The sequence below is a fragment of the Gammaproteobacteria bacterium genome, assembly GCA_009845905.1.
Taxonomy (GTDB): Bacteria; Pseudomonadota; Gammaproteobacteria; order Steroidobacterales; family Foliamicaceae; genus Foliamicus.
Genome location: VXYS01000004.1, coordinates 461,374 through 519,044 on the forward strand (window position 1 = coordinate 461,374; position 57,671 = coordinate 519,044).

Annotated in this window: 48 protein-coding genes (2 of these 48 only partly in view); 20 read left to right on the forward strand and 28 right to left on the reverse strand. The window is 63.7% G+C overall.

The features are described 5' to 3' along the window. On the reverse strand, nt 1-1,079 hold the 5' portion of the coding sequence (locus F4036_03615; GenBank protein MYK36829.1) for an aldehyde dehydrogenase. It extends 445 nt beyond the left edge of the window; the window shows 1,079 of its 1,524 coding nt (coding positions 1-1,079); its start codon is at nt 1,077-1,079; its stop codon lies beyond the left edge, outside the window. A gap of 88 nt (nt 1,080-1,167) precedes the next feature. On the opposite strand from F4036_03615, the gene oppB reads away from it, so the two are divergent. From oppB to F4036_03640, 5 genes are read left to right on the forward strand one after another with little or no spacing between them, the layout of a single operon-like run. Beyond that, nucleotides 1,168-2,091, forward strand: a complete 924-nt coding sequence (gene oppB / locus F4036_03620; protein ID MYK36830.1) for an oligopeptide ABC transporter permease OppB — start codon at nt 1,168-1,170, stop codon at nt 2,089-2,091. Further along, nucleotides 2,088-3,002, forward strand: a complete 915-nt coding sequence (locus tag F4036_03625) for an ABC transporter permease subunit (protein ID MYK36831.1) — start codon at nt 2,088-2,090, stop codon at nt 3,000-3,002. The genes oppB and F4036_03625 overlap by 4 nt, the downstream gene beginning before the upstream one ends. Continuing rightward, on the forward strand, nt 2,999-3,958 hold the full coding sequence (locus F4036_03630) for an ABC transporter ATP-binding protein (protein ID MYK36832.1): 960 nt from the start codon (nt 2,999-3,001) through the stop codon (nt 3,956-3,958). The genes F4036_03625 and F4036_03630 overlap by 4 nt, the downstream gene beginning before the upstream one ends. Continuing rightward, nucleotides 3,955-4,932, forward strand: a complete 978-nt coding sequence (locus F4036_03635) for an ATP-binding cassette domain-containing protein (protein ID MYK36833.1) — start codon at nt 3,955-3,957, stop codon at nt 4,930-4,932. Before F4036_03630 ends, F4036_03635 begins: the two co-directional genes overlap by 4 nt. Nucleotides 4,933-4,954: 22 nt before the next feature. Beyond that, complete coding sequence (locus F4036_03640) at nt 4,955-6,307, forward strand: MmgE/PrpD family protein (GenBank protein MYK36834.1); 1,353 nt, start codon at nt 4,955-4,957, stop codon at nt 6,305-6,307. Between the two features lie 127 nt (nt 6,308-6,434). Here F4036_03640 and F4036_03645 read toward each other — a convergent pair whose 3' ends face one another. Further along, nucleotides 6,435-7,160, reverse strand: a complete 726-nt coding sequence (locus F4036_03645) for a hypothetical protein (GenBank protein MYK36835.1) — start codon at nt 7,158-7,160, stop codon at nt 6,435-6,437. 7 nt (nt 7,161-7,167) lie between these two features. After that, nucleotides 7,168-8,367 carry an NAD(P)-binding protein gene (locus tag F4036_03650; GenBank protein ID MYK36836.1) on the reverse strand — a complete coding sequence of 400 codons (1,200 nt, stop codon included), beginning with the start codon at nt 8,365-8,367 and terminating at the stop codon, nt 7,168-7,170. Nucleotides 8,368-8,515: 148 nt separating this feature from the next. Between F4036_03650 and F4036_03655 the strand changes: the two genes are divergently transcribed. Beyond that, nucleotides 8,516-10,972, forward strand: coding sequence for a TonB-dependent receptor (locus F4036_03655; GenBank protein ID MYK36837.1), 2,457 nt, complete (start codon nt 8,516-8,518; stop codon nt 10,970-10,972). Nucleotides 10,973-11,053: 81 nt separating this feature from the next. Here F4036_03655 and F4036_03660 read toward each other — a convergent pair whose 3' ends face one another. Both F4036_03660 and F4036_03665 read right to left on the reverse strand, forming a co-directional pair. Further along, entirely contained in the window at nt 11,054-12,268 is a 1,215-nt protein-coding gene (locus tag F4036_03660) for an FAD-dependent monooxygenase (protein MYK36838.1), read from the reverse strand. A 30-nt stretch (nt 12,269-12,298) separates the two neighbouring features. Further along, nucleotides 12,299-13,762 carry a hypothetical protein gene (locus F4036_03665; protein MYK36839.1) on the reverse strand — a complete coding sequence of 488 codons (1,464 nt, stop codon included), beginning with the start codon at nt 13,760-13,762 and terminating at the stop codon, nt 12,299-12,301. Nucleotides 13,763-13,857: 95 nt separating this feature from the next. Here F4036_03665 and F4036_03670 point away from each other — a divergent pair, with 95 nt between their 5' ends. Continuing rightward, nucleotides 13,858-15,006, forward strand: coding sequence for a Rieske 2Fe-2S domain-containing protein (locus F4036_03670; GenBank protein MYK36840.1), 1,149 nt, complete (start codon nt 13,858-13,860; stop codon nt 15,004-15,006). A gap of 15 nt (nt 15,007-15,021) precedes the next feature. Here F4036_03670 and F4036_03675 read toward each other — a convergent pair whose 3' ends face one another. Together F4036_03675 and F4036_03680 are read right to left on the reverse strand one after the other, a co-directional pair. Next, nucleotides 15,022-16,128: a hypothetical protein gene (locus F4036_03675; protein ID MYK36841.1), complete on the reverse strand. Its 1,107-nt coding sequence runs from the start codon at nt 16,126-16,128 to the stop codon at nt 15,022-15,024. A gap of 40 nt (nt 16,129-16,168) precedes the next feature. Then, nucleotides 16,169-17,416 (reverse strand): MFS transporter, encoded by a 1,248-nt coding sequence (locus F4036_03680; GenBank protein MYK36842.1) that lies wholly within the window; start codon nt 17,414-17,416, stop codon nt 16,169-16,171. An 81-nt stretch (nt 17,417-17,497) separates the two neighbouring features. Between F4036_03680 and F4036_03685 the strand changes: the two genes are divergently transcribed. Together F4036_03685 and F4036_03690 are read left to right on the forward strand one after the other, a co-directional pair. Beyond that, nucleotides 17,498-18,337, forward strand: a complete 840-nt coding sequence (locus F4036_03685) for an amidohydrolase family protein (GenBank protein MYK36843.1) — start codon at nt 17,498-17,500, stop codon at nt 18,335-18,337. 22 nt (nt 18,338-18,359) lie between these two features. Beyond that, the gene (locus F4036_03690; GenBank protein MYK36844.1) at nt 18,360-19,100 is read left to right on the forward strand and encodes an SDR family oxidoreductase; all 741 of its coding nucleotides are present in this window, start codon (nt 18,360-18,362) and stop codon (nt 19,098-19,100) included. 152 nt (nt 19,101-19,252) lie between these two features. Here the strand turns inward: F4036_03690 and F4036_03695 are convergent, their stop codons facing one another. The 3 genes from F4036_03695 to F4036_03705 form a co-directional block, all read right to left on the reverse strand. Continuing rightward, complete coding sequence (locus F4036_03695) at nt 19,253-19,489, reverse strand: hypothetical protein (protein ID MYK36845.1); 237 nt, start codon at nt 19,487-19,489, stop codon at nt 19,253-19,255. Between the two features lie 83 nt (nt 19,490-19,572). Further along, nucleotides 19,573-20,172 carry a DUF899 domain-containing protein gene (locus F4036_03700; protein ID MYK36846.1) on the reverse strand — a complete coding sequence of 200 codons (600 nt, stop codon included), beginning with the start codon at nt 20,170-20,172 and terminating at the stop codon, nt 19,573-19,575. 39 nt (nt 20,173-20,211) lie between these two features. Next, nucleotides 20,212-20,946, reverse strand: a complete 735-nt coding sequence (locus F4036_03705; GenBank protein ID MYK36847.1) for a hypothetical protein — start codon at nt 20,944-20,946, stop codon at nt 20,212-20,214. Between the two features lie 123 nt (nt 20,947-21,069). Between F4036_03705 and F4036_03710 the strand changes: the two genes are divergently transcribed. After that, nucleotides 21,070-22,089 carry a methyltransferase domain-containing protein gene (locus F4036_03710; GenBank protein MYK36848.1) on the forward strand — a complete coding sequence of 340 codons (1,020 nt, stop codon included), beginning with the start codon at nt 21,070-21,072 and terminating at the stop codon, nt 22,087-22,089. Between the two features lie 2 nt (nt 22,090-22,091). Here the strand turns inward: F4036_03710 and F4036_03715 are convergent, their stop codons facing one another. The 5 genes from F4036_03715 to F4036_03735 are packed head-to-tail and all read right to left on the reverse strand — an operon-like array spanning nt 22,092 to nt 30,243. Further along, entirely contained in the window at nt 22,092-25,568 is a 3,477-nt protein-coding gene (locus tag F4036_03715; GenBank protein MYK36849.1) for an FAD-dependent oxidoreductase, read from the reverse strand. Next, on the reverse strand, nt 25,496-26,992 hold the full coding sequence (locus tag F4036_03720; protein ID MYK36850.1) for a cytochrome P450: 1,497 nt from the start codon (nt 26,990-26,992) through the stop codon (nt 25,496-25,498). The genes F4036_03715 and F4036_03720 overlap by 73 nt, the downstream gene beginning before the upstream one ends. After that, on the reverse strand, nt 26,914-28,011 hold the full coding sequence (locus tag F4036_03725) for a DUF1295 domain-containing protein (GenBank protein ID MYK36851.1): 1,098 nt from the start codon (nt 28,009-28,011) through the stop codon (nt 26,914-26,916). Before F4036_03725 ends, F4036_03720 begins: the two co-directional genes overlap by 79 nt. Continuing rightward, a complete protein-coding gene (locus tag F4036_03730) occupies nt 28,004-29,134 on the reverse strand; it encodes an aromatic ring-hydroxylating dioxygenase subunit alpha (GenBank protein ID MYK36852.1) in 1,131 nt (376 codons plus the stop codon). Before F4036_03730 ends, F4036_03725 begins: the two co-directional genes overlap by 8 nt. Continuing rightward, nucleotides 29,131-30,243, reverse strand: a complete 1,113-nt coding sequence (locus F4036_03735) for an NAD-dependent epimerase/dehydratase family protein (protein ID MYK36853.1) — start codon at nt 30,241-30,243, stop codon at nt 29,131-29,133. Before F4036_03735 ends, F4036_03730 begins: the two co-directional genes overlap by 4 nt. Nucleotides 30,244-31,536: 1,293 nt before the next feature. Here F4036_03735 and F4036_03740 point away from each other — a divergent pair. From F4036_03740 to F4036_03750, 3 genes are read left to right on the forward strand one after another with little or no spacing between them, the layout of a single operon-like run. After that, nucleotides 31,537-32,853, forward strand: coding sequence for a fuconate dehydratase (locus F4036_03740; protein ID MYK36854.1), 1,317 nt, complete (start codon nt 31,537-31,539; stop codon nt 32,851-32,853). Continuing rightward, nucleotides 32,853-33,896 (forward strand): aldo/keto reductase, encoded by a 1,044-nt coding sequence (locus F4036_03745; GenBank protein ID MYK36855.1) that lies wholly within the window; start codon nt 32,853-32,855, stop codon nt 33,894-33,896. The genes F4036_03740 and F4036_03745 overlap by 1 nt, the downstream gene beginning before the upstream one ends. 22 nt (nt 33,897-33,918) lie before the next feature. Further along, the gene (locus tag F4036_03750) at nt 33,919-34,695 is read left to right on the forward strand and encodes an SDR family oxidoreductase (protein ID MYK36856.1); all 777 of its coding nucleotides are present in this window, start codon (nt 33,919-33,921) and stop codon (nt 34,693-34,695) included. A gap of 26 nt (nt 34,696-34,721) precedes the next feature. Here F4036_03750 and xylA read toward each other — a convergent pair whose 3' ends face one another. Genes xylA through F4036_03765 form a run of 3 tightly spaced genes read right to left on the reverse strand, consistent with a single transcriptional unit; the run spans nt 34,722 to nt 38,489 of the window. Beyond that, a complete protein-coding gene (xylA, locus tag F4036_03755; protein ID MYK36857.1) occupies nt 34,722-36,068 on the reverse strand; it encodes a xylose isomerase in 1,347 nt (448 codons plus the stop codon). 25 nt (nt 36,069-36,093) lie between these two features. Beyond that, nucleotides 36,094-37,575 (reverse strand): xylulokinase, encoded by a 1,482-nt coding sequence (gene xylB / locus F4036_03760; protein ID MYK36858.1) that lies wholly within the window; start codon nt 37,573-37,575, stop codon nt 36,094-36,096. A gap of 53 nt (nt 37,576-37,628) precedes the next feature. Continuing rightward, complete coding sequence (locus F4036_03765) at nt 37,629-38,489, reverse strand: fumarylacetoacetate hydrolase family protein (GenBank protein MYK36859.1); 861 nt, start codon at nt 38,487-38,489, stop codon at nt 37,629-37,631. A gap of 169 nt (nt 38,490-38,658) precedes the next feature. Here F4036_03765 and F4036_03770 point away from each other — a divergent pair, with 169 nt between their 5' ends. Next, on the forward strand, nt 38,659-39,789 hold the full coding sequence (locus F4036_03770) for an LLM class flavin-dependent oxidoreductase (protein MYK36860.1): 1,131 nt from the start codon (nt 38,659-38,661) through the stop codon (nt 39,787-39,789). On the opposite strand, the gene F4036_03775 is transcribed toward F4036_03770, so the two are convergent. Then, on the reverse strand, nt 39,779-40,846 hold the full coding sequence (locus F4036_03775; GenBank protein MYK36861.1) for an Ldh family oxidoreductase: 1,068 nt from the start codon (nt 40,844-40,846) through the stop codon (nt 39,779-39,781). The two genes, F4036_03770 and F4036_03775, sit on opposite strands and share 11 nt — an antisense overlap. 10 nt (nt 40,847-40,856) lie before the next feature. Further along, complete coding sequence (locus F4036_03780) at nt 40,857-41,657, reverse strand: SDR family oxidoreductase (GenBank protein ID MYK36862.1); 801 nt, start codon at nt 41,655-41,657, stop codon at nt 40,857-40,859. On the opposite strand from F4036_03780, the gene F4036_03785 reads away from it, so the two are divergent. From F4036_03785 to F4036_03805, 5 genes are all read left to right on the forward strand, one after another. Then, nucleotides 41,590-42,888: an aminotransferase class I/II-fold pyridoxal phosphate-dependent enzyme gene (locus F4036_03785; protein ID MYK36863.1), complete on the forward strand. Its 1,299-nt coding sequence runs from the start codon at nt 41,590-41,592 to the stop codon at nt 42,886-42,888. The genes F4036_03780 and F4036_03785 overlap by 68 nt on opposite strands. Before the next feature lie 194 nt (nt 42,889-43,082). Continuing rightward, nucleotides 43,083-43,637, forward strand: a complete 555-nt coding sequence (locus tag F4036_03790; protein ID MYK36864.1) for a maleate cis-trans isomerase — start codon at nt 43,083-43,085, stop codon at nt 43,635-43,637. Nucleotides 43,638-43,702: 65 nt separating this feature from the next. After that, a complete protein-coding gene (locus tag F4036_03795) occupies nt 43,703-44,578 on the forward strand; it encodes a MerR family transcriptional regulator (GenBank protein ID MYK36865.1) in 876 nt (291 codons plus the stop codon). Between the two features lie 83 nt (nt 44,579-44,661). Further along, entirely contained in the window at nt 44,662-45,861 is a 1,200-nt protein-coding gene (locus F4036_03800; GenBank protein MYK36866.1) for an aminopeptidase P family protein, read from the forward strand. A 2-nt stretch (nt 45,862-45,863) separates the two neighbouring features. After that, entirely contained in the window at nt 45,864-47,126 is a 1,263-nt protein-coding gene (locus tag F4036_03805; protein ID MYK36867.1) for a M20 family metallo-hydrolase, read from the forward strand. Nucleotides 47,127-47,499: 373 nt separating this feature from the next. Here the strand turns inward: F4036_03805 and F4036_03810 are convergent, their stop codons facing one another. Further along, entirely contained in the window at nt 47,500-49,746 is a 2,247-nt protein-coding gene (locus F4036_03810; protein ID MYK36868.1) for a beta-glucosidase, read from the reverse strand. Further along, nucleotides 49,743-50,792 carry a galactose mutarotase gene (locus F4036_03815; GenBank protein MYK36869.1) on the reverse strand — a complete coding sequence of 350 codons (1,050 nt, stop codon included), beginning with the start codon at nt 50,790-50,792 and terminating at the stop codon, nt 49,743-49,745. The genes F4036_03810 and F4036_03815 overlap by 4 nt, the downstream gene beginning before the upstream one ends. A 95-nt stretch (nt 50,793-50,887) precedes the next feature. Here F4036_03815 and F4036_03820 point away from each other — a divergent pair, with 95 nt between their 5' ends. Next, nucleotides 50,888-52,180: an extracellular solute-binding protein gene (locus F4036_03820; protein ID MYK36870.1), complete on the forward strand. Its 1,293-nt coding sequence runs from the start codon at nt 50,888-50,890 to the stop codon at nt 52,178-52,180. Between the two features lie 11 nt (nt 52,181-52,191). On the opposite strand, the gene F4036_03825 is transcribed toward F4036_03820, so the two are convergent. The 6 genes from F4036_03825 to F4036_03850 all read right to left on the reverse strand — a co-directional run. Next, nucleotides 52,192-53,409 carry a pyridoxal phosphate-dependent aminotransferase gene (locus F4036_03825; GenBank protein MYK36871.1) on the reverse strand — a complete coding sequence of 406 codons (1,218 nt, stop codon included), beginning with the start codon at nt 53,407-53,409 and terminating at the stop codon, nt 52,192-52,194. Beyond that, entirely contained in the window at nt 53,409-54,509 is a 1,101-nt protein-coding gene (locus F4036_03830) for a low specificity L-threonine aldolase (GenBank protein MYK36872.1), read from the reverse strand. The genes F4036_03825 and F4036_03830 overlap by 1 nt, the downstream gene beginning before the upstream one ends. 80 nt (nt 54,510-54,589) lie before the next feature. Beyond that, nucleotides 54,590-54,919, reverse strand: coding sequence for an L-rhamnose mutarotase (locus F4036_03835; protein MYK36873.1), 330 nt, complete (start codon nt 54,917-54,919; stop codon nt 54,590-54,592). Nucleotides 54,920-54,931: 12 nt separating this feature from the next. Then, a complete protein-coding gene (gene ugpC / locus F4036_03840) occupies nt 54,932-56,026 on the reverse strand; it encodes a sn-glycerol-3-phosphate ABC transporter ATP-binding protein UgpC (protein ID MYK36874.1) in 1,095 nt (364 codons plus the stop codon). Between the two features lie 32 nt (nt 56,027-56,058). Further along, nucleotides 56,059-56,832, reverse strand: coding sequence for a maleate cis-trans isomerase (locus tag F4036_03845; protein ID MYK36875.1), 774 nt, complete (start codon nt 56,830-56,832; stop codon nt 56,059-56,061). Between the two features lie 18 nt (nt 56,833-56,850). Then, a protein-coding gene (locus tag F4036_03850) for a flavin reductase (GenBank protein ID MYK36876.1) crosses the window boundary here: on the reverse strand, nt 56,851-57,671 show its 3' portion. Its footprint extends 187 nt past the window's final position; 821 of the gene's 1,008 nt are visible here — the last part of the coding sequence; the start codon falls outside the window, past its right edge — the gene reads right to left on this strand; the stop codon is at nt 56,851-56,853.

The window sequence follows — 57,671 nt, forward strand, 5'->3', positions numbered from 1 at the left end:
CCCAGGGCGATTTCCACGTAGGAAAGCACCTTCTCCAGGTGCTCCCTGAACGCCAGCGGGCCCATTTCGCATTCGGGGTGCATCGGATCGCCGAGCCGGACCTGCCGGGCCCTTTCGACGAACCGTTCGATGAAGCGGTCGGCGATGGAGCGATGCACGAGTATCCGCGAACCCGCCAGGCATTGCTGGCCGTTATTGGAATAGATCGCCAGCAGGGCGCCGTCCAGGGCCTGCTCGAAATCGGCCGTCTCGGTGATGATGTTGGCCGATTTGCCGCCCAGCTCCAGCGCCACCGGTGCGAGGTTCCCCGCGGCCGCCGACATGACCGAGCGGCCCGTTTCGGTGCCGCCGGTAAAGGCGACCAGGTCGACCCCGGGGTGCTCGACCAGTGCCGCGCCCGTCACCGGACCGCGGCCGTTCACCAGGTTCACGACGCCCTTGGGCAGGCCCGCCTCGTGCAGGATTTCGACCATCCGGGCCAGCGCCATGGGCGTGTGCTCCGACGGCTTGAGCACGCAGGTGTTGCCGTAGGCGATGCACGGCGCGAGCTTCGCCGTCGCCAGCCCAAGGGGCGAGTTCCAGGGGGCAATCAGGGCCGCGACGCCCACCGGCTCGTGGGTCACCATGGTCAGGAACTTCTTGTCCTGCTGGTAGGTCTGGCCGGCCATCATGCTCAGGCTTTCGGCGAAGAGCTCGAAATTGTCGGTCAGGCGCTTGATCTTTCGTCCCCGGATCGTGCGGATCGGGACGCCCGTATCAAGACACTCCAGCACGGCCAGCTCCTCCGCATTCTCCAGCAGGTGAGAGCGAATCGATTGCAGGACCGCCTTGCGCTCGGGAATGCCCATCTCGGGCCAGGGACCCCGGTCAAAGGCTTCCCGGGCCGCAGTGACCGCGGCATCGACTTCGTTGGCGGCCGCCTCCTCGAGCGTGCCGATGACGTCCTCGGTGGCCGGATAGATGATCGGAATTTCAACGCCCGTGCCCGCGGCCCGTTTTCCATCGATGAAGCACTGCACGCGCTTGGTCACGGCAATCCCTTGCGGCAGCGCCGGTTTCGATTTACCGTTATCTTTCATCTGGAGCGTTCCCGGGTCGGATTCCTGTGGATTATTTCACGGCAGGCGGATGCGGGACAACGGGACCGGGAGCCGGGCGGACAGGAAAGTGCTGAACTACGCATTGAGGCGGCTTCTGGTCGCCATCCCGACACTTTTCGTCATCATCACCGTCTCGTTTTTTCTGATGCGCGTCGCGCCCGGCGGGCCCTTCGACCTGGTTCCGGACCTCGACCCCCAGCTCATGGAGAACCTGCGCAAGGCCTACGATCTGGACAAGCCCCTGTTCGAGCAATTCGCGAACTACCTCGGGCGCCTCGCGCAGGGTGACCTGGGACCGTCGCTGGTGTATCGGGACAAGAACGTCGCCGAACTGATTGCCGAAGGCCTGCCGGTCAGCGCGCAGCTCGGGCTGACCGCCATCGCCGTGGGGCTGTTTTTCGGAATGCTGAGCGGCATCGTAGCCGCCTTGCGCAAGAACACCGCGGCCGATTTCACCGTCATGGCGATTGCAATGACCGGGGTGGCGATTCCCACCTTCGTAACGGCGCCGCTGCTCACGCTGTTTTTCGGCCTGTACCTGGGCTGGTTGCCCATTTCCGGCTGGAACGGCGGGCAATTCGCGCACATCGTCCTCCCCGTTTGCGCATTGGCGCTGCCGTCCATCGCGGGCATCGCGCGCATCACGCGGGGTTCCATGCTGGAGTCGCTGAACGCCCAGTACGTGCGCACGGCGCGGGCCAAGGGCCTTCCCGAGTCGAAAATCATCATCCGGCACGTACTGCGGCCGGCCTGCATGCCGGTCGTCAGCTACCTGGGTCCCGCGATCGCCGGCGCGATGACCGGTTCGGTGGTGATCGAGACGATCTTCGGACTGCCCGGCATCGGGCGCGCCTTCGTGGAGGGCGCACTGAACCGCGACTATTCCCTGATCCTGGGCATCGTCATCGTCTACGCCACGCTGATTATCCTGCTCAACCTGCTGGCCGACATCATCTACGGCTACCTGGATCCCAGGGTCCGTCCGCGATGAGCGGGCCGGCCGCACTCGGACTGCCGGCGGGCGGCGGCGGCGGCGTGAACGCCGTGCAGGGCCGCTCGCTATGGAAAGACGCCATGGCCCGCTTCCGCCGCAACCGCGCGGCCATGGCCGGTCTGTGGGTGCTGGGGGTGATCACGGTGCTGGCCATCCTGGTCCCCGAGTTCTGGCCGAACAGCCTGGATGAGGTGAACTGGGACTACATACAAGCGCCGCCCACCACCGAAAACATGCTCTGGTTCGGCACCGACGTGAACGGGCGCGACATGTTCTCCCGCACGTTCTACGGCGCGCGGATCTCGCTCACGATCGGGGTGCTCACCACGCTGGTGGCGCTGATCATCGGCGTGCTCTACGGCGCCATCGCCGGCTACCGGGGCGGCGCTGTGGGCGACGTCATGATGCGCGTGGTGGACGTGCTGTATTCCCTGCCCACGCTGTTCTTCGTCATCATCCTGGTGACCGTATTCGGCAACAATTTCCTGCTGATCTTCATCTGCATAGGCGCCGTGGAATGGCTGACGCTGGCGCGCATCGTGCGCGGGCAGACACTCTCCATCAGGGAAAAGGAGTACGTGGAATCCGCGCTGGCAGCCGGCCTGTCAACGCCCACGATCCTGCTGAAATACATCATCCCGAACGTGATCGGGCCGGTGATCGTTTACGTGACACTGCTGATTCCCATCAACATCATCGTGGAGAGCTACCTGAGTTTTCTCGGCCTCGGCGTGCAGGAGCCCTTTACGAGCTGGGGACGGCTGATTTCCCAGGGCGCGGACGAGATCGGCACCGCTCCATGGCTGCTCGTCATTCCCGCGGCCTTCCTGGTGATCACCCTTTTCTGCTTCAATTTCATCGGTGACGGCCTGCGCGACTCGCTCGACCCGAAGGACCACCAGCGATGAGTGCGTCTCTGCTGCACTGCGAGAACCTGCACGTGCGCTTCACGACGCAGGACGGAGAGGTCTTTGCCGTAAACGGCGTGGATTTCGATATCCACAAGGGCGATTGCGTCGGCATCGTGGGTGAATCGGGCTCGGGAAAATCGCAGACCGCCATGGCCGTGCTGGGCCTGCTCGCCGGCAACGGTGTCAGCAGCGGCAGCGTGCGATTCCGGCAGAAGGAAATCCTCAATGCGCCTCCCGAAGAGCTCAACCGGATACGGGGCTCAAAGGTGGCCATGATCTTCCAGGACCCGATGAGCGCGCTGACGCCGTTCATGCGGATCGGCCGGCAACTGTGCGAGGTCCTGCAGGAACACACCAGCCTGAGCCGGGAGCAAATCCGTGCGCGAGTGATGGAAGTGCTGGAGATCGTCCAGATACCCCAACCGAAGCGCCGTTTCGAAATGTATCCGCACCAGTTGTCGGGCGGGCAGCGCCAGCGCGTGATGATCGCCCAGGCGCTCTTGTGCAAACCGGACCTGTTGATCGCGGACGAGCCGACAACGGCGCTGGACCTCACGATTCAGGCGCAGATCCTGGACTTCTTCAAGTCGTTGCGAAAGCGCACGACCATCGTGATCATCACCCATGACCTCGGCGTCGTTGCCGGGCTCTGCAATCGGGTCATCGTGATGTACGCCGGGCGAGTTGTCGAGCAAGGCTCGATCGAGGACATGTTCCTGCGTCCGCGGCATCCCTACACGCGGGCGCTGCTGGCGGCCGTGCCGCGCCCGGACTGGGACCCGGACATGCGCCTTCCGGTCATCGGGGGGCAGCCCCCGACCAGCACCCGCCTGTCCGAGGGCTGCAGTTTCGCTCCGCGCTGCGCCCACGTGGTGGAACGCTGCCGGCGGGAAACGCCCGAACTGCGCGGGCGAGAACACCTGAAGGCCTGTCACCTGGACCTTCCGCCATGAGCAATACGCTGCTCAAGGTCGAGAACCTGAAAGTGTATTTCCCATCGCCGGCGCCGGGCGGTCTCAGGCGCCGCTACGTGCCGCTGAAGGCCGTGGACGACGTCTCGTTCACGGTCGCGGAAGGCGAAACCGTCGGCATAGTGGGCGAATCGGGCTGCGGTAAATCCACGCTGGCGCGGGCCATTCTGCAGCTTATCGAGACCACCGGGGGGCGCATCGTCTGGCAGGGGGAAGACCTCACAAGGCTCGGCCGCAAGGCGATGAACGAGAGGCGCAGGGACCTGGGCGTGGTCTTTCAGGACCCGCTTTCCAGCCTCAATCCGCGCATGACCATAGGCAGCATCATCGCCGAACCCCTGCGGCGCTTTCATCCGGAAATGAGCCGCGAGGAAATCAATTCCGCCGTCGTCGAAACGATGCGCGACGTGGGCCTGAACCGCGAGTACGTCAATCGCTATCCCCACGAGTTCAGCGGCGGTCAATGCCAGAGGGTCAGCATCGCCAGGGCCATGATCCTCCGTCCGAAGCTAGTGATCTGCGACGAACCGGTGAGCGCGCTGGACGTGTCGACCCGCACGCAGACCATCAACCTGCTCAAGGAGCTCCAGCGGAAACACGGGATGTCCATCATCTTCATCAGCCACGATCTGTCGGTCGTGCGTATCGTCTGCACGAGAATCATCGTCATGTACCTGGGCCATTTCGTGGAAATCGCCGACCGGGACGCACTGTTCGGCTCGCCGACCCACCCCTACACGAAAGCCTTGCTGAGCGCCATTCCCGTTCCCGACCTGCACTCGCAGGATGACGGCAAGCGCGTGATCCTCAAGGGCGAACTGCCCTCTCCCACCGAACCGCCGTCCGGATGCGTGTTCCGGACCCGCTGCCCGATCGCCACCAACTACTGCATCAAGCGCGAGCCGATTCTTGCGCCGCGCGACAACGGGGCGCGCGTGGCCTGCCACCACGTCTGATGCGGGTACAGCGAATACGCCCATGAATTCGAACAACGGGAGCGGCGGCGCGGCGCTGGATTCGGGCCAGGCCCTGATGATGCAGGTCGGACCGCTGCTGGAGTGGCTGGGCGGCATTGAGCTGGCCGAAACGCCGCAGGTTGAGGAGAAGGCCCGGCTGCTGCTGGTCGACACGCTGGCCTGTGCGGTTTCGGGGCTGGGTAAAACGGAACCGGCGGCGCTGGCGGCGGAACTGGCCCGGATTGCGCCCGGCCCGGTTCTGCTGCCGGGAACGAAAAAGGGCCTGGCGCCGTCGGAAGCGGCTTTTGTCCTGGCCCTGGCCGCCTGCTGGGACGAGGCTTGTGAAGGTCTCGCCAGGGCGCACGGCCGTCCCGGGCTGCACGCGGTCGCTTCCGCCGCCGCCTTGGGCAGCGCGCTCCAGTCAACGCTCGGGGAAGTTCTGCAGGCCGTTGTCTTCGGTTATGAGATCGGCGGGCGTTTTGGCGAAGCCCTTCGGGTTCGCCCGGGCATGCATGTGGACGGCGGCTGGGGATCGCTTGCCGGCGCGGCGGCCGCCTCGCGGTTGCTGGATGCAAATATCGAGACGTCGCAGCACGCTCTGGCGATGGCAGCCTGTCAGATGCCCTGCAGCCTGTACCTGCCGGTCGCCGAAGGCTGCACGGCGCGCAACACCTATGCGGCCCACGCCGCCGCCATGGGAATCTTCTACGCGAAATCGGCAATCGCGGGCATCACCGCGCCTCCGGGCGCGTTCGACACCGCCGGCGCCCTGAACTTCGATGCTGAAAAGACGGACGTCTCTCCGCTGGAGGCTACAGAGGACTTCTACATCCTCGAGGGGTACCTCAAACCCTATGCCGCGGTGCGCCATGTGCACTATGGAGTGGCCTGCGCCGAGCTGTGGCGACGGGACAATCCCGGCGCCGATCCCGGCGAAATCGACGCCATCGAACTTGAGACTTACCAGGAAGCCGTGACCTATTGCGGCAACAGGCGTCCGCGCACGGCGATACAGGCCCAGTTCAGCCTGACATACGGCCTGGCGTACGCACTGCGAACCGGCAACCTGACTCCCGATGCCTATCTGCCCGAAGCGCTGGAGGATGCAGAGCAGCAGGAACTGGAGCGAAAAATCAGGGTGACGGTCAGCCCCGATATCACCGACCGCGGCGCCGTCCTCCACGTGCGCGCGGGCGGGCACTCAGAGAGTTATCGGGTGGAGTCCATTGCCGGCGACATCGACAGGCCGATGAGCACCGGCCAGGTGATCGCCAAGGCCCGCGAATACATGACCCCCGTGATCGGGGCGGAAAAAAGCCGACGGATCATCGATGCAATCCTGAACGGCACCCTCGACTCACGATTCACCCTGTAACGCCAGCCCTAGCCCTTTCTTCGCCCTCCTCCTCGTGGGAGCGTTGGAGCAGGGACAGCGAGAAACGAGCCAGGGATGGCGTCTCCCACGAGGAGGAGGGCGAAGAAAGGGCTATAGCACGACGGGGTCAGAGGGTTGCCAGTAATTCGGCGGCGATGGTGTCGAAGAGAGGAGAGCCGGACTTGAGGCCGGCCTCGCGCAAGAGCCACCAGGCGCCGCAGAGGTTGGATGACAGGAGCGGGACGCGGAAATCGGGGCGGACGGTTCGGATGGCATCGAGCGTCACCATGCCGGTGCCCGAAAGGACGATGGCGGAATTCTTCGGGGGCTGGACGGATTTCAGCGCCTTGACGACCTGCGGGGTCGTGGCGTCGTAGGCGCCGAGTCCAGCGCCGTCGTCGAAGACCCGCGTGATCGAGACCACGCGGTGGCCGGCCGCCTTCCAGTAGCCCGCGCCCAGGGAGGTCAGCCAGTCCGGGTAGGGAGATACCAGGGAAATCTCGTCGCAACGTAATGCTTGAAGCGCTTCGTGAATGGCCAGGCTGGCGGTAATGGTGCGCACGCCGGTTGCCGAGGTCAGGTCGGCGCAGAGTTTCCTGTCGCCCTCGGGCAGCAGGCGGTACGAGGGACCGGTGACGGCGATCAGCACCGATTCCGGGTTCAGGGCGCCGTACGACTCGATGGCCTTGCGGTAATGCGTTATGTACAAGCGATTACGTTCCTCGAGCGGTTTACCGGGCATGAGGGGGAGCCGCGACACATACATCGTCATGCCCTCCGGGAGCAGGCGGGCCATTTCCGGCTCCACGGTCGGGTTGGCCGGAGGGACGACCACGCCCACCTGCCGGGTCATTGCGGGATCAGCCGTCAAGGCTTTCACGATGCGGCTTCACGCGCGGGGCGATATCCAGCATCGATGCGGACCGCAGAAATTCCCGCGACCTGTCCGGATCGTCGGCGCAGCCGCGTACTTCGCGAAGCCAGTCATCGGCCCTGGCGACCCTTTGATCGGTGCGTGGAATAAGTTCGTTTCGCGCAATTTCATGTCGCTCGTCGGCGCGCCGCTCAAGCATACTCGCGGGACTGCCCTTCAGCGTGTCGATCAGGGCGCCGGCGATTGCATAGGCGTCGTGAATGCCGCAGTTCATGTTCATGCCGCCGCGCGTATTGGTCAGGTGTGCGGCGTCGCCGACCAGGAAGATCCGGCCCGCGCGGTTTTCGCCGGCAATGGCGCTGCTCACCGCAAAGATGTCGACGGAAACGAAATCCGGTTCGAGAAGGTCAGACGAGGAAAAGAACCTGCCGAGCCGTTCGCCAAGCCAGTCCCTGTCCAGCGCCTGTCGCTCCGATATCCCGGCGGGGACCCTGAGGATGATCCGCCAGCAATCGGGCATCTCGAGCAGGCTGCAGGAGCCTTCGTCATTGAAGACGTAACTGAGCGGCGCAATTCCGGGAATCACGGAGTCCAGGTCCTGGCGCGTCATGACGCGAAGCACGCGCGTTCCATAGGGCCGTTCGTCGAATTCAATCCCGAGGCTTTCCCGCACGGCGCTGCGCGCGCCGTCCGCCGCGAACAGCCAGGACCCGGTGACCTTCTCCCGGCCTGCCGCGAACCTGACATCGGCGGCAACCTGCGAGCCAACCGTTTCCGCACCGACGACCTCCGCCCCGAACCTGACTTCGGCGTTCGGCAACCGCCGGAGAGCCCCCACCATGTCCCGCGTGAGGTCCGCCTGCTCATAATGCAGGCGAAAGGGAAAGGGCGTTTCCGTCTCCAGGAGCGACAGGTCAAACCGCGCCAGCGCCTGGTGGGCGCCGTCCAGGTATTGAATCTCCCGCACGACCCTGCCCGCGCTCACCGCCGTGTCCGCCAGGCCGAGCTCGTCCAGAATGGCCAGGGTGGGCGGATGAAAGGTCGAGGCCCGGGACGCGCGGCTGAGCGCCTCGCGCTTCTCGAAGACCCTCACCCGGACACCCGCCCTGGCGAGCAGCAGCGCGGTTACCAGGCCCACGGGCCCGGCGCCGGCCACAAGGACCGGATCATGCCCGGCTACTGACATGTTGCCTTCGTACCCGGCTTGCCAACGCGATGCGTTGGCTTTCAGGAATCTTCGGAAAAGCAGTCAACCGAAACCCTGCAAAGTCCTGTGATATAACCTGTTGCACAGGCAGCGTTCTGAACCATGCCAGTTCAGGAGGGGGGATCTCATGAACACGCACCGTTCCACTCTAACGGTAGCTACGGTACTCGCGGGCCTATTTCTTGCAAGCGACTTCGCCCTGACCGTCGCCCAGGCGCAAATCGAAGAAATAGTCGTCACCACACGCAAGCGCGAAGAGCGGCTGTCCGAATTGCCGCTGTCCGTTTCCGCGCTCGGCTGGGAGGAACTCCAGAATCGCGGCGTGGAGCACCTTCTGGACCTGGCGCACCACGTGCCCGGACTTGATTTCGAAACCACCGGCAGCATCGCCGGTTCACGCCCGATCATTCGCGGCCTGAACCAGCAGACGCGCGTTGGCGACGAAGTCAATGTCGCGACCTTCGTGGACGGCGTCTATACGCCCGGTTTTACCGGCTCGACGTCCATAGGGTTCGACGGCCTTGAGCGGGTCGAGGTGGCCAAGGGTCCGCAAAGTGCGCTGCAGGGCCGCAACAGTTTCGCCGGGTCGATCAACTACATCACACGGAGGCCCGGCGACGAGTTCGAGGCGGGCGTTCGGGCAACGGCGGGTACCGAAGGCAAGTGGGATGCATCGGCCTACCTCTCGCTGCCCCTGGCCGAGAATGGACTGGCGGTACGGGTCGACGCCGGCGTGTACAACAGCGGCGGAACCCATACCAACAGCATCAACGGCGACCGGTTGAACGACCAGGAATCGGGATTCGTGCGCGTGAACGCCGTGTTCAATCCGAACGAATCGCTGGATGGGTTCTTCTCGCTCAGCTACCGGGAAGACAAGATTTCCCCCAGTCCGCGGGCCTTTGTCGCCGACGACGATCCGCGCCTGATCGGGAAACCGGCCTCCGTCAGCCCCTTCGAGCGCGGCGAGTCCACCGCGGCCGGCATCTGCCGGGACGGCCTGGGGGGCGAGATCGACTGCGGTATTCCCCGCTTGTTTGACGGTGAAGTCACGTCCACGGGCGGAGAGCTTTTCGCCGATCCCATGGGCGTGGCCGGGGACCGGAACTCGCTGCGCGCGGTCCTGGAACTGACCTGGGACCTCGACGCCGTTTCGGTCACCTCGCTCACCGGTCTGCAGGACCGCAAGGCCTTTACCTTCTCCGATGCCGATACGAGCCCGGAAGGCACGTCGTTCTCGGGCATCGTCGGGCGCAGGACCCAGGCCTTGTCCGGCGGACCCGTGCTCGCGCAGTCGCTCACGGGATCGGATGAGGACCGCCGGGAATTCAGCCAGGACCTGCGGATGCAATCGAACGGCGACAACACCCTGGACTGGCTGGTCGGCGTCTACTTCAGCAGCGAGGACTTCGACGACAACCGCAAGCGCTGCTCGGACCCGCCCGTGAGGTCAAGAAGCACGGTCTATACGCAGGGCTGCCCGCCCGTGCTCGACGAGGAGGTCAATCGCAAGAACACGTTCCGGTCGGTGTACGGCGCCGTTGATTTCGACGCCTCGGAGCAGATGAATCTCGCTCTCGAACTGCGCTACACGTCGGAAAAGAAAGAATTCGACGAGATGCAGAACGTCTTCCCGATGAGGTCCCCAACCAGTGCAAGCTTTGTACCGCCGCAGGGCCGGTTCGAGGACACTTTCAGCTTCCTGACGCCGCGCGGCGTGGTTTCCTACCGGCCCAACGAGGACACCCTGCTCTACGCGGTGGCCGCCCGGGGCGCGAAATCCGGCGGCTTCAATTCCGGTTCGATCTGCGTGGGTTCCAACGACCCCGGCCCGGACTGTTCGGTATCTGAACGCAGCTTCGAGATCGAGACCAACTGGACCTACGAAGCCGGCGCCAAGGTCAACCTGTTCGGCACGGCGCAAGTGAATGCGTCCGTCTTCTTCACGGACTGGAAGGACCAGCAGTTGATCGCGGGCACGGAACTGGCGACGAGCAGCAGCCCGATCGTGCGCAATATCGAAGGCTCCGAGGTGCAGGGCATCGAGCTGGAGGCCTACGTCGCGCTGACCGAGGCCATCAGCCTGAACCTTGGATACGCCTTTACCGATACCGAGTACGGCCACGCCTACTCCACCGCGACGGACGATCTCGAAGGAGTTTGCGACATCCTGGATTGCGCCGTCATGGCCGACGATATGGGCGAAGGCCCGATCACCACCGGTGAAATCACCGGCAATCAGTTCTCCAGCGTCAGCAGGCACTCCGGCAATGTCGGAATCGCGTTCGTCAGCCGGTTCATGAACGGCGGCTACGACTTTTTCGGCCGCGCCGACGCCGTGTTTCGCGGCAAGCGCTATATCGACGATTCCAATACCGGGTACATCGGCAGTCAGACGACCGTCAATGTGCGCTTCGGCCTGCAGAGGGAGAACCTGTCCGTGCAGGGCTTCTGCAGCAACGTGACGGATGACGACACGCCGATCCGGTCGTTCCTGCTGCGGAACTTCCTGGGCGTGCCGCATCGCGTCATACACGAGCGCGAGGGGCGCAAGTGCGGCGTGAGCCTCTCGTTCACCTATTAATGCCGGCCTTCTTGAGGGCCTGCGCGAGGCGATCTCCGGGAAGCAGGTCGCCTGAATCGACGAGCTGCCGCCGTTGACGCATCAATCGATCCGTTCCGCCTTCTCCAGCGACCGCAACATCGAGCTTTCCATCAGGAAATCCGTCATCAGGCGGCGGTCGCTGGTCACGCGTTGCAGTTCGTCCCATACCTCGGCTCTTTCTTTCCTGCCCTTAACCCTGTGGCGCCGGTAGTTCCGGTCCGACCTGACCTGTACGTCATCGAGGGCGATTGAGCGGCGCTGCCGCGAATACCGGTCCAGCAACGATTCGTCGGCGCCCTCCAGGATGATCGCGGCCAGCTTGTCGCAAAGGCTGCGCGCGTCGTGAATGCCGCTGTTCATTCCCAGTCCGCCCGAGGGACTGTTGAGATGGGCGGCATCGCCGGCCAGCACCATGCGCCCCGTCCGGAAGCTGTCGGCAATCCGCCGGTGAATGGTGTAGGCGCCCGTGTGAACGATCTCGTACGGACCCTCCTTCGGGTGGATTTCCTGCAGCCTGGCCTGGATCCGTTCCGGCTGCAACGCTTCCTCATGCGACTGTCCGGGTTTTGGCGAGAATCCGACCCGCCAGACGTCCTTCAGCTGCATCATGCTGAAGTGACTGTCTTCGGTCCAGCAGTAATTGACGGACAACAAACCCTCGATGTGTTGGTCGAAGGGATAGCGAACCGCGACCGTCAGCGACGTAATCGGGTAGGTCTCGCCCCTGAAGTCCAGGCCCATGGCCTTGCGGACCCGGCTGCCCGCACCGTCCGCGCCGATGACAAAGCCGCCCCGGACCGTTCGCGTGCCCGCCGGGCCTTCCACCTCGATTTCGACGCCATTTTCGTTCTGCGTCGCATCGATCACGCGAGCCCCGAACTCGAGATCGAACAGACGGTTGTCCCCGAGCCGTGAACAGATCGCGCGCGTCAGCCGGAACTGTTCGCACTGCAGCCTGTAGGGATGAGAGGTCCGGCCCCGAAGGACTTCCATATCGAACACGGCGCATGCACCCGTTACGTGATTGCGATATTGCCACTGCCTGCACTGGAGGCCATTCGCGAGCAAGTCCGCGACGACGTCGGCATCTTCAAGCACATCCAGCGTGCCAGGATGAAAGGTCGAGGCGCGCATGTCTTCGGGCAGTTCGCTCTCGGCCTCGAATACCGACACCGGGATGCCGCTGCGGATCAGGAACAGGGCGCAACTCAGCCCGACGGGGCCGGCGCCTGCAATCAGGACTCGATCGTCGTCCGCCGGGCCAACTCTGTTCACGCTATGCGACGCCGCTGTGACGAGCCTCGATTATTCGGACTCCCCTGGCACCGGGATGCTGTCCAGAAGGCCGTCCACGACCGCGCCAAAGGCGCTCCAGGGCGCCTCCCGGAAACTGTGGTTGCGCACGATGAAGGACGGCCCGGCGAAAAAGTTCTCGTATTGCTGCTGGCGCGAGCCGAACTCGCTGCCGTACATGTCCCAGGCCAGGCGGTACAGCTTGACGCGGTCCACCGCGGTTTCATCCCCGGCCGCCCAGTAGTCCCTGAAGATGTCCCGGGTCGCCGGGTTTTCCAGCACCGAGATGTCGGCGGGCATCTGGAACACGCTGCCGCCGGACAACTCCCGCATCATCGCGATGATCTCGGGGTAGTGCTCCTGGCACCAGTTGAGCGCCGCATACATGTAGCGCCGGTTGAAATTCACGAATCCGTTGCCGAGGTCTTCGCAGTCCTGTATCTGGCCCTGGATCATCCCGCCGAGGGCCGCTTCCCACGCTGCGAGTCTCCCGAGTTTTTCCGCCACGACGGGAATCCTGTCGACCCCGGCGGATTGCGTGATCTTGTGGATGATTCCGGCGATGAAACGCAGTTTTGCATGAAAACGCACATTGGACTGGTGATTGCCGAGCGTATGCGAGGCGGTCTGGACGTAAATCTCCCGCGAGAGCGCCGCGCGGTCGTGAACGAAAACGCGCTCCCAGGGCACCCGCAGGTTATCGAAGATCAGCATCACGTCGCTTTCGTCAAAATTCGACGCGAGCGGACTGTCGAACTCCGTGGCCGCATAGAGCTCCATGGGCTTGCGTACCCACAGGGTCAGCCCCGCGGTATTCATCGGCACGGCGCAGGTTATGGCTTCCTTTTTCTTGTCATCGGAAATCGGCGTCAGGTTGCCGATCCAGACTTCATCGCAGAAGACGCCCGCCGTGGCCAGCATCTTCATTCCGTTCAGGATGACGCCGTTGTCATCCTCGTCGACGACCTGCAGCACGGCCTGGTATCCCCTGGTGTCGCCGAAGATGTTTTCGTTCTTGGACTGGGGGGCCGGATGCACGGCATACGAGGCGTACAGGTCGTTCTTTCTGAGGTGCTCGTAGTAGTCGGTGATATGGCCCGAACAGGAATCGCCGTCCCGGTCCAGTATTTCCGGGTTCATCGCAAGGCCCGTCACGAAGCTGGCGACGTGATCGGGACTTCGGCCGAAAAGACCGTATGTCCGTTCGGCGATCGCGTAGTGCGCCCGCGAGCGCCTGACGAGGTCTTCACGGGTTCGGGGCATGAGGAAATAGGACGAGAATTCCTCGCCCTCCTCCTCGAACGACATCGGCTCGCCGTTGGCGGGATCGGCCTTGTGGTCGAACAGCCTGGCCAGCGTTTGCGCAGCGCCCCTGAAGGCCGGGTGTTCGACAACGTCTTTCACCTCCTCGCCGCCGATGTAGACCTTGCGCCCATCCTTCAATCCAGCCAGGAATTTCTTGCCGGTACGCAGCATCTTTCCGATTCAGCGGCGAAAGCTAAAATGAACGGTCAAATCCACGCCCGACCGTCGAACCGAATGGTTGCCTGCCGGACAAACAGGGGACGAGCATGTTGATGAACAACTGGTACGTGGCTGCCAAGAGCCATGAAGTGAATGCGGAAAAGCCATTGATCGTGCGTATGTTAGGCCAGAATTTCGTACTCTTCCGCACTCCCGAAAACCAGGCCGTCTGTCTGACCAACACCTGCTGCCATCGCGGCGGTTCGATAGGCCGGGGTGAACTGGACGGCGCCGGACGTATCGCCTGCGGCTACCACGGCTGGAAATTCAATGCGCAGGGCCAGTGCGTCGAGATTCCCGCCCTGGGGGAAGACACCAACATCCCCAGGCGCGCACGGGTGGACTCGTATCCCGTCGAAGAGCATTTCGACTGGGTCTGGGTTTTCCTGGGCGACCTGGAAGAGGAAAAGCGCCCGGCGATCCCGACGACCGTTTTCCCCGAGTACCACGACAAGGAAAACTGGCGAGTGGTTTCGATCGAGTTTGACGCCGATGTGAACTGGGCCCGCGGGCACGAGAACTCGCTCGACAGCGCGCATCCCGCATTTGTGCATTCGCGTTTCGGGCGGCGCAGCGCGCCGAAAGTGCAGATCGTCCCGCTGGTCGAAAACGACTTCGGGGGCCATAACGCCACTCGCGAACGCGTCCCGCCCAAGCACACGCAGGTGAGCGAGGATATCGCCAGGCTGGTTTCCAGAAAACGGGGCAATACGGTGGCCTCCACCGACTCCTACCTGGCGGGTATTTCGCACCGTATCGACATCACCCGCGAGGGCAATATCCGGCAGGTCACGGTCTCCGCGCGCACGCCCGTCGATTCGTACAACACGCGGATCTTCATGCACCAGGCGCGCAACTACCTGATGGAAGAGGAGCACGACGAGGCCCGCCTCGACGGCATCCGGCTGGCCTTCCGCGAGGACTATGAGGCAGTCGCTTCGGTCGAGCCGAAATTCGTGCCGCGCTCCATGGCGCACCAGCTGCTGGTCGAGTCCGATCAGCTCGAAACGGCGTTCCGGAAGGTGCTGTTCGATAAAGTGAAGCAGGGCTGGGAAATCGACGTCGAGAAACTGGAGCACGAAGGGCGCTACCGGCACTTCTCGATTCCGTCGCCGGCCCGCCGGGCCGACCCGAAGAACTGGGTCCACCCGGTTGTGCCTACGACTTTCCCCCGCCAGGATCAGGCCAGCGAATAAGCCGGCAGCGAATCCTCAGTAGTCGTACCAGAAATTTTGCCAGGCCGCCCGCGGGTGCAGATAATCCGCGGCTTCGCGTGCGTTGTCCGGCTGATACCCGGTCCAGAGATTGGGCTGATAGCGCTCTTCATACTGGTCGAAGACGTGCCGGTACATGCTGATGTGAAAATCGGGAATCCGATGGCGCTCGCGATAGGCCGCCATGTCGATCACGGCGCGGCGGCGGGTCTCGAAGGGGCCGGCCTGGGCAAGCACCTCGCCCTTCGGCCCGAATATCGAAGACCGCCCCACCCAATCGTTGCGCGGCGCGTTCTCGACGAAAAACTCTTTGTTCTCGTAGCCGATATTCAGTGAATTGTTCACGACCACCGTGAAGACGTCGTGATGGTAGGAGCACATCTGCGTGTCCTCCCAGCGGAACCCGCCGGTGGCGGGCCGCACCAGGATTTCCGCGCCTTTCAGCGCCTGCGCCCGGAACAGTTCGGGTTCGTACTGGACCGGCGACATCGCGATGTTGCCGATGTCGGTCCGGGCTACGGGAATCACCGCGTCCCAGCCGTACATCTCGACGAAACGGTCGAAAACGTCGTAGATGCAGGTCGTGATCTGCTCGCTGTGCCGGAACGTTCCGCGCTTGGCGCGCTGCTTCCAGTGCCTGGCCACGATATTGCTATCCGGCCCCACCAGGATCTGCATGTTCATCACGTGGCCCGGCCAGTCCTCGTCCTTGATCAGGCAGCCGAAAGCGATGTAGCAGTCGTATTGCTTCGCCTTCAGCGCAATCTCCTCGATTTCCCTGCATTCCGTATAACGCGCCACCCTCAGGTACTGCTCGCGGTTCTTCCTGCCTCCTCCCTGAAGGGGGAACTCGTGAAAACACACGAGGTCGGCCCGGCCCTTGCCCTGCGCCTTGTCGATCGCGTTGAGCGTGTAATCGAGGTTGTCCCGGATCAGCGGTTCCGGATCGTCCGGGTCAACCGGCCGAGTGCGCGTCTGCACGATATTGATGGACACCTTGTCGCGGCGCAGGTCAACGGTCGGATAGGTGCCGTCCTTGCGCACCATCGTAGGTACGGGAATGTCGTGTCGGGTTGTCATGGCGAAGCTCTCCGTTTGCGGCATCCTAGCAGCCCGCGGCGGAACGAAGGAACTACCGGGGCGCTTATGTCGCCGGTCGGATGTTCGCCTTCTCCAGGACCCGCCTGCGGTAGAGCAGGCACAGCAGCACCGTGATCAGAACGACGCCCGAGCCCAGGATGATCGGCCACGACAGACCGATCAGATCGGCCAGGATGCCGAAGAAAAACGTGCCCAGGGCCGGCCCGCCCCGGTTCAGCATGAACCAGGAGCTCATCACCCTTCCGCGGGTGTCCTCGTCAACCGCGTGCTGCACGAGCGATTGCGAAGACACGCTGAAGACCACGTTCATGAAACCGAGCGCGACCAGGAAGGCGCCCGCCACCCAGTATTCGCGCACCAGCGCGAAGGCGGTAGCGGCCGCGGCAATGGCGAGGCTGCTCAGCAACACGACCTTCATGAGACCGCTTGAATGGCGCGTCCGCGCCATGGACAGGCCACCCGCAATGCTGCCCGCGGCGCTCATCGAGATCAGGATCGACAGGCCCGCCATCCCCTCGGCAAACACCATATCCACGTAAGCGGGCAGCATGAACATGATCGGGCGGGCGAACAGGACCATCACGGCAGCAAGGACGACCGTCATCAGAATGGCCTTGTTGCGGCCGAGACAGGCCATCCCTTCGATCGCCTCGCCGAAGGCCCCGGTCCTCCGGTCCGGTGAACGCGGGGCTTTGCGCGCCAGCTCCGGCAGTCGAATCGCCGCAATGCAGGAAATAAAGACCACAAAGCTCAGCGCGTTCACCAGCATCGCCAGGCCGATCCCGCTGACCGCAACGACCACCCCGGAAAGGATGGGACCGAGCAATCGGGCCGTGTGCAGACTGATGTTGCCTATCGCGATGGCCGCTGTCTGCTGCGCCGACGGCACGAGCCGTGGGACCACGGCCAGCCGCGCCGGTTGTCCGAGCGACTGAAACGCCGCCTGCAGCGCCCGGATAATGCAGATGATGACAACGTTGAGATGTCCGGTGCTGTAGATGGCGAAAAGGGCAAGCGCGCAGAACAGGCCGCCCCCGTTGCTGAAAAGGATGAGCCGGCGCCGATCCAGGCGGTCGGCCAGCACGCCCCCCAACGGACCGACCAGGAAAATCGGCACGAACTGGGACGCCGCCACGATACCCAGCCAGACCGTGGAATTGGTGAGTTCCCAGATCAGCCAGGACACCGCCACCAGCTGAATCCAGTTTCCCGTCAGAGACAGCACGTTGCCCACCGAAAACAGGGCGAAGTTCCGGTTGCCGAACAGCTGCCTGACGGTCGAGATTTTCATCGCTTTCCAAGTCTATACGGCGTTCGCACGCGGGGCTCCGGCATGCGAAAATCGCGCCGGAACCCTCTGAGCACCCCTGATATGAACTCCTCGCCACTACGAATCGACGCCCACCAGCACTTCTGGAAAGTCGAGCGCAATGACTACGGCTGGCTGACCCCGGCGCTCAAGCCCCTATACCGTGATTTCGGGCCCGACGACCTCGCCCCGCTTCTGCAAGCGGCGGGCGTCGACAGGACCATCCTGGTCCAGGCCGCGCCCACCGTCGCGGAAACGCGCTTCCTGCTGGAACTGGCCGGGCGGACCGACCTGGTAGCCGGCGTCGTGGGCTGGATCGACATGGAAAGCGCCGACGCGGCAACGGTGCTGACCGATCTCGCGCAAAACCCGAAGCTGGTCGGAATCCGGCCGATGATCCACAACATCGAGGACGAAGCGTGGATCACGCGCCCGGACCTAGCGGCGGCGACCGAGGCGGTGATCGATGCCGATCTGTGCTTCGACGCACTGGTCCGGCCCCAGCACCTGTCCTACCTGCTCGAATTCCTCAAGCGCCATCCTGACCTCAAAACCGTCATCGACCATGGCGCCAAGCCGGTCATTACCGAGGGCCTTTGGCAGCCGTGGGCGGACCGGATGTCCGAAATTGCCGAGAGCACCGATGCGTACTGCAAGCTCTCCGGCCTCCTGACCGAAGCGAGCCCGGATCAGGGCTACGACGACCTGCTCCCCTACATGGAGCACCTGCTCGCCACGTTCGGACCGGAACGCCTGATGTGGGGCAGCGACTGGCCGGTGCTTCTGCGCGCCGGCGCCTACCCCGGCTGGTTTGCGATTGCCGAGCGCTTTCTGAACAGCCTGGACGAAGCGGACCGGGCGCAGGTGCTGGGCGGCACCGCCGCCCGCTTCTACGGCGTCTGAAGCGGCCTTACATGTGCGGCCTATGAGTAAGCGAAAGCGCGTACTGATTACCGGAGCTGCGTCGGGAATAGGCCTTGCCTGCGCGCGGAGATTCAAGCGGGAGGGATACGCTGTGCTGGGCATGGACCTCAATGCAAGTCCGGATCCATCGGTCTTCGACCGCTTCGAGCAGGCGGACGTAAGCAACGAGGAAGTGACGCAAAAGGCTGTGCAGGGCTTCGACGTCCCCTCAGGAGGGCTGGACGCGCTCGTTCACTGCGCCGGCATCGGTCAGTACGGCACCGTGACGGAACTGGATTCGCAAAGCTGGTCCAACGTCCTGCGGGTCAACCTGACTTCGGCCTTCCTTGTGGCTCGCGCAGTCATTCCTCACATGCAGAAACACGGGGGCGGGACGATAGTCACCATCGGCAGCGTGTATGGACGTCTGGCGCCCGAAAGAATGAGCGCCTATGCGGCGAGCAAGGCGGGAGTGGCGCAATTGACCCGGTGCATCGCCATCGATTACGCAAGCGACAACATTCGGGCGAATTGCGTTTGCCCGGGGCTGGTGACCACCCCGATGTCCTCGCATCTGAACGCGCCAGGCAAGGAAAAGCAGCTGGAGGCGTCGCTGAAGGCGCATCCGATGAAGCGCGCCGGGACTCCGGATGAAATTGCCGACACCGTTGCCTTCCTTTGCTCGGACGCGGCAAGCTACATCACGGGCCAGAACATTTACGTGGATGGCGGTTACACGACCGGAAAGCAGTTGAACCCGTAGAGCCGGCTTCCGGCCAGCTAGCCGGGCGCAGCAATCGCGTCCTTGATCCAGCGTGCCGTGGCGGGGGCGCCAATGTTGCGTACCTCAAGGCCTGATTGACTCTCATCTGCCCTGGCCACCAAGCGATTGTCGGCCGTTACCAACGAAAACCCTCAGCGATTGCGATCCTCGCGCAGCAGCTTGACACTGTCTGTTTGATTGCGCTCGATGGTGAGTGACTGGAGATCACGTATGCGGGCACGTAACTCCTCTATGCGCCCGAGGGGGTCCGCGCGTTGCGTCAACGTATGGCGGATTTCCCCTTCGAGGGAGCGGTGATTGGCCTTTGCCTGCGCCTTCAACTTCTCAATCACTCCATCGTCCAGGTTGCGAATCGTTAGTGTGCCCATTGCAGAACTCCAAAATAACTGCAATATGCTAGCAAATCGCTTGCATTTGGACAAGCGAGCGCCAAAGTAACGAACGCGCGCGTTTAGTAAACGTTTTGTCCGCCGTCGTCGAGGACTTCCGGGCGCTTCCAGTAGGAATATTGAGGGGTCCAGTCCTGCGCGTTCATGCCGGCCAGGGCGAGGAGGCTCCAGAGCGAGCAGTAGAGGTCGCCGGGTCCGAAGACGCAGGCGTTGAAGCGGAGAACCTTGTCCCCTTCGCGCTTGTAGACGACCGCACCGGGGTAGTTGTCCTGGCCGTCCACGACCGACTGCTCTCGAATATAGGCGCCGCCGCCGTGCGAGGCGAGCCTGAAGCGCCAGCCGCGCTCGTTGGCGAACCGCCGCTGCAGTTCCGGCGGATCCTTGGACAGCAGAACGACGGACATGGCGTTTTCCAGGTGCGGGAGAAAGCCGTTGAAACCGTCGGCCCAGACGGTGCAGTAGCGACACCCCTGGCCCATGTTGTGGATCGCCAGCAGCGTGTCCCTGCCGGCGAACAGTTCAAGCAGACTCACCTCGCCCGACCCGTCGGCGAAGCGGTAGTCGGGCACCTCGGCGCCACGGCTCTGTTTCAGAAGCGTCCCGAGTTCCCCCGTAAGCTCGAAGATCTGCTGCTGAATTTCGGCAATGCGTTTTGTGGTCATCCGGATTCCTTCATCGCGTGCCGCCGGCACATCGTCATATTACAAACCCAGCACGCGGTAGTCGCCGTTGACGATGAGAGCTGCGGAGACGTACACACCAAGCAGCGCGCACAGGATCCAGAAGGAATTGATCGCCACGATGTAGATGTACATGTCGCGCCGGCTCAGCAGCTTGTGCCGTCTCGCCACGAAAAAGCTGACCAGGTAAGTCGAGGTCATATAGACCCATTGCCAGGACAGCATCAGCCCGATGATCCCGGCCACCAGAGCGGAAGGGTAACCGACCGTGAATGCCGCATACAGCACCAGTGTCGGAACAAGCGTGACGAAACCGTTGGCGATGTCCACGTTGAAGCCGAAGGTGCGGCGGTCGGCATACGAGTCGTCGTAATAACAGTAGGCTGCCCAGGCATCGGCCCAGACGGCCGGCGACAGGACCAGTGTCAGCCTGATCCTTGCGGCGAAGAAACCGTGCGCTGGCGAGCGTCCCGTCCTGTGCTGCATTTCGCGCCAGTATTCGGCGCGCGATCCGATCCTGTCGCGCAGGAAAAACAGGCAGATCTCCCAGTAGCAGATCAGGAGATTGACCGAAAAGAACAGGCAGAACAGAGAGTGAAGAAAATTCACCTCCCCGCTGGTCCGCCAGCGCACCAGGATGCCGAGGAGTGTGCCGCCTGCGACGACCAGAACAACGACCAGCGCCACCGGCACCGTCAGCCCCTTGCTTCCCCGGCCCTGTTCGGATGGCGGCAGGCTGGCGCGGCTGTCGGACATGTGCCCCCCTCACACTATCCACTGTGGCGGCGAGCGCATTCTAACTTGCCGCGTTGCGACGAAACGGGTCGCACACGATACAATCCCGCTCGTTACCTGCCGGCATATCGGGAGGCGCGGGGGATGGATGCGAAAGTAGCCAAACGTTCCCTTGGGAATCTGACCCAGGGGGAAGTGAAGTCGGTGGTCGATGACTACGTCGGGCTCCACGATGCCGGCGTTGAGCGCAAGAAGGAGCATTACCGGCAGCTCGTCAACAACTACTACGACCTCGTGACCGATTTCTACGAGTGGGGTTGGGGCAAGAGCTTCCACTTCGCTCCGCGGCGACGGGGCGAGAACTTCAAGGCATCACAGATCCGGCACCAGCATTTCCTGGCCGACAAGCTCTCGCTGAAACCGGGAATGCAGATTCTCGACGCGGGATGCGGTGTGGGCGGACCCATGGGCAATCTGGCCCGCTTTAGCGGCGCGAGTTTTGTCGGCGTCAACAACAACGCCTACCAGATCGAGCGCGCGAAAGTGCACACCCGGGACGTTGAGGCGCTGTGCCGTTTCATCAAGAGCGACTACATGAAGATTCCCCGGAGCGACGACCACTACGATGGCGCCATAAGCATCGAAGCGATGCCCCACGCGCCGGACAAGACCGCCGCGTACGGCGAGATCTTCCGTCTTTTGCGTCCCGGGGCCGGTTTCGCGTGCTACGAGTGGTGTGTCACCGACGTTTTCGATCCTTCGAACACGGAACATCTGCGGATCAAGGAAGGAATCATGACGGGGTCGGCGCTACCCGACATCGCCGGCACGACAGAAGTGTGCGAAGCCGTGCGCGCGGCCGGGTTCGAGCTGCTCGAAGCCCGGGACCTTGCGCCCGATTCGGATCCGGAAACGCCCTGGTACCGGGCTTTGCAGGGCCGGGACTTCACTCTGGCGAGCATCCCGCGCACGCCCTTGGGCCGCGCCCTGACCAATCTGATCCTGCGAATTGCGGAGCCGTTGCGACTCGCTCCGCAAGGCGCGCGGGAGGTCAGCACGTTCCTGAACTGGGGCGCGGACACGCTCGTTGAAGGCGGCCGGACCGGCATCTTTACGCCGATGTACTTTTTCCTGGCCCGCAAACCCCTGTCCGGGGGAGACTGACCTCACGCGGCGCGCGGCCTGATCCGAACCGCGTCCGGCTCCTTCTCCTTCGAAGCGGCGGTCAGTTCGAGTCGGGTCCGGCGGCGTTGCTCGTACAGGCCGAGCGCGCGCAGCGGGAAATACTGTCGGTACAGGACGTAGTCCAGCAGCGCCGTGCGGAAGAAGACGCCGGCCATGTCCTGTTTCGGCCAGCCGCCATCCGCTTCCTGGGCGTTGAGCAGAAAACGTGCGCCGCGCGCAATCGCGGTCCAGTTGGACTCATCTGCCTCCAGCAGCGCTAGCAGGGCCCAGGCGGTCTGGATGACCTGGCTTTCCTCGTGCGCAACATAGCGGCCCGTCAGGCAACCGCTGTGGTGTTCGCCCCATCCGCCGTCATCGCGCTGCCGGTCGAGCAGCCAGCGGCAGGCCAGGCGCAGCGCCGGATCGCTCGGTCCCGCCCCGGCGGCAACCAGGCCCCTGATGCCGAACAGGGTCCCGTAGATGTACTGAACGCCCCACACGCCACGCCATGAGCCATCGCGCTCCTGGGTCTTGCGCAGCCAGGCGGCGCCCCTTGCGATGGCCCGCGCCGCCGGCGGATCAAGTGCCTGCGGGAACCGGCGCCCGCAGGCGGCCAGCGCCTCCAGACAGGACCCCGTGCACTCGACGTAGGAATTTTCGGTCATCGATTCGCCGAACATCTCGGCGGGGTTCAGCCACTCGAGACCGATCCGCGAGCGTCGTGCTTCATAGCTGCCGAAGCCGCCATCGCGGTTCTGGCTTCGCAACATGAACCGGACCGCCTCATTCAGCGCCGCCTTGTCCGCGTCATCACCTCCTGCGGCGAGTATCCCGAGCACGGCTTCGGCGGTGCAGTCGCTCACCGGCCAGCCATGCCAGCCGCCGGGAAAACACCAGCCTCCCTTCGGGTCGGCGCGAAAGGCCTCGCGATACCCGTCGAAGCTGGTGCGGATCTGTTGTGAGCGCAGGAAGCCGGCGCCCTTGCGGACAGCGTCGTTAATTTCATCGGACCCGGGCGCGTCCGCGAGCGCCTGCACGGAAAAGGCGGTGTCCCAGGTGCTGCTTCTGGCTCCGGTGACCCGCGCGCCGAGCTCCTCGTCTTCCCAGAACCACCCATCGAGCCCGGCGAGCGCCGTACGGCAGTCGGCATCGTCCCGATCGTGCAGCCACAAGGCCAGAATGTTCAGAAAACCGCTGACCGGCGAGATGCTGCTGTGACTCGTGGTCTGCAACTCCCACTGGATCTGGCGGACCAGCTTCTCAAGGCAGCGGCGGCGCAGGCGCTTGCTGTGGATTCGTTCATACAGGCGCGCCAACGCGTATCCGGCTCGCAACCACACGCTCGGTCGCACAAACAGGTCGGCGTCGCGCAGGCGGTTGCGGGCGGAAGAAAAATCAAGGCGGTCAAACTCTTTTCCGAACAATTCTTCGCGCAGGGATTCGATCACGGGCGTGACCGGCGCCTGGAACCGATGCGCGTAGATGGACGCCATCGCCATGTAAATGAGCCGCGTATGGCAGTACCAGTTCGACGGATGCAACGGCAACCCGCGCGGCAGCTTCCACAGTTCCGGAAGAATTGCGTTCACCCCGCGCCAGTCATACAGATTGAGCAGCGCCAGCCAGAATTTCCCCCAGCTCGGGACCGCAAGCACGTCCTCTTCGGCGAGGAAACGGCCGGCCGGTGCGACAAGCGGGTCGTCAGGCTCCACGCCGAGCAGTCTCGACGCGACATAAACCAGCACGGTCACGAACAGGTGGGGCGGCGAGTGCTCGTGCAATCCCCACGCGCCGTCCGCCAGGCGGGTGCATTCGAACGAGCGCAGGATGCGCCGCCGCCGGCCGGAGTCTATCGGCTCACCGAGAATGTGCTGCAGCAGCACGTATTGCGCCGTGAGCATGGGGCACCAGACCATCTCGCCTTCCCAGGCGCCGTCCTCGCCCTGAAGGTCCAGAAGGCGCGCCGCTGCCCTGCGCAATGCAGGCTCCGCGTCGGGCGACGCGGATTCGCCCGTCCGCGGGGCGCCGGCTCGGCCGTCGTTCGAGGACATGGAAGCGAGAAGCGCGCGCGACAACGCCCTGCGGGCCTCCCGGTCCTTGCCGCCGCCTCCGTCCCTGGCCTCCTTCAGCTTGCGAATGCCACGCAAGAACCAGCGGGCGCGGGCAACGAGCGGGAAAACGATGTAGCGTGCCCGCCGCCAGGCCAACTGTCTGAATGATGAACGAACCACGCCCGCAACGGCCCGGATCACCGTAGCTAGCGTTGCGAGCACAAGGTGGGTCATCGAGGTTTCCTCGCAGGCGAGCAGCCGCATGGTCCGGTCGCGAACGACGCCATGCGCCCGCCAGTTGCGGTAGATCGCGCGCCGGAGCGCTGCCGCTTCGAGTCGATGATCGGCAAAGACCTCGTACAGCCCCATGGCGAGCAGCTCCGGGGCGCGGGTCGCCCTGAATCGCCGGACGGCGAAATTCCTGAAGCTCCCGCCTTCCGCCAGCGCGGCGGCGTCGCCGAAACCGAGCGTCATGCCCACCGCCGTCATCGGATGATAGTGCCCGGCCGCATCGCCGATCAGCACCCGCCTCGACGTGCCGTACGAGACGCGCGGCCTGAGTTCATTGGCCGCCGCGTGGAATTTGCCCGACTTCAGCGCCGAGAGATAAGCGGGTCGCAATGCTTCCGGCAGGACCCGAGCGTAAGACTCGGCCAGCAGGCCGGTCCTGTCGCGCGAGGTCCATTGCTCAAGCGGCACATCGACAACGATCCTGACGCAATGCTCGCCCAGCGGATATCCGAGAATCGGACCCGGGCCGCCGAGCATCACGTATCCGTAACCGGCCGGCTGCAGACTCACGCCTTCAAGGGTCACGCCCACCATCCGCGAGCAGGCCTTGCGCCGCATCGGCAGGCCCAGCGACCGCCGCACGGCGGAAGACCGGCCGTCGGCGCCGACAATCCTGTCGGCGGCGAGGTGTTCGCTGGAGCCGCCGCGGGTGAAGACCACGCCGTCGTCTTCGACCTGCCTTACCCGCGCATTGACAAGAAAGTCGATGCCCGGCTCATTGCGGACGGCTTCATGCAGACGCGCCACGAGGACCTCATGGTCGCAGGCTATACCCCGCCCCCCGCCGGGGTACGGGAGCACGATCGGTTCCGAACCGTCCTCCGGAAACACCACGAAGCCCTGACCCTCGGTGCTGCGCAGCGGTGGATCGAGGCGGATGCCGGCATCGCGCAACATGCGCACGGCCAGCGGATGCAACCACTCGCCGGCCAGCCGCGTGGCCGCCCTGGGGTTCGCCTCAAGCAACGCCACGCGCGCGCCCTTGCGCGCGTGAGCGAGCGCGCAATAGCTGCCGACAGGCCCCGCGCCTACGATGATTACGTCGTAACGCGGGGAGGCGGCGCTCAACTGAATACGCTCGCTTGCGAGCGGCGGCGATAGCGGACCCGGCACGGTACCGTGGGGCCCGTCACCCAACTGCCGTAATTCGGCGCGGGAAAATCCGCAACGGGATCAAAATCGAAGCGGTCCAGCAGCACCGCCCAGATCGCCTTCAGTTGCAGCATGGCGAATTTCTCCCCCATGCAACGGTGCTTGCCCCCGCCGAAGCCGATCAGCGTGTAGAGGTGCTGCTTGTTCTCGCTGCGCGGCGGAGCGAACCGTTCGGGATCGAATCGCTCGGGATCGGCGAACAGGCCCGGCAAACGGTGCGAGACCGCCGGAGACACGACGGCCAGGGCGCCGGCGGGCACCGTGTGGCCCGCATACTGCAGAGGCCGGAGCACCTTGCGGATCAGCAGTATCAGCGGCGGGTGCAGCCGCTCGCATTCGCGCACCGTGTATTCCAGCGCCACCTGCCGCTTCAGTCCGTCGAGGCTCATGGCCCCCGCCTCACCGTAAATCTCGCGCATCTCGGCGCGAATCCGCGCCACGCAGGCGGGATCGCGGAACATCTCAAGACCCATCCAGCTTGCGAGCACCGCGCTGGTGTGCTGGCCGGCGAACAGGACCGTCAGCAGTATCCCGGTCACCTCGTCGTCGCTCAGGGTCCGGCCGTCCTTGTAGCGGGACTGCATCAGCGCCTGCATGAAATCTTCCGGCGCGGCGCCCGAACCCCGCCGGCCCTCCATGATTCGGACAAGAATCCCGGCTATCCTGCGGCGCGCGCGGTCGCGACGCCGATGCGCCGGGATCGGCAGCCTGGGCAGGAAGAAGCCGATCAGGTTTATGCCCTCCTCGAGGTCGTGGTACGCCTGGGCGAATCCCGAATCCACCTGATCCCGTACCTCCTGACCCAGCAGGCAGCGGCTGGCGATGTTCACGGTAAGCCGGTTCATCGCCGCCGGCAGGTCCAGCGTTCCTTCCTCTCCGAGCGCGTCGGCAAACCGGGCGGCCTCCTCATACATGATTTGCGCGTACCTGCGCATGGACGCATCGCGCAGCGCCGGATACAGGAACCCCAACTGCTCCGCCATGATCTCGGGGGCCACGTCGTAGGCCACGCCGCGCCCGAAGATAGGCACCGTGAACTGATAGACGGCACGGGCGTCAAGCTGGTCCTCGGGCGCGCGGAAGTAGCAGTCGTGGGCTTCCGGCCCGGTGAACAGCACGAATTCGCGGGTCCCCAGCCGGAAACGGACCAGTTCGCCGTGCTCACGCCAGCCGCGATCGAGCATCGCCACCGGGTCCCTCTGGAACTCGGGCAGATGACCGAGCAACGGCCAACCGCCGGAGAGTTCGGGAATCGGCTTGCCCGGCGGCGCCGCGGGCCGCGCCGAACGCAGGGTGGCTGCACTGTCGGTATGGTTCGGCACGTCTGTCCTCAATACACGAACGGGACCATCGAATACGGCACTCGCTCCCTGTAGCGCCCCCACAGTTCGCCGTACTTGGCGCGGCAGCGCCGCTCATCGCGGCGCGAGCGATGCCACAGCAGCCCCGCAAGCCAGGCCGGCAACACATACGGCGCCCAGGATGCAAAACCGGTGGTGAGCGCAAACGCGAGGTACATACAGATCTCGCCGCTGTAGTTGAGATGCCGCCCGATTCCCCAGAACCCGGACACCAGCAGGCGCCCGTCGAGGGACTCGGCGGGCCGGCCCCAGATTCTGATTGCAGGGTTGCGCTTGAAGCGATGCTTCTGCGCGTTGGCGCCCCGGAACACCCAGAAGCCGAAGGCATACAGCAGCACGATGCCGGCTGCGGCGAGGGGGCCCAGCGGCGGACCGGATGCGTCAACCAGCCACCAGCCGACGATGCAGTAGAAGAAGGGCACAAACACGTAGTCGCCCCACACCAGCATCCATCCGAAGCGCTCGCTGATGATGTCCCAGGTGTGGACCATGCCCCTTTCGAACTGGAAGTAATTGAGCACGTACACCCACGTCAGGACCTGGTAGAGGGCCATCGCCAGCGTCAGATAGCCGTAGGTTTCGTATTGCACTACGGCGAACGACGTATTGAACAACGCCAGCCCGATGAGCGAGGGGCGGTAGCTGAACATCTTGAGGTCCACCCCGAGCAGGGCAGGATTGAGTTCCGCACCGAAGAAGAAACCCCGCCAGAACCCCGGCGATTCGGCAGGCTTCCGCGCGCTTCGCCAGTACAGCCAGCCGGAAAACGCGAATGCGAACACGTTCGCCGCCACGAAGAGCGCGAAAAAGTGCGTATACAGCAACGACAGTGAGAACGCGCCGGAGACCTGGGCGATGCCTGCCGCAAGGACGGTGAGCAGCAAAAGCGCCAGACCGTTGATCTTGTAGGTGATTGACTTGCCGCCGAGATCCGGCCCCCTGATCCGGCGACCCGGCACGAGTATCGATCCCAGAAACAGTGCGCCGATAAAGACGGCGATCATTACCGCCGCCTGGAGCAGCAGCGCGCCCGAAAGCGCAAACGCAGTCGCCGGCAGCTCAGGCATCGGCGCCGCCGTCCGCGGTCGTCATCCCGGGCGCGGGCATCGCCGTGCCGTTCTCCCTGGCCAGGTACTCCTGCCACTTGCGCACGGTCACGTTCTGGAAAGCCCGCACCGCCGGGTTGAACTCCAGGGGGCGGGCGTTGAAGTGCCGCTCGTAACCCTCCTGTTCGGCTTCGAGCGCAAATCCGTCCTGGGAAAGCAGCGGACCGATGAGCACACGGTTGGAGATCTTGAGGACCGTGGTCATTGCAAGCCTGGGGAAGCGGATCGGCAGCAACGGAACCTTCAGGGACTTGAAGTAGAACAGGAAGAAGGCCCGGCTGGTGCGTTCGTCGACGGGCAGCACGAAACACCAGTGCTTTATCGCGTCGTCGGTGTTCGACCACTGGTAGGGATACTGATAGCAGAGCTTCATCGAATTGGTATCGATCCGCTCGCGATCGACGAACATTCCGGAAAAACGCCCGCGGCCGACGCTGGTGTCGTAGGCCACGTGCACGTCGTCGCCGACCGTCTCGCAGCGCGTGAGCACGGCGCCGTCGAAGGGGCGATAGCGGCGGTGCAGCCAGGCGTGAGTGAAATCGCTGACGTTGTCGATCACCATCGAGTGGTGCGCCGACCAGGTGAAACTCAGCGGCACGCAGGCCCAGCGGCCCTTGCCCTCCAGCTCGGGAATATCGGGAATCCGGCGCGATTGAGCCCGTTCCGGGTTCCCTGGGAACAGCCAGATCAGGCCGTAGCGGACCTTTACCGGATAGGTCCTGAGCGCGACATTCGGCATGCTTCCCCCAAGCATCTCGTGCGCGGTCTCGGCAAGCCGTCCGTCCGGGTCGTATTTCCAGCCGTGGTAGGCGCACACCAGCCGGCAGCCTTCCACCTGGCCCAGCGACAGCTTGAGCTGGCGATGGGCGCAGCGGTTGTCCATGGCGTGAAACGAACCGTCCTCGGCCCGGAACAGCGCGATCGAACGCTTCCAGAAAATCACCTCGACCACGCTCCCGGGCTTGATTTTGCGCACTTCCTCGACCGCGTACCAGTAGTCCGGGTCCATGCCCGCCGCGCGCACCTTCTGGCGCAGGTTGACGGCCTCCTCGAAGCCCGGCGGTCCTGCCGTCACCGTGTTCATGATGCGCCCCCATCGGCAGTTACCTGCGTACTCCGGTCCGGCACGGCGTTTTCCTCGTGTACCGCACCGTTCGCGCGCGGGCGTTTGGCCTGCGGATTGGTGATCGCCTTGCGCTCGTGATAGTGAAACGCGTACGCCTCATGCACGGCGTCGCGGATGCGGGTCGGCCGGTAGCCGAGTTCGCTTTTCGCCTTGCCGAGATTGGCGTGACGGCGCTTTTTCAGAAGGCGGATGGCGCCGGGCGTGAAACGCTGGGGAAAGTCGGGGTGCACGCGGCTCAGGTAGAAGCTCGCCGCCTCCGAGAAGACATACATCAGGTTGGCCGGAATCCGCCGGCGCGGACGCGGGATGCCCGTAACCTCCTCGTAGAGATCAAGCATGCCGGAGATGGTCTTGTATTCGCTGCTGAAGATGTACTTCTCGCCCGGGCGTCCGTTGCGCATGCACAGCAGGTGACCTTCGACGATGTCGCGCGCCGCCACGAACTCGAACCCGCCGTCCACGTAGGCATGGAGCTTGCCGTCGGTGAAGTCGCACAGGGTCCGGCCCAGGCGCGACGGGAAAAAGTCCGCGCCGCCCACGACCGCACAGCAGGTTGCGACAACGACGTCCTGCCCTGCCGACGCCGCGCGCCAGCACTCGTGCTCGACGAGCATCTTGCTGCGCTCGTACGGCATCGTGCGCTCCATGGGGTAGAACTGCATGGTCTCGTCGCTTGGAGCGGACGGATCGTCGAGATCGTAGCCAACCGCGCTGAACGAGCCCGTGACCACTACCCGCCCGGCTTCGTACTCCCGCGCCGCCTGCAGCACGTTGCGGGTGCCCAGCACGTTGCACTCATACAACTCGCGGCGATGCGCGCGAGTGCCGTCGATGGTGGAGACTTTCGCGGCGACGTGATAGACGCCCTGGCAACCCTCGATCGCGCGCCGGGTGGCGTTCAGGTCCCGGATATCGCCGTAAGCGCGTTCAACATCGAGGCCTTCCAGGCCCTCGTTGTTGTCCTCGTGCCTCAGCAGCACACGGATGCGAACGCCGTCGTCGAGCAGGCGGCGCACAAGATTGGCGCCCACGTGTCCGGCCGCGCCGGTTACGAATACGGGATTCATGGAAGATCCGCGAATTTCTTGCGATGGATAGGAAACAACCCCCGGTTTCCGGGCAAAAATTCGGACGCGCGTACTCTAACACTACGTCCCGCGACCGTGCGGTAAGTCGAACGGGCGAAGGCGTCGCCTTATCTTTCCGGTTTCGGGACGTGGATCTTCGTTTGCTGAACCGGCGCGGGCCGCGGCGCCGGCCTTGGAGCGGGCGCGGCGGGTCGTGGCGCAGGGGCAGACGGCCGCGAAGTTGGCATAGTCGGCCGTGAAGCTGGCGCAGTCGGTCGTGAAGTTGGCGCTGTCGGTCGTGCAGCCACCCTAGCGGGGCGAGAGGTTGGTGCAGCGCGTCGTGCTGCCGGTGCGGCGGGTCGCGTGTTCGGCGCCTGTCGCCTCGTATCCGCGACTCTCCGCGTTTTCGGCGCAACCGTCCGGGTGCGGGAATTATCGGCCGTTCTGGGTACGGCCGGCCTGGTTCGCACAGCCGGCTTCGTTCGCGCGACCGGCTTCGTGCCGGTCACGGTGGAGGGCTGCCGCCGCGCATCGCGGGAACGACTCAGGCGGCGTGCATCGCGGGCGTAGCCGCGGGGCGGCGCCGCGAGAGGCCGCCGGCGGTAGGTAGGCGCATAGATCACCGTGGTCGGATTCACAGCCTGCCTTTGTGGCGAATAAGTCCCGGCGCCGATTTCGTCGTCGTAAACGACGGGGTCGGGATATTCTTCCGCTTCGCTCAGCGCAACGGAGAAGTCTCCCGAATTGCCCTCCGCTTCTTCGGCGGCCTCGCGGGCGGAAGTCAGCTCGTCGCGAAGCGCCGCTATCTCGTCGCGCAGCGTCCTGGCTTCCTCGGCGCTGCGTTCCGCCTCGGAAGCGGCGTCCTCGCTCAACTGCTGCATTTCAAGCCGAATAGCGGAGATTTCGTCGCGCAGAACGGAAGCGTCCCGGGAAGCACGCCTGACTTCCTCGTTCGCAGCGTCGCGCACGGACCGCATATCCTCGCGCAAGGCGGCAATATCGTCGCGGAGATAACGGGCCTCGTCAAGTGCGCTTTCAAACTCGGAAACCACCGCCGCGCGCCGGTCGTCCGCAGCGGCGCGAGCTTCGGCCTTGTCCGCATCGTCCGAACCGGCGCACCCCGTCGCGACCAACACCCAGGCGGCAAGCGCACAGACCTCGTGTCGGATTGATGTATTCATGAACTTCAGTATAGCCCCGGCAGCACGCAGCCGGACTTCGATCGGCCTGCCCGTTGATTTATCGTCATTTCTCGCATAGTTTCATATACAGGCACTTGGTAAAGGACTGAACATGACCAACAGAATTGTCCGCTTGTCCACTCGCGACGTGCGTTTCCCCACGTCCGATCACCTGGACGGATCGGACGCAACAAACAAGGATCCGGACTACTCCGCTGCGTACATCACGCTGGAGACAGAAAAGGGCGATCGGGGCTTCGGCCTGATCTTCACCATCGGCCGAGGCAACGATATCTGCTGCAAGACCGTCGAGGCGATGAGCCACCTGGTCATCGGAAAGGACCTCGACGATATCCGGACCGATATCGGCGGATACTACAACGAACTTCGTTCCGACAGCCAGATCCGCTGGCTCGGACCGGAGAAAGGCATTGTTCACATGGCCGCCGGCGCAATCGTGAACGCCGTGTGGGACATGTGGAGCCGCGCCGAGGGCAAGCCGGTGTGGCGCCTGCTGTCGGAAATGGACCCGGAAGAGTTCGTGAACTGCGCGGACCTGCGATACGTCGAGGACGTGCTGACACGCGACGAGGCCCTGGCGATCGTCAAAAGGAACATCGCAACGCGAGACCGGCGAATCCGCCATCTCGAGGAACACGGCTACCCCGCCTACACGATGTCGGCCGGTTGGCTGGGCTACGACGACGAGAAAATCCGGAGGTTATGCAGGGAAGCCGTACAGAAGGGATTCCGCCATATCAAGCTGAAAGTCGGAGCAAATGTTGACGACGATATTCGCCGCTTGAGGAACATCCGGGAAACTGTTGGTTACGACGTCATCCTCATGGTGGACGCCAACCAGGCCTGGGAAGTGAATGAAGCGATTGAGTGGATGCGGCGTCTGGCTCCCTACAAACCATGGTTCATCGAGGAACCGACCAGTCCCGACGACATCATGGGCCACAGGAAGATCAAGGAGGGCATCGGAGAAATCAGGGTAGCCACGGGCGAGCATTGCGCCAACCGCATCCTCTTCAAACAGTTCATCGCCAGCGACGCAATCGACGTGGTCCAGATCGACGCATGCCGCCTGGCCGGGCTCAACGAAATACTTACCGTATTTCTGCTCGCCGCAAAGTTCGGCAAGCCCGTGTGCCCTCACGCGGGCGGTGTTGGCCTGTGCGAGTATGTGCAGCACCTATCGATGATCGACTACGTCATGATTTCCGGAGAAATCGGCGAACGAGTCATCGAGTTTGCAGATCATCTCCACGAGCACTTCGAGGACCCCTGCGTGGTCCGAAAGGGCGCTTATCTGGCGCCCACCGCGCCCGGCTTCAGCGTAAGAATGCGCGAACAATCCGTCGCGGACTACGAGTATCCCGGCGGCTCCCAGTGGCGTGCACGCGTTGGGCGCACAGGTGGGTGATGGCTACGTTCGAGAAGCGGCGCGTGGGCGGCTCGAGCCTTGCCGTGGATACGCTGGGCTTCGGCTGCGCCTCGCTCGGCAATCTCTATCACCCGGTTTCGGATGCTGACGCCAGGCAGATTCTCGACTCCGCCTGGTCGCGTGGATTTCGCTACTACGACACGGCCCCGCACTACGGGCAGGGGCTGAGCGAGCGCAGGGTGGGTGACGCCTTGCGCAGGTTCCGGGGCCGGGAGTATGTGCTTTCCAGCAAGGTGGGGCGGCTGCTGAAACCGTCGGGTTACGCCGAGGAACGCCATGCCTTCATGTCGCCCATGCCGTTCGATATCTTCTACGACTACAGCTACGACGGGATAATGCGGTCATACGAGGACAGCGTGCAGCGTTTGGGTCTGGACCGCATCGACATTCTCTACATGCACGACATTGGCGCAGTGACCCACGGCGCGAGAAACGACGAGCTGTTTCCGATCGCAATGGACGGCGGGTACCGAGCCATGGACGAGTTGCGCGGCGCCGGCGCCGTCACGGCAATCGGCCTGGGGGTAAATGAATACGAGGTATGCGAAGCCGCACTGGACCACGGCGACTGGGACTGTTTTCTGCTGGCCGGCCGTTACACGCTGCTCGAGCAGGAGGCGCTGAACACGTTTCTGCCCATGTGTCTTGAGCGCAATTGCTCGATCGTCATCGGCGGTGCCTATAACTCGGGGATTCTTGCAACGGGCGTTCGCGGCCGGGGGCCCTTGTACTACAACTACGAAGCAGCCTCGGCCCGTGTGGTGGAGAAGGTCGCGAAGATCGAGGACACCTGCGAGGAGTTCGGGATCCCGATGGCGGCGGCCGCGCTGCAGTTCCCGTTGGCCCATCCTGCGGTCGTCTCGGTGATTCCCGGCATCGGCAAGCCGGAACGGATCGAGCAGACGCTGGAGCTGTTCAACACGAGGATTCCCGACGATTTCTGGTCCGCACTGGTCGAACGGGGATTGCTACGCGCGGACGCGCCCGTTTCCGGAGCGCATACGGACGGACAGGAGCCATGACACAGCATGGAGGATCGCTGATATGACGAGGAAACTGGAAAACCGGACTGCGGTCGTGACCGGCGGCGGCAGCGGAATCGGCAGGTGCGTCTCGGCCCGGCTGGCCACTGACGGCGCGCACGTCCTGGTGCTGGATATTGACCCTGACGCCGCCAGGCAGACCGTGGATGAAATTGCCGGGGCCGGCGGCAGTGCCGCTGCTCACAAGTGCGATGTTGCGGATCACAACGAGGTGGCGGACGTGATAGCGGCCATTCTCGACGATTCACAAATCGATATCCTGATCAACAACGCCGGGATCGCGCACGTCGGGAACCTGGAAAACACCAGCGAGGAGGACCTCGACCGGCTCTACAGCATCAACGTGAAAGGCATCTACAACTGCCTGGCCGCGATCGTTCCCGCGATGAAGGCACGCCGCAGCGGCGTCATCGTGAACCTGGCGTCGATCGCCTCCTGCGTGGGCATCGCCGACCGTTTCGCCTACTCCATGACCAAGGGCGCAGTGCTGACCATGACCTACTCCGTGGCCAGGGACTACATCGACCACGGTATCCGCTGCAACTGCGTCGCCCCCGCGCGGGTCCACACGCCGTTCGTGGACAATTTCCTGGACGAAAACTATCCGGACAACCGCGACGAAATCTTCGCGCAACTGGAAAAGAGCCAGCCGATCGGGCGCATGGGCACCCCCGAGGAGGTCGCCGTGCTGATAGCCTATCTTTGCTCCGACGATGCCTCCTTCATCACCGGCACCAATTTCCCCATCGACGGCGGCTTCATCACCCTCAACAACTAGGGCTTGTTAACGCTGCGCGACGTCGGTCAGCAGGCGGTCACGATGCAGTCGTTGATCAGGTTCTCGACGAGTTCCTGCTTGCCGCTTCTCTGACGTGGCTCTCCGTTCGCCGCGGCAATATCGCGCAGATCGCCCAGAGACAGTTCGCCGTCCTCGAAGCGCTTGCCGTCGCCCAAATCGAAACTCCGGTAACGGCCGTAGCGAAGCTCCGACATCCGTGGGTCCGCCAGAACCCTGTCGGCAACCAGAAGCCCCCGGGCAAATGCGTCCATGGCGCCGATATGCCCGATGAACATGTCTTCGAGGTCGGTGGATTCGCGGCGGACCTTGGCGTCGAAGTTCAGGCCACCGCTGCCCAGCCCTCCGTATTCAAGCACCACCATCATGGCGTGTACGCAGTCGTACAGGTCCATAGCGAACTGGTCCGTGTCCCATCCGTTCTGCGGATCGCCCCGGTTGGCGTCTATCGAGCCCAGCAGGCCCGCATCGGCGGCCATACGCAGGTCGTGCGCGAACGCGTGCCCCGCCAGCGTCGCATGGTTGGCCTCGACGTTGAGTTTGAAGTCGCCCGCGAGCCCGTGCTGGCGCAAGAAGCCGATCACCGTGAGGGCATCGAAGTCGTACTGGTGCTTCATCGGTTCCATGGGTTTGGGTTCGACCAGGAACGTGCCCTTGAACCCCACCGACCGGCCGTAATCGCGCGCCTTGGACAGAAACATCGCCATGTGTTCGAGTTCCCGCCTGGTGTCGGTGTTCTGCAGGCACGCATAGCCTTCGCGCCCGCCCCAGAACACGTAATTCTCTCCGCCCAGTTCCACGGTGGCGTCGATAGCGGCCTTTACCTGCGAGGCGGCATAGGCGACGACGGCGAAGTCCGGATTTGTGGATGCGCCGTTCATGTAGCGCGGATGCGAGAACACGTTCGCCGTCCCCCACAGCAGCTTCATGCCGGTTGCGTCCTGCCGCTCCCTGGCCATCCCCACCATCTGCTCAAGGTTCTTTTCCGAGTCGGCAACACTGCCACCTTCGGAAGCCAGGTCGAAGTCGTGAAAGCACCAGAACGGCACGTTGAGCTTGGTGAAGAATTCGAACGCCGCGTCCACCCGTTCGCGCGAACGATCCATCGGGTCTCCCTTTTCCGCCCAGGGATGGACGCGGGTACCCGGTCCGAACGGGTCTCCCCCGGTGGCGCAGAAGGTATGCCAATAACAGACCGCGAAGCGCAGGTGCTCTTCCATGGTCTTGCCGCCCACTGACCGGGACGGATCGTAGGTCTTGAACGCCAGTGGATTGTCCGATTCAGGGCCTTCGTATTGGATCCTGGCGATACCCGGGAAATATTCCCGATCGCCGATAAAGACGCTGCGGTTCATGTTCTTGCCCCCTTTGTCTGGCCTCCTAGGCGTAGATCGCGGTCATGGTCGCAACCGCGCGCCTGTATTCGCGGTAGCACTCCCTGTAAGTATTCACGGACGCGCTGCGCGGTTCGCAACTGCGGCTGTCGTCCTTTTCCAGATGGGCATCGACGAGATCCTCGATCGATGCGCCCGTTTCGATGAGCTGCACGGCCTGAAGCGCCGCCCCGAAGGCCGCGCCTTCGCCCTGCTTGAGCACCACGACCGGAGCTTCGCAGATGTCGGCAACAATCTGCCGCCACACAGTGCTTCTTGCCCCGCCGCCGGTCAGCACGATCTCTCCGATATCGACGCCCAGGCCCGCCAGTTCGTCGATACCGAATTTCAGCGCAAAGGTCGCACCTTCGACGGAGGACCGCAGCAGGTTCTCGGGCCGGGCGTTGCGGCTGTCGATCCCCACTATGCAGCCCTTGGCATCCGGCAGGTTGGGCGTTCGCTCGCCATTGAAAAAGGGCAGCGTGATGACGCCCCCCGCGCCCGGCTCGGCAGCAGCCACCCGTTCCTCAAATGCGGATATATCGGCGTTGAGCAGCGAGCGCATCAGCTCGGTGCTGACCGTGCAGTTCATGGTGCACAACAGCGGCAGCCAGCCCCCGGTTGAAGAACAGAACGCGGCGATATTGCCTTCGGGATCGACAACGGGCTGGTCGGCATAGGCATACACGGTGCCCGAGGTGCCAAGGCTCATCGTGAGCATTCCCGGGCGCACGTTGCCGGTGCCGATCGCTCCCATCATGTTGTCGCCGCCGCCGATCCCTACCGGAATCCCCGCGGGCAGGCCCAGCTCTTCGGCAATCTCCGTCCGGAGCGTGCCGATGGCTTCGTTGCCGATGCGCAGGGGCGGAAGGCAGTCGCTCAAGTCCCGGTCCGCATCGATGGCGCGCAGCATGCCTCGGGACCAATCCCTGCGGCGGACATCGAGAAAGCCGGTCCCCGAAGCATCGCCCATTTCCATACAGCGTTCGCCGGTCAAATGCAGGTTCAGGTAGTCGTGGGGCAATAGAATGCAGTCGAGTCGGTCATACAGTTGGGGTCTGGCCTTCTTCAGCCAACGCAGTTTGGATGCGGTGTAGCCCGGCGCAATCGGATTGCCGGCGCGCTCAATGCAGGCTTCGCGACCGCCGAAAGCCAGCATGATCTCCTCGCATTCCACCGCCGTGGACGTGTCGCACCACAGTTTCACGGGAGCCAGCACTGCGTCTGTTGCGTCCAGCGCCACAAAGCCGTGCTGCTGGCCCGAAACCGCGACGGCCGCCGCTCTCCCGCGGACCCCGGGATCGACTCGAAGGGACGCCTCGCGCAGCGCGTCCAGCCACCACTCCGCATGCTGTTCGGCCACACCTTCGCCGTCCTGGCGAAGATCGAGGAACGCGCTGGCGCTGCCGGCCACGCGCCGATTCACGAAGTCGTAGCAGACAACCTTGACGCTCTGGGTGCCGAGATCAATCCCAACCGCAACGGACATCAGTCAGACCTGCCTGTGCGCGAACCTGGCGTTTTCACCGCTCCCGAAGTCGATCAGTCGTCGACTACTCCAGCATGGGACACGAGCTCCTGGCGCTGTCGCCCCAGGCCTTCCACTCCCAGTTCCATGACGTCGCCCGGTTTGAGGTAGACGGGCGGATCGTGGCCGAGCCCGACGCCGGAGGGCGTGCCCGTCGAAATGATGTCGCCCGGATTCAGCGTCATGAACCGGCTGATGTAGCTGACCAGGTAGCGCACCCCGAATACCATCTTCGAAGTGTTGCTGTTCTGACAGCGCCTTCCGTTGACGTCCAGCCACAAGTCGAGGCGTTGCGGATCCGGCACTTCGTCCGCCGTCACGAGCCAGGGTCCGATCGGAGCGAATGTGTCACAACTCTTGCCCTTGACCCACTGCCCGTGCCGCTCCAACTGGAATTCCCGCTCGGAAACGTCGTTGACGACACAGTATCCGGCAACATGATCCAAGGCTTCGGCTTCTGCAATGTACGACGCCCTTGTGCCGATCACCACGCCGAGTTCCACTTCCCAGTCGGTCTTCGCGGAATCGCGCGGAATGACGACCGGGTCGTACGGCCCGCTGATCGCGCTGGTGGCCTTGAAGAAAATCACCGGCTCGTCCGCCACGGCACTGCCGCTCTCCTCGGCGTGCTCAACGTAGTTCCGACCGACGCAGACGATTTTTCCCACGTTGCCGACACAGGGCCCGATGCGCACGTCGCCGGATACGGTGGGAAACCCGCTCACGTCGCTGTCGGCAATCTTGGACAGGGATTCGGCGTTCAGGTTGGGGCCGTCCAGGTCGCCAATCACGGCCGACAGGTCCCGAATTACGCCGTTCTCATCCAACAGGCCCGGCCGCTCCGCGCCGGGCTCTCCAAATCTCAAGAGCTTCATCGCAGCTGTGTTGTTCCCCTCATCGTTCGCCTTCCCGAAGAAAAACAATGTTACCCCGGCAGGTAACGCGCACCGCCTCCGGCGCGCGTGTAAATTCCAACAAACTTGACAGAATACAGCAAGTTTAATACTCTCCCCCGGACATTTTGTCTTCCACGGTAAAGGTCCCATGAATCTTGGGCTGTTCTTCATGCCCCACCTGGCGCCGGAGCGCACCCCAAAGCAGGGTCAGGAGTTCATCCTCAGCACGATCGTCCGCGCCGACGAGCTCGGCTACTCCGAGGCCTGGATCGGCGAGCATTTTGCCTGCGGATGGGAGCCCGTGCCCGCGCCGGATCTGCTGATCGCGCAGGCCCTGGTGCAGACGAAACAGATCAAGCTGGCCCCCGGGGCACACGTACTGCCCTACCACCATCCGGTCGAGCTCGCGCACCGGATTGCCTACCTGGACCACCTCGCGCAGGGAAGGTACATGGTGGGCATCGGCGCCGGTTCCGTCCCCATGGACGCGGACCTGCTGGGCTCGGTCCGTTACGAGGAAGACGGCACGCCCACCATGCTGAATGCGCAAATGACGCAGGAAGCGCTGGACATCATGATCCGGCTGTGGACCGAGGACAAGGCCTTCGATTACAACGGCAAGTTCTGGCAATTCAAGCGCCGCGACTACGACGATTTCGAGAAGGGGCCGTTCCTCAAGCCGTTTCAGAAACCCCACCCCCCGCTGGGCATGGCGGGCATATCGGACAGTTCACGAACCCTGGCGCTGGCCGGCAAACTGGGCTTCCGGCCGATGAGCTTCTACATCGGCGCGGGCTATCTCGCGGGCCACTGGGACGCCTATGAAGCCGAGGCCACGAAGGCCGGACACAGCGTTTCGCGCGACGACTGGGCCGTATCGCCACCGTTTTTCGTTGCGGACACCGACGAGGAAGCGGTGGAGCTGGCCTCCACGGGAGAGGTGGCGCGTTTCTGGGAGGAGTACATGATCCCCGGCATTGTTCGGCGCGGCCTGGCCAAATATTCGAAGGCGGACCCCAGCCATACGGACGACATGATCACGCCGGAATATCTCGCGCGGCACATCTGGCTGGTGGGATCGCCGCAAACGGTGGCTGCGAAGACCGAGAAACTGATTCGCGAAACGGGCGGATTCGGAACCTTGATCGGCATGTGTTTCGACTTCATCGAACAGTACGACGCCTGGATCCACAATCTGGACCTCATGATCAATGAGGTTATGCCACGCCTGCAACGCGCCATGCCCGATCAGGGCTGCGCTGCAGGCCCTATGCAGTAAACGGCCTGAATCCCGCGGCCGCGGCGGCCGCGTTGAGCCGGGCAAGGCCCCCGGCGCTCAGTTCCACGCTGCCGGCATGCGACAGGCGGCTGTCGAATTCGGGATCTCCGGGAGCAAGAACTGCGTCCACGCCTTCGGCAAGCGGAACATCGGTGACCCAGCGAAGATAACGTTCGATACGCTCCGAGACCGATTCCAGATCCTGTCCCAGGCGCGTGGGGTCGAGAACGATCACCAGGAGATTATTCGCGATCAGGCCCGCGTCGTCGAGTTCCGCGATCGTCTCTCCACCGGCCAGCGCGGAAGACAGCAATTCAGCCACCAGGGCCAGCCCGTAACCCTTGTGATCGCCAAAGGGCAGCAGCGCCCCGGTGGGCTCTTCGAACATCACCGCAGGGTTCCGGGTTTCATTGCCGCGGTGGTCGAGAAGGGATCCTTCGGGCGCCGGGACGCCGCGGGTATGGGCCACGCGCGCCTTGCCCAGGGGAATGCGGCTGGTCGCGAAATCGAGCAGTATCGGCGGTTGGCCGACCCGCGGAATGCCGATGCAATGGGGATTGGTGCCGATCCTCGCCTGCGTGCCGCCAAAGGGAGCGACCAACGGGGCGCGCCCGTAAACATTGGCCCAGAACATGCTGATCATTCCGGCGTCCGCGGCGCGCTCCGCATAGTATCCGATACGGCCCATGTGGTGGGCGCGGATGACGTTGACGATGCCCACCCCGTATTGCGCGACCATGCCCACAGCGCGATCGACGGCCTCCAGCGCAACAATGTGTCCAAGCGCGAAGTTGGCGTCGATCACGGCAAACGGGGGATTGGCGGGACTGTCGGCCGGTTCGGCGCCGGGCCGGATCGCTCCCGCCCGGAACGAATCCACGTAGGTGCCCAGCATGCCGGTCCCGTGCGAAGGGTGCCCGGACTGATCCGCCACAACCAGGTGGTCGGCGACGATATCGCCCTCGCTGCGCTTCCAGCCCATGTGCACGAACAGGTCGGAGACGAATTGGCGCAGACTGTCGGCGCCCACCCGGACCGCGCTCCCGCTTGCGCCCATGACGGCGCAGTCAGTAATGGATCGCGGTCTTGGCGCCGCCCGCCGCGGCGATGACGTCGCCGTTGATGCATCGCGACAGCGGCGACGCGAGAAAGGCGACCACGCCGCCGATATCCTCGGGCGTGGGAAGATAGCCGTTGAGATTGCCCGAGGCGAGTCCTGCCTCGATTTCCTGTTCGGAACTCCCCTCTTCCGCGGCGCGCCGCGCAATCATTGCCGCCACCTTGTCGGTTTTGGTGTAACCGGGATGCACAACCGTTGCGGTGATTCCGCTGCCCCCAAGCTCCTCGGCCAGGTTCTTGGTCATTGCAACGACGGCCACGTTGCGGATGCTGCCCACCGTGTCGCCCGACTTTCTGGCCCCCATTCCGCTGATCGATATGATCCGCCCCCAACCCTTGCTGCGCATATGGGGCAGCAGCGCCTGCGCACAGCGCAGATAACCCATGACCTTGACGTTCATCTGCTCCATCAACTGATCCCTGGTGACTTCCCAGGCCAGCGGAGTGCGGCCCTGTCCGGCCGGCGCGGCCGCGCAATTGACGAGTATTTCGGCCGCTCCCAACCTCTCCATGACGTCTTCAGCCATCGCAAGCACCGAGGCCCCGTCCCCCGTGTCCGCCGGAGAGGCGATCACTTCGGACCCTGTCGCCGCGCTGATCTCATCGGCGGCCTTTTCCAGGGCCGCCCGGGTACGCGCCACCACCGCGACCCTTGCGCCTTCGCGGGCCAGCGACTCGGCAATGGCCCGTCCTATCCCCTGGCTGCCACCCGTGACAACGGCCACCTTGGCCGCAATTCCGAGATCCATAAATCCTTCTCCCAAGCTTCGGTCTGGCTCGGATTCTTACTGTAAACTAGTAATTTTGCAAGAAGCTTCGATGAAACCGCCTGCCCGGACCGTCGCCGAAATGCCCCAAAGCGGCATTCGGGAAATTGCCAATCTCGCCGCCCGGACGCCCGACTGCGTGCGTCTCGATCTCGGCGAACCGCACTTCCCCACGCCACCGCATATTGTCGAGGCTGCCTGCCAGGCGGCACGGGACGGATTTACAAAGTACACGCCGCCGGTCGGTCTGCTTTCCCTGCGCCAGGCAATCTCCGAAAAACTCCAGCGGGTAAATGGCCTGCATGTTCCTGCGGACCGGATCGTGGCGGTGAGCGGCGCCACCTCGGGGCTTTTTACGGCCTGCCTGTCGATTCTGGAGCACGGCGACGAGATTCTTCTGCCGGATCCCGCCTGGCCCAACTGGGAAATGATGGTCCTGTCGGCCGGAGGGACGATCCGTCATTACCCTGCTGATTCATCGAGGAACTTTCTGCCGGAACCCGGAGAACTTGATGCGTACGTGGGAGATCGGACCAGGGCCATCATCCTGAATTCCCCATCGAACCCGACGGGAGCGGTCATGAGCCCCGGCCTGGTTCGTGAAATGGTGGATTTCGCCCGCCGCCATGACCTCTGGGTCATTGCCGACGAGTGCTACGACGAGTTCGTCTTCGAAGAGGAACACGCGTGTGCGGCCCGGTTCGACGGCGATGGGCGTGTGATCAGTCTTTTCAGTTGCTCGAAGACCTACGCGATGACCGGCTGGCGCGTCGGCTACGTGGCCTGTCCCGAGGCCCTGATCGAAGTCATGGCGAAGCTCCAGCAGCCCGTAATCGGCTCGATCTGCTCCGTGGCCCAGAAGGCCGCCGAGGCCGCAATTCGGGGACCCCAGGACAGCATAGCGGTAATGCGCGACTACTACCGCGGCAACCGGGACCTCGCCGTGGACATGTTCGCGAATACCGGCATCAGGACCTGGTCGCCTGGCGGCGCGTTTTACATGATGGTGGATATTTCGTCCGCCAGCATGGATACCTACGATTTCGCCAAGCGCCTTGTGCGGTCACGGCAAGTCTCGGTGGCGCCCGGAGAAACCTTCGGCCCGGGCGGGCGCGGACTGGTGCGCCTGTCTCTCGCAACCTCCCGGGACAAGCTCGTGACCGGCCTTGAGCGGCTCATCGAAGCGATACGGGCGGATTCGCAAGCCGCTTGAGTATAGTGAACGCCGCACAAGGAGCCATGGCCCATGCGGAAGGCACCGCGCGGATTGCGGTGCTGGTGCCCTCGACCTTTCTCCTGGATGGGGAAATATGCGAAATGGCTGCCCGGCGGGGCGCGGAGGCGCATTTGTTCCGTGTCCACCCGGAGTCCGTCGCGGATCCGCGCGATTCGGACGCGGTGGCGCGGATGGTCGAGGACATGGGGTCGGTCGAATCGCTGTCGAAAGCGGCAGCGCAGACTGCCGATGTAGCGCCGCACGCCATCGTCTGGGCATGCACCTCCGGCTCTTTCCTGGGCGACGGAAATTTCGGAGAACGGCAAGCCAGGGTGCTCTCCGAATCCGGCGGAAACGTTCCCGCAACCACGACTTCACTTGCGCTCGTGGCGGCATTGAAGCGGTTAGCGGCCCGCAAGTTGCTTGTTCTCACTCCGTACCACGCGGACATCGGGGTCAAATTCGTCGATTTCTTGGAAAAAAGCGGCTTCCGCCCAGTGGGCCACGCTCATGCCGGCAAGGGCAGCGATGGTGAGGTAGGGACCTTGCGCCCGAAAGATTTTCTGGCCCTGGCGCGATCGGCCGGAACGCCGCCATTCGATGCGATCGTCATTCCGTGCACCGCTGTTCGCGATCGGCGGATGTCCGCGGAGCTTTCCCGGGAATTGCAACAGCCGGTCGTCACCGCCAACGCGGCAACCATGGACCTCGCGGTACAATTGGCGCGGGGAGAACACGGCGCGTAGGGGAAGGCTCCGGCACTCGTCATGCATTCGGGAAGGTACATTCGCCAAAGACGAGAACTGTCTGCATGAAGTTAGCAAAATCGGAATACGCGCTATCGATCGGCGAAGTGTCCAAACTGCTTCACGTCTCGCCGGGCATTCTGAGAATCTGGGAGCGTGAAGGCCTGATCACGCCCGAGAGAACGAAGGGCCGGCACCGGGTATACCGCCAGCAGCATGTGCGCCGCCTCCGGAAGGTCATCCGGCTCTATTACAACGAGCGCCTCAATCCGGCCGCGATCCGCCGCGAACTCGGCAGATCTCCCGAGCCTTCGGCCGAAGACAGCTATGTTGACGAGAAGCTGGGAGAAAAGCTCAGGATGCTGCGCAAGCAGCGCAAGATGACGCTGGTCCAGACCGCCGAATCCTCCGGACTGTCGCCGTCGTTCATCAGCGCCCTGGAGCGCGGCAACACCGGTGTTTCAATGGAGGCCCTGTTCCGCCTGGGCGAAGCGCTTCGGACCACGCTGCCGACGCTCAAGGGCGAAGAGCTCCCTCCAGCCAAGCGCCGCTTTGTACCCGCGGATAAACGTCCCCGATTCGTCACCCAGGACAAGTCCATCATCATCGAAGACATCATCTCGAAGCCGGCCGGCATGGAGGCGGAGATTTCACACATTGCACCCGGCGGGCACAGCAACGGTATCTGGTCGCACAAGGGCCAGGAATTCGTTTACGTGCTGTCCGGTCAGCTTTCGCTATGGCTGGAGCCGGATGAGGATTACGAGCTGAAGACCGGGGACACGCTCTATTTCCACAGCCACCTCATGCACCGCTGGAAGAACAACTCCGACGAAACGACGGTTGTGCTTTGGGTCAACGCCTTCCTTCCCGAGTATGCGCAGGTGCGCTCGGAATCGGAGGAAACCGGCCGGATTTCCGCGCCCGCGGACGAGGACTAAACCCTGTCCGCCGTGCGCCGGACTGCTCTGAACGGCATTTTGGTTTTCCAGTAAATCTACTGTACGATAGTAGATATGCCGCGATGCCCGCCGGGGCCGTCAACATGAACCACGAGCCGACAATGGAATTTCTGCCCGAACCGGCGTTTCCGGTGGCGGAGTTTGAAGGCAGGCTGGCCGCCCTGAACGAAAAGATCCTCTCCGGCGGCCTGGACGCGATGGTTATCCATATTCCGGAAAACATCAATTACATTTCTGGATGGCACACTCCAGGCTATTACTACCCGCAAATGCTGATCGTAAAGCCGGGATCCAGGCCCATCATCATCCTGCGCGCGCTCGAGGCCCTGGGATTGCCGGTACGATCCTGGTTCCGGCAAGACCAGTTGATGGCCTATCACGACAACGAGTCGCCTGTCGGCGAACTCGTCGAAGCGCTGAAGCGGCTTGAGCTCACCCGTTCCAGCGTCGGGCTGGAAACGCACGGCTGGTTCTTCACCGTTGACATGAATCGGGAGCTTGCGGACAGGCTGCCGAACATGAAGTTGGAGCCCAGCGGCTGGCTTGTGGAGTCGCTGAGGCGGAAGAAGTCCCCTGCCGAGATCGAGCAGATACGCAGGGCCTGCCGAATTGCGGAGATCGGTATCCGGGCGGGAATCGAAAATTTCCGGGCCGGCATGACGGAAGCCGAGCTGGCCGGCCACATACACCAGGCAATGGTGTCGTCCGGCTGCGAATACGTGGGATTGCCGATATTCGTCATGTCCGGACACCGGCAGCTCGCCCCACATTCCGTCTGGTCCAGCGAGAAGAGGATCGTGCCGGGCGAAAATATCTTTCTGGAGGTGGCCGGCTCGGTGAACCGGTACGCGGGCGCGTTGTTCCGGACCCTGGTGGTAGGCCCTCCAACGCAGCGTAATATCGAGAACATGGCGATTGCCGAAGCGATGCTCGACGCGGCGATGGCGGCGATCCGCCCCGGAACCACGTCCAACTGCGTCAACCAGGCGGTAAAGCGCATTGCCGACAGGAACGGGATCGTGCTGCGCAAACGCGCCGGGTATTCGATGGGCATTAATTTTGCGCCGGACTGGGGCGAGGGCAGTTTCCTCACGCTTCAGGACGGCGATCAGACCGTCCTGGAGCCGGGAATGGTGTTTCACTTGCCGCAGGCCGTGCGCCGTGCCGGCGAACCGCTGGTGGCGAGCAGCGAAACGGTTGTCGTAACGGAGTCGGGGTGCGGGCAGTTGACTCAATTCGCGCGCGGCCTGATCGAAGTCTGACGATGTTGCGGCCCGACGCTAATGCCGCCGCCGTAGGCAACGCCGTGGACCAGGACCGCCTCTGGGACCTGCTGATGCGCCTGGCCGAGATCGGGGCGCTCGAGAACGGCGGCGTCAATCGGCAGGCCCTGACGGAACTCGATACCGAAGCGAAAAATTTCGTCATTGAATGGGCCCGGGCGCGCGGCTTTTCCGCCTTTCAGGACGATGCAGCCAACCTGTTCGTTCGCATGCAGGGCGCCGCCGCGTCGCAGGACCCCCTTATCGTCGGCTCTCACCTGGACAGCCAGCCCACCGGCGGCAAGTTCGACGGGGCGTTCGGAGTGGTGGCGGGCCTCGAGGTGCTGGAATCGATCCGTCAACAGGGGCTGACACCAGAAAGACCGATCGAGGTCGCCGCCTGGACCAACGAAGAGGCCAGCCGGTTCCTGCCCGGAGCTACCGGCTCCAGCGCTTTTGCCGGCACCCGCGAACTGAGCGCGGTGCTTGACAACCGGACTGTCGACGGCGCCCGGGTGGGCGATGAACTGGCCGCCTCCATCGCGGCGACCCGGGCCGAACTGCGTCCGATCCACTCGGTGCGCCCGTGCGCGTCGCTTGAGATTCATATCGAGCAGGGCCCTGTCCTCGAACAGGCGGGCCTGCCCGTTGGCATCGTGAAAGGCATCCAGGGCGTGAGGAGGATACAGGTCGAGATACTCGGGGAAACGGCCCATGCCGGCACCACCCCCCATGCGCTGCGCAAGGACGCCCTGGATGGCGCCGCCCGGATCATGGTGAGCTTGCGGTCGCTGACGCAAGACGACGATGACATCCTGCGACTGACCTTCGGCAGGATCGACAGCTTTCCGAACTCGCCGGGCACCGTAACCGACAAGGTGCGCCTGACCATCGACCTGCGGCACCCCGAAAAGGCGGTAATGGACAAGGTGGAGGGATTGATCCAGGAAGTCGCCACGGCCCAGGCGCATCCCTGCCTTGCGGAAGTGAGAGTACTCTCGACAGTGGATCCGATAGCCTTCGATCCTTCAATCATCGGCCTGCTGGAGAACTGCGCAAACATGATGAACGCTTCCGGCCCGCTGATGCTCTCCGGCGCCGGCCACGACTCGCTGCACCTCGGCAGGATCTGCCCCACCGGAATGGTATTCGTCGCCTGCGAGGGCGGAATCAGCCACCACGAGGCCGAGAACGCAAAGCCGTTCGACCTGGCCCTGGGCACCCGCGTGCTGGCGGCAGCCGCATGGACACTGGCCAATCGCTGATTTCCGGGCTTATTTACCTCAGTAACGAACTCGCTTAGCGAAGAATTCTCTAAATCCCAATAAACTCCCCAAATCCGAACAAATACCTGAATGGCTCCTTGTTGTATAGTTCCAATATGAACAAAGAAATGATCACAATTGTCAGCACCGGGCTCGGGGTAACTGTGACACTTCTTATTGCAATCTGGATGACTTGGGCAGATACCAACCAAAGACTGGTATCTGTTGAGACCCGCTTAGCGAGAGTTGAGGGCCTCCTGATTGCTCGCGGCGAAATGCCGCCGCCTGTGTCTGAAAACGCGGGTTAACAAATCCAACCAAGACCAGGGCGTGTTAACGCTATGCGGCGCAGGTAGCCCACGCCGATACCCTTTCAGACGACGCTGAACTTTTCCTTGAGGCAAATGTCTTCGCTCGACGCGCCGACCTGAATCTCGTACGCACCGGCCTCGACCACCCGGTTAAGCGAGCGGTCGTGAAAGGCCAGCTCCCGGATTGGCAACCGGAACTTGACCGTAGTTTCCTCGCCGGCCTTCAGGTGCAAGCGGGCAAATCGCTTCAGTTCCTTAACCGGCCGTACGACGCTGGCGATTTCATCACGCACGTATAGCTGCGCCACTTCATCGCCATCGCGCATTCCGGCATTGCGCACCTCGAAGGCTATGCCGAGAGTTTCGTCGCGGCCGATCCGCTCCGCGCTCAGCCGCAGTCCACCGTAAACGAACTGCGTGTAACTCAGGCCATGCCCGAAGGGATAAAGCGGGCGGTTGGAACCGAAGATGTAGTCCCATTTGGAAGAAGCGGGGTGGCGGTTGTAGTGCACCGGGACCTGGCCCGTTTCGCGAGGCAGGGTGACCGGCAGTCGGCCCGCGGGATTGAGCGCGCCGAACAGCGCCCGGGCAATCGGCCCTCCCCCCTGCTTCCCGGGCAGCCAGCACCAGAGTATGGCCGCCGCATGCCTTTCGACATTTCCCAGCGCCAGCGGGCGGCCGTCCACAATCACCAGCACCACGGGTTTACCGGTAGCGGCAAGTTCACGGACGAGTTGCTCCTGCACCCCGGGAAGGCCCAACTCCGCGCGGTCCCGCCCTTCCCCGGAGGTATCGCCATGCTCCGAATAACCGCGCAATACGGGTTCGCTTCCCGAACGCCCGCCCACGGCCAGAACAACGGCATCGGAGCGCTCTGCGGCGCGTACGGCCGGCTCTATCCCGCTTGAGTCCTCGCCCCCGATGTCGCAACCCGGGGAGAAATTCAGCCTTATGCCAGGTCCGGCAACGTCCTCGAGACCCTTGAGAATGCTGGTCCCTTCGGACAGCCCCACCGGAACGCCATAGGCCGCTTCGAAGGCGTAGTCGCCCAGCAGATTGCGCACGCTGTGGGCATTCGGTCCGATAACGGCCAGCGAGGCCAGCTTCCCGCCCAATGGCAGCACCCCATCGTTCTTCAGCAATACCAGGGATTCGCCGGCTGCCCGCGCGGACAGCGAGCGATGGCTTGCGCTGTCGATGACCGACAGGTCCACTGACGGTTGCCGGGAGGGGGCAGCATCCAGCAAGCCCAGCCGTTCCTTCGCGGCAAGCACGCGCATTGCGGCGCGATCGATCAATTCCACGCTTACCCGGCCCGACTTCACCGCGGACGCAAGCGGTTCCCCGAAACAGTCGGCCGCAGGCAGCTCCACATCGATTCCGGCCTCCAGCGCCTGGCGCGCCGCCTCGGCCTTGTCCACGGCCGTGAAATGCATGCGCCGCAGCTGGTCCACGGCCTCGTAGTCCGAAACGACGATTCCGCCGAATCCCCACTCCTCACGCAGTATCGACGTCAGAAGCTCGGCGGAACCCGCGCAGGGGATGCCGTCGATGTCGTGGTAGGCGTTCATCACCGAAAGCACTTCCGTTTCCTTCACGACCCTTTCGAAGGGAACCATGAAACAGTCCCGTAGCTCGCGGGGCCCGGCGGACACGGGCGCCTCGTTGCGGCCGCCCTCCGACGAGCCGTGGGCCACGAAATGCTTCAGCGTGGCGCCGATGCCGGTGCGCAGGTCGTCGCCCTGCAAGCCCCGAACGGCAGCCAGTCCCATGCAAGCGGCCAGATACGGGTCCTCGCCGAAAGTCTCTTCGCAGCGGCCCCATCGCGGGTCGCGTACCAGGTCGAGCACCGGTCCGAGGGCCTGGTGCGTTCCCACGGCCCGCATTTCCTTGCGGATGGCCGCGCCGATTCGCTCCACCAGGTCCGGATTCCAGGCGCTTGCCAGGCCTATGGCCTGAGGGAAGGACGTGGTCCCCCGCGCCTGAAAGCCGCACAGGCACTCCTCGTGAAGAATTGCCGGCACACCCAGCCGCGTGTTGTGCCGGAGATAGTCCTGTATCGCATCGGCGACGGCGGCGGCCTCACGGACCGGCAGTCCGCTGACTCCGGCCACGCGCGAAACCTGTCCGATGCCTTCGGCAAGGTGCTGGCCGGCTTTTTCTTCCGAGAACCTTCCGTCCTCAAGAAGGTCCGTTACCCAAACCGCGCACAACTGGGCGATCTTCTCCGCAAGGGTCATGCGTGCCAGCAATTCGGCACACCGAGCCGATTCGGCTGTCGACGGTGGTGTTCGGTCCCGGCCGCTCATGGCCGGCGCCCGCCGGCAACGCCGAACCGGTAGACGATTTCCGAACGATAGGGCTCGCCGGGTTCCAGGACACAGTTCGGAAAACCCGCGCGGTTCGGCGCCGCGGGAAAGTTCTGCGCTTCCAGACAGAAACCGTGGTGCCGTTCGATTGCAATGCCTTGCTTGCCTATTCCCGCGTCATCCAGGTGATTGCCGGTGTAGAAATGCACCCCCGGCTGGTTAGAAAACAGTTGCATTGTCCTGCCTGACTTGGGTTCCGTAACCATCGCCACTGCGTTGAGCGTGCCCGCATCATGCGAATCCACGGCGAAATTGTGGTCGAATCCCGACCCGAACCTCAGTTGCTCGTCGTCCTGAAACATAGCCTCTCCGATACGCCGCGCACTGCGAAAGTCCATGGGCGTGCTCCGAACGCTGCGGAATTCGCCGGTAGGAATCAGTTGCTCGTCAACCGGGGTGAAACGGCTGGCGCGCAATTCAAGTCGGTGATCGGTGATCGGCCCTGCGTGCACGCCGGCCAGATTGAAGTACATGTGGCTGCTCAGGTTTACGACGGTGGTCTTGTCCGAGACCGCGGTCAGTTCGATGACCAGCGCGGTATCTTCTTCGATCGCATACTTTGCCTGAATCTCCAGGGTCCCCGGAAAACCGCCCTCCCCGTCCGCCGAAACGCGGGACAGAACAAGACTGTGTTTGTCGTGATCCACAATATTCCAGACCCGGCCATGAAAGCCCGGGCTGCCTCCATGCAGGCAATGACGGCCTTCGTTCGGATCCAGCTCGTAGCTGACTCCCCTGAGTTCGAACCGCGAATTTTCTATGCGATTCGAGTATCGCCCGATCAGGGCGCCCAGGTAGTGCTCCGGATTGGACAGGTACCCCTCCAGATTTGCATAACCAAGGACAACGTCCGCAATGGCGCCTTGCCGATCAGGCGCCATCAACGCCACGACCCGGCCCCCGAAGTTGGTGATCGCGGCCCGAATTCCGTGTCGGTCTCCAATTTCGAACAGCGCCACCCCGCCATCGTGCGCTCGTCTTGTCATGAGCGAGCTACTTTACTGGACACTGCTACCATGACGGATATGAAGTCCGGAAACTTCCGCGGCGGTAACGCGGCGCAGGCCGCAGGACTGCCGGCTTGATCCGTAAACCCTGGATCGCCATCGTTTTCTGCGCCCTGGTCGCGGTTGCGGGATGGTCGAGCCTCAACCTCGACAAGCGTTCGCCGAATGCGGATGGCGCCACCACGGTCCACTGGGTGTTCGCCGAGCGAAACCCCAGGATCATCGCCTTCTACGATGAGGTCATCGCTGATTTCGAGGCCAGCAATCCGGGCGTGGAGGTCAAATACCGTTATCTCGCCCGGATGAGCCAGCGGCTGCCAACCCTGATCGCATCGCCCACCAAGCCGGACATCCTGTTCACTCAGGGCGCCGGCCTCCTGCGGCAGCTCTACGATATCGGGGCGGTTCGCGACTTGAGCGCCGAGATGCTGCGCGACGGTTGGTCCGACAGCTTCGTGCCCGCCGCGCTGGACAACTTCACCTACGACGGCGCCATCATCGGCGTGCCGCACCACATCACCAAGGTGGACTTCTATTACAACAAGGACCTGTTCCGGCAAGCGGGAATCGACGCCGGTTCGGTGGAAACATGGGACGATTTTCTCCAGGCGGTTGCCGCCCTGCGGGCGTTCGGCGTGACACCGATCGCGGCGGGTCCGGCGGACCCCTGGACCGTGGGGTCGTATTTCGGACTGGCCGCCACGCGCGTATGCGGGAAAGAGGCGTTTCGGCACGCAATGCAGGGCCGGGGCCAGGGTTTTCTGATGCCCTGCATGATCGAGGCCGCGGGAATGGTCAGGCAGCTGGCGGAGGTGGATTCCTTTCAGCAGGGATTCGCGGCATCCAAGTATCCCAAGGCGACCGGCCTGTTCGGGGACGGCAGGGCCGCAATGGTTATGGCCTACAGCGCCACCACGCCGAGCGAACAGCAAAAGAACGCCTCTGACGGCATCGGTCTTGCAACCGGGACGATCGGTTTCTTTTCCATGCCTGTAGTGCCCGGCACGCCCGGCAGCAGAACGGACATCTATGGTGCGGTAGGCGGCTGGGCGCTCACCACGGGGTCGTCCGATGCAGCCCTTGAATTCCTGAGGTTCCTCACGAACCGGTCCAACCAGCAGAGGCTCGCCGAACTCGGCCTGAATATTCCGGTGCATGTGGCCGCGGGAAGCAGTGTCACCGATCCGATGTTGCGGGCCGCTGCAAACGAAGTCAGCCAATCGGGATGGTTTCAGACGTTTATCGAAAACGCCATGCCGGCGGCGGTCGGTCAGACCATGCACGATGTAACGGTTGACCTGCTCAACAGCCGCATTGAACCCGAAGAGGCGATGAGAAGACTGCAGGCGGTTGCGGAACTGGGATAGCCTGGGGCCTGTTAACATGGCGCAAGTGCGGCCGTCGCCGCCGCAATACGGCGGCAGCCTTCCACGAGGTCTTCCTCCGCGTAGGCGTAGGACAGGCGGAAGTGACCTCCCAGCCCAAAGGTGTTGCCGGGGACGATGGCTACCCTGGCGGAATCGAGTATGTAGCCGCAGTAGTCCGAATCGTCGGCAATGGTCGTCCTGTCCGGCGCTCTCAGCCCGTACGTCGCCCGGCAATCCGGAAATACGTAAAAGGCGCCGCCCGGTACGCGGCACGACACCGCTTCAATGGCGTTGATCGCGCTCACCACCAGGTCCCGGCGGCGGCGAAAGGATTCACAACGCTCCCCGAGCAACTCCTGCGGGCCGGAGAGCGCCGCACAGGCCGCGATCTGGGACACGACGGATGCGGGAGAAGTCGACTGGCCCTGCACTGCCACCATCGCGCGGATCAGCTCCACAGGCCCGATTCCCCATCCGATGCGCCACCCGATCATGGCGTAGGATTTCGATACGCCGTTGACGATCAGCGTCCGGTCCGCCAAGTCCGGCGCCGCCACGCGGAACGAGCAGAAAGGCTCGTAGGAAATATGCTGGTAAATCTCGTCGGCCATCACCCAAACCTGCGCAAATTCCCGCAGGACTTCCGCGAGGGCTTCGAGTTCGGCGCGCGAGTACACCTTTCCCGACGGATTGCCCGGCGAGTTCAGCACCAGCCACCTCGTCTTCGGCGTAATGGCGCTGCGCAGGCGTCCCGGCGTGAGCGTCAGTTCCGCGCCGCAATCCACCCGCACCGCTTTCCCGCCCACCAGCCCGACAATGTCCGCGTAGTTTGTCCAGTACGGAGCCGGCAGGATGACCTCGTCGCCCGGATCCAGCGTTGCCAGAAACGCATTGAACAGGACCTGTTTTGCACCGGTGGAGACGATCACTTCCGCCGGGTCCGCCGAGAATCCGGTTTGCGCCCCGGCATCGTCGCAGATGGCCTGGCGCAGTTCAGGCAGCCCCTGTGTGGGCGGATAGCGGATAGCGCCCTGCCTCATGGCGGCGCAGGTCTGCTCGATTACATGCGGCGGCGTCGGAAAATCGGGCTCTCCGGTGCCGAAACTGAGCACGTCCTCGCCCGCGGCCCTCATGGCCCTGGCCTTCTCGGAAATGCGCACGATTTCCGAAAGCTCAAGCGAGCCTGCCCTCGCCGAGCGTCGAAACGTTGCTGAAGCCGCGCGCGCCATCATTCGCCGCTACGGGTTGCGTTCGCTTCGCCACCGCCGAATTCCCGGCAAACCTTCTCGAACGCGCCGATTCGGGCTTCTCCGTCGCAATAGGACGTCACGATGCGGAACAGATTGCCCTTGGCGTCGGGCCAATCGCGCAAGTGAATGCTCTCGGACTTCAATCGGCGCTGGAAATCTGCAGGCAGGCGGGGAAAAAGCTCGTTCGCCTGTACCGGATCGTTCAGTTCGACGCCCTTTACCGATGCCAGGGCCGCCGCCAGCCGCTCCGCGTTGGCGTTCGCGGCCCGCGCATTGGCGACCCACAAGCCGTCTTCCAGGTAGGCCAGCAACTGTGCCGACATGAAGCGCATCTTCGAGTGCAGGAAGCCGGCGCGCTTGTGTATGAACCGCGCCTTTTCCGCCAGTTCCGCGTCGAACAGCACGACCGCGTCCGCGTTCATCGTGCCGTTCTTGGTCGCCCCGAACGACACCGCATCCACACCCGCCTTCCAGGACATTTCCGCCGGCGTGGCATCCAGGCTCACCATGGCGTTGGCGAACCGCGCGCCATCCATGTGGACCTTCAATCCGGCCGCATGCGCCAGGCCGCTGATCGCCGCGATTTCCTCAAGCGCATATAGGGTGCCGCGTTCCGTGGCCTGCGTAAGGCTGACCGCCGCCGGCAGGAGCTGATGCACGGTACGCCGGGCGTGGCCATGCAGCGCGGACTCGAACGTGGATGCCGCCAGCTTGTTGTGCGGGCCCTCAAGCAACGCCAGCCGGGCCCCCAGTGTGAAGAACTCCGGGGCGCCGCATTCCGTGGTGACGATGTGCGCATTGCAGTGCGCGAAGATCAATCCGTGCGGCGGCGCCAACGCGCCCAGGGCGAGGCCGTTCGCCGCGGTACCGGTCGGTACCGGGAACACGAAACACGCGCGTTCGAATACGTCTGAAAACGCGGAATCGATGCGCCGCGTAAATCGTTCCATTCCGTACGGCGGCACGAAGCCCCGGTTGCAGGCGACCAGGGCCTCGAGGATCCGCGGGTGGACGCCGGCAGCATTGTCGGAATAGAAATCGAACCCCTCCGAAGCGGAGGCGTCGTCCTGCTTGAGCAAGTCCGCGAGCACGTCAGGGCCTGTCAACACGATGCGCTGCCGCCCTGTTGCGTCGGTCTGCCGGCGCCGGGGAAGCGGCCTCAATCACAGTGAAATACCTCCTCCATGGCCGCCCACCACTCGCCTTCCGCGCGGGTTTCCAGCCCTTCCTGGCAGGGATCGGTGAGTTTCCACCAGCGCCGGGTTTCCTCGTCGCGGTCCATTCTGGCCATGTCCGCCTCGAAATCGTTCCCGTGATACTCGAAGTACCCGAACAGCAGGTTTTCCGGTTCGCGCAGGAAGATGCTGTAGTTGCGAATGTTGCATTGCCGGATCCTCTCCAGCACCCCGGGCCAGGCGTTGGCGTGAAGCGCCTTGTACTCGGCGATTTTCTCCGGCCGTATGCGGATGATCCATCCCATTCGCTGCATGCTCTGCTTCCTCTAGATCCTGTTGCCGGTGGCGGCGTCGAACAGGTGGATCCGCCGCGGCGCCACATGGATCCGATCGCCGCGCCTGAACCTTGCGGAGCTTCGCGTCATTGACGATCCGGCAGTCCCGGGCAGCGGGTCCCGATAGCTCGCGTTGAACGTTTGTCCGCCGAACCGCAGATCGAGGAAGACCTCGGCCCCGGTGATTTCGGCGCCCGCCACCGTGGCGCCGATCCCTTCGCCGCCATCGTCCACGAACTCGAAATGCTTCGGCCGGATACCCAGCGTGACCTCCCGGCCGCTGTGCCGACCGGCCCAGGCCGGAAGCGGGATCCTGCCGTTGGCGCCGGACACGAAGCAGTTACCGTCGATTCGGCCTTCGAATATATTCATTCCCTGCGTGCCGATGAATTGGGCGACGAACAGGTTGGCGGGCCGGTCATAGAGTTCCATCGGCTCCCCGATCTGCTCCGTGCGGCCTTCGTTGAGCACCAGGATCCGGTCGGCCATAGTCATGGCTTCCAGTTGATCATGCGTTACGTAAACCGTCGTGTTGCCGATCTCGCGGTGCAGCTCGCGCAATTCCGTCCTCATCTGACCGCGCAACTTGGCGTCCAGATTGGAAAGCGGCTCGTCGAACAGAAAGATCGCCGGGTTGCGCACGATCGCCCGGCCCATGGCCACCCGTTGGCACTGCCCTCCGGACAATTGACGCGGCAACCGGTCGAGGTAATCGGAGAGGCCGAGCAGTTCGGCGGCGCGCCCCACTTTCTCGTCGATCTCCTGCTGGCCGGCCCGCCTCATCCTGAGCGAAAAGGCCATGTTTTCCGCCACGCTGAGGTGCGGGTACAGCGCGTACGACTGGAATACCATCGCGACGTCCCGCTCCTTGGGCGGAACATCGTTGACGACCCGGTCATTGATGCTGATTTCGCCGCTGGTTACCGGTTCCAGCCCGGCAATCATCCGCAGCAGTGTGGACTTGCCGCAACCGGACGGTCCCACAAGCACCAGAAAGGTGCCCCTGGGCACCGACACGGTTACGTCCCGGATGACTTCAACTTCATCATAGGACTTGCAGACGTTCTTCAGCGTCAGACTGGCCAAGCGGGTCCCTCTCTCATGCGTCCCGGAAACACTCAGGTCAGCGCGAACAGCCGGCCGTAGTCGGCGGTCCGCACGCGGGCCCCGGCCAGCCTGATCGCTTCCCATATTGTGACCTGATTGGCCGTGAGTACGGGCAGGTCGAGTTCGGCCTCCAGCCGTCGCATGACCTCGAAGGCCGCCATGGCCGTATCCGGTATCAGCAGGGCCTCGGCGCCGGAGCAGTCCATCGACAGCGCCTTTTCAATCAGCAGGTCCGGCCCAAGGTCGAAAGCGTCCTCCCCTCTTTCCGTGTCCAGGTGAATGGCGTCGCCCACCGCGATCCCGGCTTCGCCCAGAAAACCGCGAAAGGCTTCGGTGACTTCCGCCGGATAGCTGGCGAGAACCGCCACACGGCGTATGCCCAGGGCCCGGATGGCCCCGGCATAGGCCAGCGCGGTGCTGCTGACCGGAGCGCCCAGGATCTCGGCAAGCCCTGCAGCCTGGTCTTTCGACCACTGCATCCCGCCGATAAAGCTGGCGCTGGTTGTGGCCCAGATCGCTGCATGAACGCGTAGTGGCTTCATCGAACGCGTCGGGTAACTCAGGTTCTCGATCGATCCGATCGCGTAGAGAGGATCGGGATAGTGGGTCTTGTCACCTCCGTACGCATGCATGCCGCCGATCAGGTAGCACAACAGGTTGTGGTTGAAATATTCCGCGAAGTGGTAGTACTCGAAGGCGCTTCCGCCGCGGGGATACAGGAAACCCAGTCGCGGCCGCTCCGCCATCGGCACGGCCGTGTTCGGCGTTATCACGTCCGTATACATCGCCCTGCGGTTCCTGCGTCAGCCCAACTGACGTTCCGCGTCCTCCTTCGAGTACGAACGCAGGTTGTCGACGATGGGCGCGATATGGCCTCCTTCTCCGGTCTCGGCGAAAAGGCCGAACCGGCCCTGCGAGCGCTCCTGGAAATATCGTTTTAGCGTCATCCGGGTCTGGTAGTCCAGCAGGTCCTCCCACGGCGTCGCGCCAGCGTCGAAAAACCTCCAGTTTTCCCGGTCCGCCAGGTCCGGCTTTGCCGACAGCTCGCCGCGGTACAACAGCAGCGTGCATTCCCGGTGCCGTATTTCGTCAACGGAATACAGGAAACTGATGGTCGTGGGGGCGCCTGCTTCGGCCAGCCGTTCGCGCAGGCCCCCGAGGGGCAGCCCGCCCGCATCGCCAGGCGCCTCGGGAAACGACCACTTGCCGCCCTCCCCGGCACGGCACAGCAAAACGCGGCCGCCGTGGTCCACGATCACGCTGAATACGGTCTGCCCGCGCGTCTGGGACGCGCTCTGCTCGTCCGAAACATTGAAGAAACCGCCGCGGAAATAGCCCAGCGGCAACGCGGAGCCCTCGGCCATACCCACCACCTTGCCGATCACCACGTCATGATCACCGGCGGCCACGATGTCGCTGAGCCTGCAATCCAGCCACGCGACCGAATCGGCGAAGATGGGCGCGCCCGTGGCCGCGCGTTGGGTCTGAACGCCATCGAACTTGTCCGCGGCGTTGGTCGCGAAGCGTATCGACAGCTCCCTTTGCGCTTCGCTGGCGATATTCACGGCAAACACCTCGCTTTGCCTGAGCGCGGCCAGGCTTCTCGACCGGCGCTCAACACAAA

Bases quoted from the DNA above. Each gene is read 5' to 3' on its own strand.
- F4036_03700 (MYK36846.1), bottom strand. From the start codon at position 20,172: ATGACCACAAAACGCATTGCCGAAATTCAGCAGCAGATCTTCGAGCTT.
- xylA (MYK36857.1), bottom strand. From the start codon at position 36,068: ATGAACCGCAGCGTCTTTATCGGCGATCGGGAATATTTCCCGGGTATC.
- F4036_03655 (MYK36837.1), top strand. From the start codon at position 8,516: ATGAACACGCACCGTTCCACTCTAACGGTAGCTACGGTACTCGCGGGC.
- F4036_03710 (MYK36848.1), top strand. From the start codon at position 21,070: ATGGATGCGAAAGTAGCCAAACGTTCCCTTGGGAATCTGACCCAGGGG.
- F4036_03695 (MYK36845.1), bottom strand. From the start codon at position 19,489: ATGGGCACACTAACGATTCGCAACCTGGACGATGGAGTGATTGAGAAG.
- F4036_03625 (MYK36831.1), top strand. From the start codon at position 2,088: ATGAGCGGGCCGGCCGCACTCGGACTGCCGGCGGGCGGCGGCGGCGGC.
- F4036_03630 (MYK36832.1), top strand. From the start codon at position 2,999: ATGAGTGCGTCTCTGCTGCACTGCGAGAACCTGCACGTGCGCTTCACG.
- F4036_03645 (MYK36835.1), bottom strand. From the start codon at position 7,160: ATGACCCGGCAGGTGGGCGTGGTCGTCCCTCCGGCCAACCCGACCGTG.
- F4036_03680 (MYK36842.1), bottom strand. From the start codon at position 17,416: ATGAAAATCTCGACCGTCAGGCAGCTGTTCGGCAACCGGAACTTCGCC.
- F4036_03765 (MYK36859.1), bottom strand. From the start codon at position 38,489: ATGAAGCTCTTGAGATTTGGAGAGCCCGGCGCGGAGCGGCCGGGCCTG.
- F4036_03675 (MYK36841.1), bottom strand. From the start codon at position 16,128: ATGCCGCAAACGGAGAGCTTCGCCATGACAACCCGACACGACATTCCC.
- F4036_03640 (MYK36834.1), top strand. From the start codon at position 4,955: ATGAATTCGAACAACGGGAGCGGCGGCGCGGCGCTGGATTCGGGCCAG.
- F4036_03730 (MYK36852.1), bottom strand. From the start codon at position 29,134: ATGAACACGGTGACGGCAGGACCGCCGGGCTTCGAGGAGGCCGTCAAC.
- F4036_03750 (MYK36856.1), top strand. From the start codon at position 33,919: ATGACGAGGAAACTGGAAAACCGGACTGCGGTCGTGACCGGCGGCGGC.
- F4036_03705 (MYK36847.1), bottom strand. From the start codon at position 20,946: ATGTCCGACAGCCGCGCCAGCCTGCCGCCATCCGAACAGGGCCGGGGA.
- xylB (MYK36858.1), bottom strand. From the start codon at position 37,575: ATGTCCGTTGCGGTTGGGATTGATCTCGGCACCCAGAGCGTCAAGGTT.
- F4036_03745 (MYK36855.1), top strand. From the start codon at position 32,853: ATGGCTACGTTCGAGAAGCGGCGCGTGGGCGGCTCGAGCCTTGCCGTG.
- F4036_03785 (MYK36863.1), top strand. From the start codon at position 41,590: ATGGCCCGTCCTATCCCCTGGCTGCCACCCGTGACAACGGCCACCTTG.
- F4036_03800 (MYK36866.1), top strand. From the start codon at position 44,662: ATGCCCGCCGGGGCCGTCAACATGAACCACGAGCCGACAATGGAATTT.
- F4036_03665 (MYK36839.1), bottom strand. From the start codon at position 13,762: ATGCTGCGTACCGGCAAGAAATTCCTGGCTGGATTGAAGGATGGGCGC.
- F4036_03740 (MYK36854.1), top strand. From the start codon at position 31,537: ATGACCAACAGAATTGTCCGCTTGTCCACTCGCGACGTGCGTTTCCCC.
- F4036_03735 (MYK36853.1), bottom strand. From the start codon at position 30,243: ATGAATCCCGTATTCGTAACCGGCGCGGCCGGACACGTGGGCGCCAAT.
- F4036_03635 (MYK36833.1), top strand. From the start codon at position 3,955: ATGAGCAATACGCTGCTCAAGGTCGAGAACCTGAAAGTGTATTTCCCA.
- F4036_03650 (MYK36836.1), bottom strand. From the start codon at position 8,367: ATGTCAGTAGCCGGGCATGATCCGGTCCTTGTGGCCGGCGCCGGGCCC.
- F4036_03795 (MYK36865.1), top strand. From the start codon at position 43,703: ATGAAGTTAGCAAAATCGGAATACGCGCTATCGATCGGCGAAGTGTCC.
- F4036_03810 (MYK36868.1), bottom strand. From the start codon at position 49,746: ATGAGCGGCCGGGACCGAACACCACCGTCGACAGCCGAATCGGCTCGG.
- F4036_03725 (MYK36851.1), bottom strand. From the start codon at position 28,011: ATGCCTGAGCTGCCGGCGACTGCGTTTGCGCTTTCGGGCGCGCTGCTG.
- F4036_03835 (MYK36873.1), bottom strand. From the start codon at position 54,919: ATGCAGCGAATGGGATGGATCATCCGCATACGGCCGGAGAAAATCGCC.
- F4036_03845 (MYK36875.1), bottom strand. From the start codon at position 56,832: ATGTATACGGACGTGATAACGCCGAACACGGCCGTGCCGATGGCGGAG.
- F4036_03775 (MYK36861.1), bottom strand. From the start codon at position 40,846: ATGGGCGCAAGCGGGAGCGCGGTCCGGGTGGGCGCCGACAGTCTGCGC.
- F4036_03790 (MYK36864.1), top strand. From the start codon at position 43,083: ATGGTCGAGGACATGGGGTCGGTCGAATCGCTGTCGAAAGCGGCAGCG.
- F4036_03670 (MYK36840.1), top strand. From the start codon at position 13,858: ATGTTGATGAACAACTGGTACGTGGCTGCCAAGAGCCATGAAGTGAAT.
- F4036_03780 (MYK36862.1), bottom strand. From the start codon at position 41,657: ATGGATCTCGGAATTGCGGCCAAGGTGGCCGTTGTCACGGGTGGCAGC.
- F4036_03815 (MYK36869.1), bottom strand. From the start codon at position 50,792: ATGACAAGACGAGCGCACGATGGCGGGGTGGCGCTGTTCGAAATTGGA.
- F4036_03770 (MYK36860.1), top strand. From the start codon at position 38,659: ATGAATCTTGGGCTGTTCTTCATGCCCCACCTGGCGCCGGAGCGCACC.
- F4036_03685 (MYK36843.1), top strand. From the start codon at position 17,498: ATGAACTCCTCGCCACTACGAATCGACGCCCACCAGCACTTCTGGAAA.
- F4036_03690 (MYK36844.1), top strand. From the start codon at position 18,360: ATGAGTAAGCGAAAGCGCGTACTGATTACCGGAGCTGCGTCGGGAATA.
- F4036_03805 (MYK36867.1), top strand. From the start codon at position 45,864: ATGTTGCGGCCCGACGCTAATGCCGCCGCCGTAGGCAACGCCGTGGAC.
- F4036_03825 (MYK36871.1), bottom strand. From the start codon at position 53,409: ATGGCGCGCGCGGCTTCAGCAACGTTTCGACGCTCGGCGAGGGCAGGC.